This is a genomic window from Runella aurantiaca (assembly GCF_003339505.1).
GTDB classification, from domain to species: Bacteria; Bacteroidota; Bacteroidia; order Cytophagales; family Spirosomataceae; genus Runella; species Runella aurantiaca.
On the sequence record NZ_QPIW01000043.1, the window covers coordinates 1 to 49,951 of the forward strand.

The 49,951-nt window shown below is 43.3% G+C and carries 32 protein-coding genes, 1 pseudogene and 1 CRISPR repeat array; of the genes and pseudogenes, 26 read left to right on the forward strand and 7 right to left on the reverse strand.

The window, feature by feature from the left end; genetic code table 11:
• Nucleotides 1–377: 377 nt before the first annotated feature.
• Nucleotides 378–1,109, forward strand: a complete 732-nt coding sequence (locus DVG78_RS28670) for an alpha/beta fold hydrolase (RefSeq protein WP_114464454.1) — start codon at nt 378–380, stop codon at nt 1,107–1,109.
• A gap of 246 nt (nt 1,110–1,355) precedes the next feature.
• On the opposite strand, the gene purL is transcribed toward DVG78_RS28670, so the two are convergent.
• The gene (gene purL / locus DVG78_RS28675) at nt 1,356–3,602 is read right to left on the reverse strand and encodes a phosphoribosylformylglycinamidine synthase subunit PurL (protein ID WP_114464455.1); all 2,247 of its coding nucleotides are present in this window, start codon (nt 3,600–3,602) and stop codon (nt 1,356–1,358) included.
• A 148-nt stretch (nt 3,603–3,750) separates the two neighbouring features.
• Here purL and bla point away from each other — a divergent pair, with 148 nt between their 5' ends.
• From bla to DVG78_RS28705, 6 genes are all read left to right on the forward strand, one after another.
• Nucleotides 3,751–4,476 (forward strand): subclass B1 metallo-beta-lactamase, encoded by a 726-nt coding sequence (gene bla / locus DVG78_RS28680; protein WP_114464456.1) that lies wholly within the window; start codon nt 3,751–3,753, stop codon nt 4,474–4,476.
• Nucleotides 4,477–4,799: 323 nt separating this feature from the next.
• Nucleotides 4,800–9,380 (forward strand): glutamate synthase large subunit, encoded by a 4,581-nt coding sequence (gene gltB, locus DVG78_RS28685; RefSeq protein WP_114464457.1) that lies wholly within the window; start codon nt 4,800–4,802, stop codon nt 9,378–9,380.
• 164 nt (nt 9,381–9,544) lie between these two features.
• A complete protein-coding gene (locus tag DVG78_RS28690; protein ID WP_114464458.1) occupies nt 9,545–11,080 on the forward strand; it encodes a glutamate synthase subunit beta in 1,536 nt (511 codons plus the stop codon).
• Nucleotides 11,081–11,274: 194 nt separating this feature from the next.
• Nucleotides 11,275–11,868: a hypothetical protein gene (locus tag DVG78_RS28695; protein WP_114464459.1), complete on the forward strand. Its 594-nt coding sequence runs from the start codon at nt 11,275–11,277 to the stop codon at nt 11,866–11,868.
• 256 nt (nt 11,869–12,124) lie between these two features.
• Entirely contained in the window at nt 12,125–12,646 is a 522-nt protein-coding gene (locus DVG78_RS28700; protein ID WP_229598343.1) for a CHRD domain-containing protein, read from the forward strand.
• A gap of 451 nt (nt 12,647–13,097) precedes the next feature.
• The gene (locus DVG78_RS28705; RefSeq protein WP_114464461.1) at nt 13,098–14,711 is read left to right on the forward strand and encodes a hypothetical protein; all 1,614 of its coding nucleotides are present in this window, start codon (nt 13,098–13,100) and stop codon (nt 14,709–14,711) included.
• Here the strand turns inward: DVG78_RS28705 and DVG78_RS28710 are convergent.
• The 4 genes from DVG78_RS28710 to DVG78_RS28725 all read right to left on the reverse strand — a co-directional run bounded on the left by DVG78_RS28710 (nt 14,704) and on the right by DVG78_RS28725 (nt 17,846).
• Nucleotides 14,704–15,639, reverse strand: a complete 936-nt coding sequence (locus DVG78_RS28710) for a ribonuclease Z (RefSeq protein WP_114464462.1) — start codon at nt 15,637–15,639, stop codon at nt 14,704–14,706. The two genes, DVG78_RS28705 and DVG78_RS28710, sit on opposite strands and share 8 nt — an antisense overlap.
• Nucleotides 15,639–16,067 (reverse strand): STAS domain-containing protein, encoded by a 429-nt coding sequence (locus DVG78_RS28715; RefSeq protein WP_114464463.1) that lies wholly within the window; start codon nt 16,065–16,067, stop codon nt 15,639–15,641. The genes DVG78_RS28710 and DVG78_RS28715 overlap by 1 nt, the downstream gene beginning before the upstream one ends.
• 96 nt (nt 16,068–16,163) lie before the next feature.
• Nucleotides 16,164–17,105, reverse strand: a complete 942-nt coding sequence (locus tag DVG78_RS28720; protein ID WP_114464464.1) for a phosphoribosylaminoimidazolesuccinocarboxamide synthase — start codon at nt 17,103–17,105, stop codon at nt 16,164–16,166.
• Between the two features lie 45 nt (nt 17,106–17,150).
• Nucleotides 17,151–17,846, reverse strand: coding sequence for a tetratricopeptide repeat protein (locus tag DVG78_RS28725; RefSeq protein ID WP_114464465.1), 696 nt, complete (start codon nt 17,844–17,846; stop codon nt 17,151–17,153).
• 123 nt (nt 17,847–17,969) lie between these two features.
• Between DVG78_RS28725 and DVG78_RS28730 the strand changes: the two genes are divergently transcribed.
• The 7 genes and pseudogenes from DVG78_RS28730 to DVG78_RS28760 all read left to right on the forward strand — a co-directional run bounded on the left by DVG78_RS28730 (nt 17,970) and on the right by DVG78_RS28760 (nt 24,639).
• On the forward strand, nt 17,970–20,093 hold the full coding sequence (locus DVG78_RS28730) for a tetratricopeptide repeat protein (protein ID WP_114464466.1): 2,124 nt from the start codon (nt 17,970–17,972) through the stop codon (nt 20,091–20,093).
• Between the two features lie 78 nt (nt 20,094–20,171).
• The gene (locus DVG78_RS28735; RefSeq protein WP_114464467.1) at nt 20,172–21,701 is read left to right on the forward strand and encodes a malate:quinone oxidoreductase; all 1,530 of its coding nucleotides are present in this window, start codon (nt 20,172–20,174) and stop codon (nt 21,699–21,701) included.
• 131 nt (nt 21,702–21,832) lie between these two features.
• Nucleotides 21,833–21,973, forward strand: a complete 141-nt coding sequence (locus DVG78_RS30145) for a hypothetical protein (RefSeq protein ID WP_158550134.1) — start codon at nt 21,833–21,835, stop codon at nt 21,971–21,973.
• Nucleotides 21,928–22,443: pseudogene (locus DVG78_RS28740) on the forward strand (alpha/beta hydrolase family protein); the annotation flags it as partial. The gene DVG78_RS30145 and the pseudogene DVG78_RS28740, both read left to right, overlap by 46 nt.
• A gap of 195 nt (nt 22,444–22,638) precedes the next feature.
• Nucleotides 22,639–23,064 (forward strand): hypothetical protein, encoded by a 426-nt coding sequence (locus DVG78_RS28745; protein ID WP_114464468.1) that lies wholly within the window; start codon nt 22,639–22,641, stop codon nt 23,062–23,064.
• A gap of 215 nt (nt 23,065–23,279) precedes the next feature.
• A complete protein-coding gene (locus tag DVG78_RS28755; RefSeq protein WP_114464470.1) occupies nt 23,280–23,747 on the forward strand; it encodes a DUF1905 domain-containing protein in 468 nt (155 codons plus the stop codon).
• Between the two features lie 274 nt (nt 23,748–24,021).
• Nucleotides 24,022–24,639 carry a hypothetical protein gene (locus tag DVG78_RS28760; protein WP_114464471.1) on the forward strand — a complete coding sequence of 206 codons (618 nt, stop codon included), beginning with the start codon at nt 24,022–24,024 and terminating at the stop codon, nt 24,637–24,639.
• Nucleotides 24,640–25,064: 425 nt separating this feature from the next.
• On the opposite strand, the gene DVG78_RS30150 is transcribed toward DVG78_RS28760, so the two are convergent.
• On the reverse strand, nt 25,065–25,235 hold the full coding sequence (locus DVG78_RS30150; RefSeq protein ID WP_158550136.1) for a hypothetical protein: 171 nt from the start codon (nt 25,233–25,235) through the stop codon (nt 25,065–25,067).
• A 167-nt stretch (nt 25,236–25,402) separates the two neighbouring features.
• Between DVG78_RS30150 and DVG78_RS28765 the strand changes: the two genes are divergently transcribed.
• Together DVG78_RS28765 and DVG78_RS28770 are read left to right on the forward strand one after the other, a co-directional pair.
• On the forward strand, nt 25,403–28,165 hold the full coding sequence (locus DVG78_RS28765; RefSeq protein WP_147277199.1) for a 3-coathanger stack domain-containing protein: 2,763 nt from the start codon (nt 25,403–25,405) through the stop codon (nt 28,163–28,165).
• Nucleotides 28,166–28,222: 57 nt separating this feature from the next.
• Entirely contained in the window at nt 28,223–29,131 is a 909-nt protein-coding gene (locus DVG78_RS28770) for a helix-turn-helix transcriptional regulator (RefSeq protein ID WP_114464473.1), read from the forward strand.
• A 176-nt stretch (nt 29,132–29,307) separates the two neighbouring features.
• Here the strand turns inward: DVG78_RS28770 and DVG78_RS30530 are convergent, their stop codons facing one another.
• The gene (locus DVG78_RS30530) at nt 29,308–29,439 is read right to left on the reverse strand and encodes a hypothetical protein (protein WP_262511881.1); all 132 of its coding nucleotides are present in this window, start codon (nt 29,437–29,439) and stop codon (nt 29,308–29,310) included.
• A gap of 496 nt (nt 29,440–29,935) precedes the next feature.
• On the opposite strand from DVG78_RS30530, the gene DVG78_RS28775 reads away from it, so the two are divergent.
• The 10 genes from DVG78_RS28775 to cas4 all read left to right on the forward strand — a co-directional run bounded on the left by DVG78_RS28775 (nt 29,936) and on the right by cas4 (nt 40,418).
• A complete protein-coding gene (locus DVG78_RS28775; RefSeq protein ID WP_114464474.1) occupies nt 29,936–31,804 on the forward strand; it encodes a TIGR02556 family CRISPR-associated protein in 1,869 nt (622 codons plus the stop codon).
• 26 nt (nt 31,805–31,830) lie between these two features.
• Complete coding sequence (gene cas7b, locus DVG78_RS28780) at nt 31,831–32,751, forward strand: type I-B CRISPR-associated protein Cas7/Csh2 (RefSeq protein ID WP_114464475.1); 921 nt, start codon at nt 31,831–31,833, stop codon at nt 32,749–32,751.
• Entirely contained in the window at nt 32,741–33,496 is a 756-nt protein-coding gene (gene cas5b, locus DVG78_RS28785; RefSeq protein ID WP_114464476.1) for a type I-B CRISPR-associated protein Cas5b, read from the forward strand. Before cas7b ends, cas5b begins: the two co-directional genes overlap by 11 nt.
• Nucleotides 33,493–35,886: a CRISPR-associated helicase Cas3' gene (gene cas3, locus DVG78_RS28790; RefSeq protein WP_114464477.1), complete on the forward strand. Its 2,394-nt coding sequence runs from the start codon at nt 33,493–33,495 to the stop codon at nt 35,884–35,886. Before cas5b ends, cas3 begins: the two co-directional genes overlap by 4 nt.
• 234 nt (nt 35,887–36,120) lie before the next feature.
• Entirely contained in the window at nt 36,121–36,738 is a 618-nt protein-coding gene (locus DVG78_RS28795; protein WP_114464478.1) for a transposase, read from the forward strand.
• The gene (locus tag DVG78_RS28800; protein WP_158550138.1) at nt 36,722–37,480 is read left to right on the forward strand and encodes a CRISPR-associated endonuclease Cas6; all 759 of its coding nucleotides are present in this window, start codon (nt 36,722–36,724) and stop codon (nt 37,478–37,480) included. The genes DVG78_RS28795 and DVG78_RS28800 overlap by 17 nt, the downstream gene beginning before the upstream one ends.
• Before the next feature lie 10 nt (nt 37,481–37,490).
• Complete coding sequence (locus tag DVG78_RS28805) at nt 37,491–38,510, forward strand: PDDEXK nuclease domain-containing protein (protein WP_114464479.1); 1,020 nt, start codon at nt 37,491–37,493, stop codon at nt 38,508–38,510.
• A gap of 22 nt (nt 38,511–38,532) precedes the next feature.
• Nucleotides 38,533–39,522 (forward strand): CRISPR-associated endonuclease Cas1, encoded by a 990-nt coding sequence (gene cas1, locus DVG78_RS28810; RefSeq protein WP_114464482.1) that lies wholly within the window; start codon nt 38,533–38,535, stop codon nt 39,520–39,522.
• A gap of 33 nt (nt 39,523–39,555) precedes the next feature.
• Complete coding sequence (gene cas2, locus DVG78_RS28815) at nt 39,556–39,846, forward strand: CRISPR-associated endonuclease Cas2 (RefSeq protein WP_114070680.1); 291 nt, start codon at nt 39,556–39,558, stop codon at nt 39,844–39,846.
• Nucleotides 39,846–40,418 carry a CRISPR-associated protein Cas4 gene (gene cas4, locus DVG78_RS28820; RefSeq protein ID WP_114464480.1) on the forward strand — a complete coding sequence of 191 codons (573 nt, stop codon included), beginning with the start codon at nt 39,846–39,848 and terminating at the stop codon, nt 40,416–40,418. The genes cas2 and cas4 overlap by 1 nt, the downstream gene beginning before the upstream one ends.
• Before the next feature lie 205 nt (nt 40,419–40,623).
• A CRISPR array of direct repeats spans nt 40,624–49,575; the repeat unit is 37 nt; unit sequence CTTTCAGAGCACTTTCCAGCAAAATAAGGATTGAAAC.
• Nucleotides 49,576–49,951: the final 376 nt, after the last annotated feature.

Consider the following 49,951-nt stretch of genomic DNA (forward strand, 5'->3'; position numbering starts at 1 on the left):
CGATTGATGAGCGTATTCTCCCTCAGCTCATCAGAATTCTTTTTTTGTCATGCTCAATTTTAAGTTTAAATTGGCCTTAAAATTAACCCTTTTGAGGTAATATAGCTACCGAAGGTTTTGTTCAACATCGGTTTAGCAATATGGCGGTTAAACGGGGTCGCCAGTCCGATGCTTCTATGAAATCCCGAAAGCATTCGGTATGCTAAAAATCTCCGCCTTGGGCAATACATAAACCGTTACCTGCAAGTTTATCAGACGACCACCACATAACGACAATTAATATAAAAAGGACGACTATTTTACTACCCTCACTTATCACGGCAACAAGGGTTTTCTGCAATCAAAACAACAAAGGAATACTGTAAACCTCTAAAAGCATGGACAATCATTCAAAACCTAAGCATTTTGTATTTGTGCCAGGTTCATTCCACGCATCGTGGTGCTGGTATAAAATGCAACCGCTACTTGACAAAGATGGCAACACTTCGAAGGCCATTGACCTTCCCGCGCATGGACAAGACACAACACCAATAAGTATGGTAACACTTGACAGCTACGTTGACGCAGTTTGCAAAGTGTTGGACAAATACAATGAACCTGTAGTACTTGTCGGACATAGCCGTGCAGGGATTGTAATTTCTTCTGTGGCAGAACGCATGCCCGACAAAATTGACAAATTGGTTTATCTCTGTGCCTTTCTAATACCAAACGAAGAACCAATGGTTGCCACAGCACTCACCGACTCTGCTTCACTTATGGTATCTAACTTGATATTTAACGAACAGGAAGGCTGGCACATTCCTAAAAATGAAATTTACAAAGACGCATTTTACAATGACTGTTCAGAAGAAGATATTTATCTGGGCAGTTCACTGCTGACAAAAGAACCAAATGCACCAGTTGGGACACCGTTAAATCTTTCGGACGAAAAATATGGAAAAGTGAAGAAGGTTTATATTCACACAACGCTTGACAATACAATCACACACGGACTACAAAAGAAAATGGTGGAGCGACTTCCCGTTGACAAAACATTTGAACTCCCATCAGGACACTCTCCATTTCTTTCCCAACCCAAACTGCTAGCTGACATTTTATTAAACCTATAATGAGGTGGCCTGTGCCATGAACCGAGAGATAGCTTCTGATTATACAAGCCTAGGTCGTTATGTAATTGGTGAGTAGCTGGTCTTTTGCTTTCTTTCTGACCCCAAGGTGCATGGTTTTAAGTGCATCTACCACAGCGACTTCACCAAAACTCTGTGCCTTTACACAGCGGAATAGAATTCGCCCACAAAAAAACGCCAGCTGGGGTTGAATCCTGCCGGCGTTTTTTAAATATGAGAAAAATGAACTTAACTCATCAATCGTCCCAATGAGTTATCGTATAAATCTTTGGCTTCTGCGGTTGAAATAACTTCCTGACCGTCAACGACAAATCCACCCGAAGTAACTTTTCCCAGCAAGGCGTGAACTGTTTTCAATTCACCGCCCAATACTTTCTGAAATTCAGCCTGTTTGTCGGGGCTTACACTAACCACCACACGACTCTGCGATTCGCCAAAAAGGAACGCATCTTTGCGGTAACCTTCCATCGTGGCTACGTCAAATCCTACCCCGTTGGGCAAAGCAGATTCGGCCAAGGTTACAAACAAACCACCGTCCGACACATCATGCACCGACTTAACCAATTGCTTTTCAATCAATTGGTTAATGGCTACCTGCAAGCTGTATTCTTCGTCCAAATCAAATGCAGGTGCGGGCGATGCTTTTACGCCACGGTATGAGTACAGATATTCCGATGAAGCAATGTCGTTTTGAGATTGGCCCACGAGACAAATCAAATCGCCTTCGTTTTTAAAGTCAAGCGAAGTTTGGTTCTCAGGTTTTTCAATCAACCCAATCATACCGATGGTTGGCGTGGGGAATACGGGACCGTCGTCGGACGATTGGTTGTAAAAACTCACGTTTCCACCCGTTACTGGCGTGTTGAATTTCAAACAGGCCTTGCCCATTCCCTGAACGGCATTCACAAACTGCCAGTATACTTCCGGCACGTACGGATTTCCAAAGTTAAGGTTATTGGTCACTGCCAACGGCTCCGCACCCGTACACACCAAATTACGCGCGGCTTCGGCCACGGCAATCTGCGCTCCAATAAACGGGTCGGCGTTGACATAACGGGCGTTACAATCCACCGTCATAGCGATAGACTTCTGATAATGCGGGCGTTTCACATCCCGAATCCGCACTACCCCTGCATCCGACGGGCGGTTGGTGGTGCGGTTTGCCGTTCCAACGGTAGAGTCATATTGCTCATACACCCATTTTTTGGAGGCAATGTTGGGGTGCGATAAAAGGTGTTTGGCTACTTTACCAATCTCTTCTCCTTTTACATCACTGACACTGTTGAGGTCAAATTTCTTAAATTCCTGATAATAAGCGGGCTCGCGGTATTCGCGACGGTACTGCGGAGCGCCGCCGCCCAATACTAAGTCGTGGGCAGGCACGTCGGCAATCAGTTCACCATGTTGGAAAAAATGTAAACTGCCACCTTCCACCACTTCGCCGATTTGGGCGCAGTGCAAATCCCACTTATCAAAAATTTGTTTTATGTCGTCTTCTTTTCCTTTTTCTACCACCACAAGCATCCGCTCTTGCGATTCTGAAAGCAGGATTTCCCAGCCTTTCATGTTGGTTTGGCGCGTAGGCACTTTGTCGAGGTCAATGATCATTCCATGTTCGCCTTTGGCACTCATTTCTGAGGTTGAGCAGATGATTCCCGCCGCGCCCATGTCCTGAATTCCGACCACGTAGCCCGTTTCGATGATTTCGAGCGTGGCTTCGAGCAGGAGTTTTTCCATGAACGGGTCCCCTACTTGCACGGCTGGAAGTTTTTCGGTCGATTTTTCACTGATGTCTTCCGACGCAAAACTAGCCCCACCGATGCCGTCTTTCCCAGTGGCTGAACCTACAATGAACACGGGATTGCCCACGCCGTAACTGATGGCTTTGGCGACTTTCCCTGCTTCAACGATACCCGCCGAGAAAGCGTTGACGAGCGGATTGGTATTGTAACATTCGTCAAAAAAGACTTCACCACCTACGGTTGGAATACCAAAAGCATTGCCATAATCACCGATTCCTTTGACGACGCCTTTCACCAACCACTTGGTTTTGGCCAATTTAGGGTCGCCAAAACGCAAAGAATTAAGCTGCGCAATGGGACGCGCGCCCATCGTAAAAATATCGCGGTTGATACCGCCTACGCCCGTAGCCGCGCCCTGATAAGGCTCCAGCGCCGACGGGTGATTGTGAGATTCTATTTTAAAACTACAGGCCAATCCGTCGCCAATATCGACCAAACCCGCGTTTTCTTCGCCTGCTTTCGCCAACATCCGGTCAGAATCACGCGGCAGGGTTTTGAGCCAAACGATAGAGTTCTTGTACGAGCAGTGCTCAGACCACATGACCGAAAAAATACTCAATTCGGTAAAATTAGGCGTACGGCCCAGTATCTGTTTAATTTGTTCAAATTCTTCGGGAAGAATACCCAATTTCTTGGCAGTTTCAACGGTAGGAAGTTGTTCGACGTGTTCCACGAGTGGGGGGGTTGTGATTAGTGGTTGGTGACTGGTGATTAGTTGATTTTACTCTATTGCCGAGTAATCACGGTGCAAAGGTAGGATTTTGAAGGCAGAGGCTCAACTATTTTGTATCTTTACCCTACATTTATCTATTCTCCGCTGTATGAAAAACCCATTTTTACTCCTTTTTATTCCTCTTTTCGTTCATTTTCAGGGCTTTTGTCAACTGCCTCCTGTTGAAATCACGCCGTTGGTTTCCAACCATTATGTACATACTACGTATCAAGTGTACCAAAATAATCCGTTTCCTTCCAACGGGTTAATCGTCAGTACATCGGCAGGAATTATCCTCGTGGATACGGGCTGGGGTTTGGAACAGACGGAATTGCTGCTTGCGCAAATTGAGCAAAAACTTAAACAAAAAGTAGTGCTTTGTATCGTTACGCACGCCCACGAAGACAGAATCGGAGGGGTGAAGGCATTTCAGCAACGGGGCATTAAAATCATCGGCACTCCGCTCACTGCTCAGAAAACAGTCGCGCAGGGACTTCCTGCACCCGAAGGTATTTTGCCGCAAGACACGACCTTCCGGGTAGGAACCACCACGGTTCAAACCTATTTTCCAGGTGCGGGACATACCGATGATAACATTGTGGTCTATTTTCCCGATTCAAAAGTACTGGTCGGGGGGTGTCTGATTAAGAGCTATGTAGCCATGGGAATCGGAAACATTGCCGACGCCAACCTCAAAACATGGCGCCAATCGGTAGACAATGTGCGAAAAAAATTCCCCGATATTACATTTGTGATTCCTGGACATGAAAAATGGGACAATTTGAGTTCCTTTTCCCGAACAATTGAGTTGGTCGACAAAAACCAAAACAAATGAGACTTTAGCTTTTTATATTTGCTTATTTTTCAATATTTTTACCTTTTTTTAGATAAACAATCAATAATTCATTCATTTATTTAAAATTTTGTAAATCTTATTTTGATTGCTTTACCAAATTGTAAAATTTCAAGATTATTTAATATATTCTTAATATCACACAATAACATCTACATTATTCGGCAAAAACGTTGTTGTACCAAATAATTTTTTGTGTAAATTGCGTGTGATTATTCAAAAAACAGAGTGCCGATTTTTGTTAAAGCCCAAGTGTAATCTAACGCACAAAGGCCATTCACCCAACCCCAATACACTACAAAACCATGTCAGAGCCTGCCCAACTGGGGTTATATCGCCCCGAGTTTGAACACGACGCTTGCGGTATCGGTTTCCGCGCCAACATGAAAGGTCGTAAGTCGCACCAAATGGTAGCTGACGCTATCACCATGCTTGAACGCATGGACCACCGCGGTGCCTGTGGCTGTGACCCTAATACCGGAGACGGTGCGGGAATTCTCATTCAGCTCCCTCACGAGTTTTTCGTGGAGGAATGCGCCAAGCTAAACATCACCCTTCCCTCTGCCGGTGAATATGGCGTTGGGATGATTTTCTTTCCGAAAGATCAAAAGCTGCGCGACGAATGCCGCGACATTCTCAACCGTAAGTTGAAGAAGCTAGGTTTGGAACTCCTTGGCTACCGCCGTGTTCCAACGCTCAATGATACCTTAGGAGAAGGTTCACTTTCGGTGGAGCCTCAGGTTGAACAATTGTTTATCAAACGGCCCGATTCGGTCACCGATGAACTTGGTTTTGAGCGCAAACTGTTTGTGTTTCGCCAATACGCCACCCGTCTTATTTATGACTCAGTGGTGGGTTCAAAAGCTCACTTTTACTTTTCTTCCCTCTCCTGCCGTACCATTTCCTACAAAGGACAATTGACGACGGGACAGTTAAAATATTATTTCCCCGACTTGCACAGCGAATCGGTCGTTTCGGCATTTGCCATCATTCACTCGCGTTTTTCTACCAACACTTTCCCTTCTTGGAAACTGGCCCAGCCGTTCCGTTACGTAGCCCACAACGGCGAAATCAACACCGTACGCGGAAACGTAAACTGGATTCGTGCTGGAGAGAAGTCATTCTGGTCGGATAAATTTACGAAAGAAGAAATGGATATGTTGCTGCCTATCTGCGACATTACCAACTCCGACACGTCCAACCTTGACAACGCGATTGAGCTTCTGTACTTATCTGGACGCTCACTGCCGCACGTAATGATGATGGTGGTGCCCGAAGCTTGGGACGGCAACGAAGCCATGGACCCAGAGCGTCGTGCTTTTTATGAATACCACGCTGCCATTCAGGAGCCTTGGGATGGCCCCGCGTCGATTTCATTTACCGACGGAAAAATCATCGGTGCTACCCTCGACCGTAACGGTCTGCGTCCTTCCCGTTATTGGGTTTTGGACGACGACACGGTCATCATGGCCTCGGAAGCTGGGGTATTGGACGTAGATCCCGCCAAGGTGGTTTCAAAAGGCCGTTTGCAATCGGGTAAAATGTTTGTGGTCGACATGGAACAGGGCCGCATCATTCCCGACGACGAATTGAAAGCTGATATTTGCTCGCGTCAGCCGTATCAACAATGGTTGGACGAAAATAAAATCAAACTCTCAGATTTAGAGCCGTCGCCTCGTCCGTTTACGCCTTATGATGACAAATCGTTGCTGAAACGTCAAATCGCATTCGGCTTTTCGTCAGAAGACCTGCGGATGGTACTAGGGCCAATGGCCGAAACGGGTTACGAAGCCATCGGTTCGATGGGAGTGGATGTGCCTTTGGCCGTATTGTCGGAGCAAAGCCAACACCTGACGAATTATTTCAAACAACTTTTTGCCCAGGTCACCAACCCTCCTATCGATTCTATCCGGGAGCGGTCGATTATGTCATTGATTTCGTTCGTAGGCTCAACCGAAAATTTACTCACCGAATCGCCCCTTCACTGTCGTCAGATTGAGCTGGATCAGCCAGTATTGACCATTGAAGAATTTGACAAGCTCCGTTGGGTAGACAAAGCGCATTTTCAAGCCAAAACCATCAACACCTATTTTTCATCGGTTGATGGTGGCAAAGGGCTTACCCGTGCCTTGGAGCGCATCTGCCGCTACGCTGAAGATGCCATTGAAGACGGTTTTGAAATTTTGGTTCTTTCCGACCGCGCCATCGACTCCGACCACGCCCCTATTCCATCGCTGTTGGCTACTTCTGCCATTCACCACCACCTGATTCGCAAAGGATTACGCGGTAAAGTTGGCATTTTGGTGGAAGCTGGAGACGTCTTTGAAACCCACCACGTAGCTACCCTCATCGGGTACGGCGCTTCGGGGGTTTGTCCATACATGGCTTTCCAAACGCTGTCTTACATGAACCGCCACGGCATGATTAATGGCGAGTTTACCCATGAGAAATTAAGCGCTAACTACATCAAAGCCATTAACAAAGAGTTGCTAAAAATCTTCTCTAAAATGGGCATCTCGACGCTTCAGTCGTACCAAGGAGCGCAGATTTTTGAGTGTTTAGGTTTAAATAAGGATGTTATTGACAAATATTTCACGGGAACCATTTCACGCATCAGCGGAATGGGCATCGACGAAATTGCGCGGGAAGTAATCGTCCGCCACAAAGTAGCCTATCCCGAAACCCAAGTTGTCAATCCACGTTTGGAAGTGGGTGGTTTTTACCAGTGGAAACAACGCGGAGAAGCCCACATTTTTAATCCGCAAACGATTCACCTGCTGCAACAATCGACCCGTAAGGGCGGTGAGGAAGGTTATCAGATTTTCAAGAAATTCTCAAAACTCATTGACGACCAAACCCAAAAAGCACTCACGCTGCGCGGGTTGATGCGGTTTAGAAAAGGAAAATCCATTCCGATTGAAGAAGTAGAATCGGTCGAAAATATTTTTAAACGTTTTGCCACGGGCGCCATGTCATTTGGTTCTATTTCGTGGGAAGCACATACCACGTTGGCCATTGCGATGAACCGCATCGGCGGCAAGTCAAACTCGGGAGAAGGTGGTGAAGACGAACTTCGCTACAAGCCTCTTCCCAACGGAGACTTCATGTCGTCGGCCATCAAACAGGTCGCTTCGGGGCGTTTTGGGGTAACGAGCCATTATTTAAGCAATGCCCAAGAACTCCAAATTAAAATGGCCCAAGGCGCTAAGCCTGGAGAAGGCGGCCAATTGCCCGGCCATAAAGTGGATGACTGGATTGGACGTACACGTCACTCTACACCGGGTGTAGGATTGATTTCGCCACCACCTCACCACGATATTTATTCGATTGAGGATTTGGCCCAGTTGATTTACGACCTTAAAAATGCCAACCGTGCCGCCCGTATCAGCGTAAAACTGGTATCAGAAGCAGGGGTAGGAACGGTCGCCACGGGGGTAGCCAAAGCCCACGCCGACCATATTTTGATTGCGGGTCACGACGGTGGAACGGGCGCTTCGCCTTTGAGTTCAATTCGTCACGCTGGTTTGCCTTGGGAGCTTGGCTTGGCCGAAACCCACCAAACCCTCGTTAAAAATAAATTGCGCGGACGCGTTACCATTCAGGCCGACGGTCAGATGCGTACCGGACGCGACTTGGCGATTGCCGCGCTGCTAGGAGCTGAAGAATGGGGCGTAGCCACGGCCGCCCTCGTCACGGCGGGTTGTATCATGATGCGTAAATGTCACCTCAATACCTGCCCCGTCGGCGTTGCCACTCAGCGCAAAGAGCTGCGGGCGTTGTTTACGGGTAAGCCAGAATACGTAGTCAATATGTTTACGTACATGGCCGAAGAATTGCGTGAAATCATGGCGCAGTTGGGCTTCCGGACCATCAACGAAATGGTGGGTCAGGTTCAGTACCTCGAAATGCGCGACGACATCAAGCATTGGAAATACAAAGCGTTGGATTACAGTGCCATGTTGTTTAAAGAGCCCGTCAGCCTCGACGTTGCTCAGTTTAAACAAGAAGAACAAGATCACGGTATTGCCGATGTCATCGACTGGAAATTGATTGAAGCCGCTCAACCAGCCCTTCAACGTTCTGAGGAAGTCTACGGTGAGTACGCCATCAACAACTTGAATCGCTCGGTGGGCAATATGCTTTCCAACGAAATCTCCAAGGTGTTTGGCGGCGTAGGTTTACCAAAAGGCACGATTCACTTTAAGTTTAGAGGAACGGCTGGCCAAAGTTTCGGAGCTTTCAACACAACTGGTATTCGTCTCGAACTCGAAGGAGACGCCAATGACTACTTCGGAAAAGGACTTTGCGGCGCTGAACTCATTGTTTATCCCGACCGTGAAGCAACCTTCAAACCCGAAGAAAACATCATCATCGGCAACGTAGCCTTCTACGGTGCCACAGCGGGAGAAGCGTTTATTCGCGGAACGGCCGGTGAGCGTTTCTGCGTCCGTAACTCAGGTGCCAAAGTGGTGGTAGAAGGTGTAGGCGACCACGGACTTGAATACATGACGGGGGGAGTTGCCCTGATTTTGGGAGAAGTAGGCCGCAACTTCGCCGCTGGTATGTCGGGAGGAGTAGCTTATGTATGGGACAAAAACGGTGATTTTGCTCCGAAAGTGAACCGCGAAATGGTAAATTTGGAAGAACTTACCGAAGAAGACCACCTGATTATCAGAGAATTCGTAGAAAAACACTTCCAATACACGACCAGTAACGTCGCCTTTATGATGTTGCAGGATTGGGATACCTACATCGGTCAGTTTGTGAAAGTAATGCCCGGCGATTTCAAGAAAGCCTTGGCAAGTCGCAACATCAGTCTGTCACAACAATTGGCCGACAAAAACGTAGTGTACCAAGACATCGTCGTGGACGTAGCGCACAATTAACCCATCCCTTAATAAGTAGGACCTTGCAGGCGAAAGCCTGTAAGGTCTTTGTAAAAAGGCTGGTCAAAAGATACATTGATGAACGAATAAAGGACTGAACAAAACTATTCGTTCCATTACTCACTCACTCATCGCAGCGGCGAACCGCTTACTGATTTAAAAAAATGGGAAAGCCCACCGGATTCATAGAATTTGGCCGTGAGTTGCCAAAAAAACGCGACGTCGAAGTGCGCCGCACCGATTACAAAGAAATTGAGCCCATCGGCAACGAAACGCAATCAAAACAGCAGGCTGCCCGCTGCATGGATTGCGGCATTCCGTTTTGCCACAACGGTTGTCCTTTGGGTAACATTATTCCTGAATTCAACGACGCCGTCTACGAAGGCAATTGGGAATATGCTTACCAAATTTTGAGCAGCACCAACAACTTCCCCGAATTTACGGGACGCATTTGCCCCGCCCCTTGCGAAGCCTCTTGCGTGTTGGGCATCAACAAGCCCCCCGTGGCCATTGAGTTTATTGAAAAATCAATCGTTGAAACCGCTTACGAAAAAGGCTACGTTAAACCCCGTATTCCATCAAAGCGGACTGGCAAACACGTAGCCGTTATCGGTTCTGGCCCTGCGGGGTTGGCCGCAGCGGCGCAGTTGAATTACGCGGGTCATTGGGTAACTGTTTTTGAGCGCGCCGACCAAATTGGCGGACTGCTCCGCTACGGTATTCCTGATTTTAAATTGGAAAAAACCGTGGTAGCGCGTCGGGTGGCGGTAATGGAGGCCGAAGGTGTCACCTTCAAAACCAACGAACACGTAGGCGTAACGGTTAAGTCAGAAGAATTGATGCGCGACTTTGACGCCATCGTACTGGCTATCGGCTCGACCGAACCGCGTTCCATCACAATCCCAGGTTGGCAGGCATACCTTGGTAAAGGAGTTCATCCCGCCATGGAATTTTTGAGTCAGCAAAACAAGCGGGTTTCCAATATTGAGCGCGTGGTAGACCACCGTGGCGAAAAATATGGCAATGGTGAACTTTTGGCCACCGATAAACACGTGGTGGTCATCGGCGGCGGCGATACAGGCTCTGACTGCGTGGGTACTTCCAACCGTCATAAAGCCGCGACCATTACGCAGGTAGAAGTAATGCCCGCCCCTAAATACGACGATAAAAACGAGCCGTTTTATAAAGTTCGGGACGAAAAAACCCCTTGGCCGCTGTGGCCTTTGACCAAGCGTACTTCTACCTCGCATGAAGAAGGATGTGAGCGTTTTTGGGCCATTGCCGTACAAGAATTTGTGGGCGATGGTGAGAAACTAACGCATCTGCGCATTGCCGACATTACGGGTGAGCGTACCCTTGAAGATGGCCGCAAAGCACCCATTACCGAAAATGAGCGCCTGATTCCGTGCGACTTAGCGTTGATTGCCGCTGGTTTTGTGCATCCTCAGCAAAGCCTTTTGGAACAATTTGGCGTTGAAACTGATATTCGCAAAAACATCAAAGCAACCGAAAACAGCTACGCAACCTCGGTTGAAAAAGTGTTTGCCGCTGGCGACTGTCGCCGTGGACAATCCTTGGTCGTATGGGCCATCTCTGAAGGACGCGAAGCCGCCCGTAAAGTGGATGAATTCCTGATGGGTGAGTCATTGTTGGAAGCCAAGGAAATCGGGATGTTCAACCCAGCCTTTGCTCATGCATAATTCAAACAAAGTCTTCTAAATAGTTAAGCCCTGCCAAACGCAGGGCTTTTTTTGTAATTTTTATCAAAATTAGCTAACAGTATTACCTCATTTTCAATCCCTTCCTGATTTTTAGATTAATTCGTCATACCTTGAATTCTCCACTTTGCAAGAAAAGTATTTCTTTTACGTTCTATTCAAAATAGCCGTAGGATATGCGTTCTCTCTACTTAGTGCTTTTTCTTACTACAACATTCTGGGCTTCGTACGCGCAGGAAATCCTGAGCGACAGAGAGTTGTTTTTAAAACAAAACCCTCGCTACCAAACCTATCTCCAAACGGAGGGTCGATATTTGGTACTGGATGTATATGGAATGGGTAAAATCAAGCGCCATCGTTTCTACGCGGGTGACGAACTTGTTTTTAAAATTAAAGGACAACGAAAAAAAATCAGGGAAAACATTACTTCTGTTTCCGATAGTTCTTTTACGTTCACCCAATTTAACGAAATCCTCAATGAGCATATTCATACCGAAGTTAAACTGAGGGATGTTCGAAAAATCAAAATTTACCGCCGTATTCCGTGGGTCACGCAGGGGGCGTATATGCTACCCGTTGCGGGTGGGATTTTTTTAATCAGCGACACCTTTATTTACCGAGGTGGACTGGAATTCGGGCTTCAATTTACCCCAGAATCAGCCCTGATTGGGGGGGGCATTGCTTCTTTAGGCATTCTATGCAAACAACTTAGTTTCCCAACCTATCGCGTGGGAAATCGCCATCGGCTGCATGTATTGAGGGTAAAGTAAGGCTAATCCTCAATATGACTTCCCGTTTGGGTACCACCTTCCACAATGCCACGTTCAAACGACTTTTGTCAGCAAAAATTACTTTGCTGTAAGTTTGACATTGCTAATTTTTGAGACACATCTGCGCCCCCAAATTTATGCTTTTTTGGTGATTTTTTTTAATTTTAAAGGGCTTCACATCAAAACATTATAGAAGAACAGAAAGTTAGGTCGTCGTTACTTACTAATGAGTAACTAAACCTTAATCAATTTTCTCATGAAAAATTCACTTGGTATTTGTGCTTTATTAGCTATTGGGCTAATGTTGAACGGCTGTCAAAAAGAGTCAATCGAATCAATTTCGGGGGCAAGTAACAACCGAGAAGCTGGTGCTAGAAAAGCCAACGGTAACTTTAGTGCCCACCTATCGGGGGACGAAGAAGTACCAGTGCCCGTTGTCACGAATGCCACCGGGCAGGCCACGTTTAAATTGAGCAAGGATGGTACCTCCTTAACCTACAAACTCATTGTAGCCAACATCGAGACGGTTCGCTTCGGTCACCTGCATTTGGGAGCCAAGGGAGCCAATGGAGGTGTTGTTGTCGATTTGGTCGGTCGCACCGAACCAAGTCCGCAGGGCGTTATTGCGGAAGGCACCATTACGAGTGCTTCGCTGAAGGGGGCTTTGTTGGGCAGACCCTTGTCGGATTTGATTGATGCAATGGAAAATCAGGGGGTGTATGTTAATGTTCACTCTGACGAATTTCCAGGGGGAGAAATCAGGGGCCAAGTACGCTAATTAATTTTTGGTCTAGTATGGGCTGGTCGGGATTATTATTTAGGACAATTAATGCTGGAAAGCAGACAGAATGATACCTTAGTAAATTGCCCCGACCGCCTCAGTCCACTGATAAAAAAGCTACGTTTGTTAAGAATCATGAAAAGTTTAAATCATTCTCACCCTCGCACAAATGCCTTTGTGCCAGAACATTCTCCCCTCCTTTTTCTTTAGTCCAGGCATTTCTTCTGAATAAGGCTCTTGACGCTGTTCATTTAATAGATGCAATAGAAAAATGCGTTTTACACTGAGCTTATATTTTCTACATTTGTTCATATTAGATACATCAATTTGCCAAATTTTGGCAATGCGTAATGTCTGCTCATAATTTTAAGAAGACACATCTTAAAATCAACCCTTTCTTTCGATAATTTTGAGCGATAAAACCTAAGCCTTTTTAAATATTAATACCATGAAAATATTTAATACCTCAGTCGTCGCTGCGATATGCCTGCTTACGCTACTCGGTTGTGAAAAATTAACCGAGAAAGTTGGTCCTTCTTTAACGCTCAAAGGCGACGCTGCCTTTGGCGAAATTTGGGAAGGTGACAAAGTGACCCGTACGTTTGTAGTGAAAAATAGCGGTGACGAGCAGTCTAGGGGCTTAACGCTTCAACTGCCTGCGGGGTATACCTCCACGAAAGGAACTACTTTAGGGGATTTACCAGCTAATGATTCACTGGTTTTTGACGTTTCCTTTGCCCCAACGGCTTCTGGACTTTACAATAATGACTTAATCGTCAAAAGTACTGACAATCTTACCACGACAAAAGCGCTCACCGGAAAAGCATTGGGCAAGATTTGGGACAAATCATACGGTGGCAATCTTGATGATTTTATCACCTGTATGCTCCCAACCTCTGATGGAGGGCATTTGCTCGGAGGCTGGAGTCGCTCCGAATTATCGGGTGACCGAACACAGGCCAACAAAGGAGAAGGCGATTATTGGTTGGTAAAAATCAATGCCAATGGAGATAAACAATGGGATAAAGCTTACGGAGGCAGTCAGGATGAAAGGCTCCATACCATTATAAATACCTCAGATGGAGGATATTTGTTGGGCGGGTACAGTCCTTCTGGGATTTCGGGGGATAAAACCCAAGCCTCAAGGGGGGATTGGGACTACTGGATTGTAAAAATCAACGCCAATGGCGATAAGCAATGGGATAAAACCTTTGGCGGGGATAGAACAGAAGACTTAAGAGTCGTTTTGCCTACTTCAGACGGGGGGTACCTATTAGCAGGAAGCAGTGGATCGGGTGTTTCGGGAGACAGAACACAAGCCTTAAGAACAGGTGGAGGGATTGGCAGCAATCACGATTATTGGGTGGTAAAAATCAATGGCAACGGCGACAAACAATGGGACAAAGCTTATGGAGGAAATAGGACTGATATTCTGACCAACATGATTACCACTCCCGATGGCGGTTACCTTTTAGGCGGTTGGAGCCCATCGGGCATTTCGAATGAAAAATCACAGGCGTCTCAAGGCGGGGATGATTATTGGGTGGTAAAAATAAACGCCAACGGAGATAAACAGTGGGATAAAACTTTCGGGGCTGCGCAAAGGGAAACCCTTTCAGGCATGGCAACTACTTCAGATGGGGGCTATTTATTGTGCGGCAGCAGCAGTTCAGGCATTTCAGGCGATAAAACTGAAGCACTCAAAGGCGGATTTGATGCATGGATAGTAAAAATCAACGCCAATGGTGATAAACAATGGGACAAAGTCCACGGAGAAAGCGGGTACGAAGAGGTAATGAATGTCATCACAACGAGCGATGGGAATTTTCTGTTAGGGACATTTAAAGCGGTAGCCGGCGAATATTTTTACTATATGCTCAAAATGATGCCCAATGGGCAAAAAATATGGGACAGAACCTATGGGCGGGGTGTCGAACCCAGAGTAGTAGCCACTTCTGATGCAGGTTTTCTCTTGGGTGGCGGCAGCTCTTACGGCGTGATAGACCATAAAACACAGGCTTCAAAGGGAAGTGCGGACTTCTGGGTCGTAAAGGTCAGATGATGGAAGTAGGCTGGGCTTCTATCGCAAACACTTTTCCTTCTTCGGCAATTTCAGTAGCCTGAAAAACGGTTTGTGCATCTTCCAGAAACCCGCTAAACTCTTTGTAACGGGACGAAAAATGACCAATCAATAATTTTTTGACGTGACTTTTGGCCGCGATAATTCCCGCTTGCTTGGCCGTTGCATGATAGCGTTCAAAAGCCTGCTGCTCCAATTCATCCCGAAACGTAGCTTCGTGGTAGAGCAAATCGACCCCCTGAATTACTTCAATGATGCTTTCATTGTAGCGGGTATCCGAACAGTAAGCATAACTTCGGGGCAGCGGCGCGGGGGTTGTAAATTCGAGGCACTTAAAAAGCACATTGCCCGCCTCATCGACCACGTCTTCGCCGTTTTTTAGTTTTCGAAGGTACTCATGGGGCATATCATCCAACAATTTCTCTTTGATGAGTTTACGCTTTTGGGGTTTTTCTCGAAAAAGATACCCCGCGCAGGGAATACGGTGATCAAGCGGAATCGTAGTTACCGTAAAATTCTGATTTTCAAAGACCTGATAACTCGACTCCGTATCTGTGATGGTATAAATAATCGGAAAATGCAGTGGGGTTTGGGAGTATTTGAAGTGCAGGGTAATAATTTCATCCAAACCACGCGGCCCCACCAAGAAAAACTCCTCGGTACGTCCGCCCAAATTGAGGCTGGAGAGCAGGCCAATGAGTCCAAAATAATGGTCGCCGTGGAGGTGGCTGATAAATACGCCCCGCAATCGCCCAGGCCGAATTTTATGTTCGAGCAGGCGGTATTGCGTGCCCTCGCCGCAGTCAATCAGAAAACATTCGTTATCGTACGTGAGCAACTGCGCCGAGGGGTACTTATTTGCTACGGGCTTGGCCGACCCCGCCCCCAAAATCATCACCGAAAAATGCATCAGGGTTGTTCGCTCTTAGTAAAGCCATCTTCGCCGAAATCTTCATCGTCGAAGTCGTCGCTTTCGGCGCCGAATTCATTTTCCAAATCATTCATAAAAACCGCGTCAATCCCTTCTTCAACGGTTGGCAAAATGGTGACGTCACGAATTTTACCGTCAATCAATTGATCAACAAAGTCATCGTTGTCTGATACCAAGACCATCAGCCCAAGCTCACGTGAGCAAAGCATATTAATTTTTTTCAGGATGCTGATACCTGCTGAGTCAATGGTATTTGTTGGCGTAAAATCAACAATCAAGTTGTGAAATCCTTCCCGAAACAAATCACGGGAAATGGTTTCTAAATCAGTGGCAAATTCTCCCCCAAAGTCATTTTCTTTAATGTTAATGAGGGCGTATTGCTCATGTTTTTGAATGAGGTGGTTCATAGATGTGGTCTAATGGTCAATGGTTAAAAGTTAAAGATTAAGAGGTTAAGGAACGCAGGTAATGATTAACGGTTAACAATCAACGAATTCTAAATATTAGTGCGAAGTTAATGAACGGAGCACATTTTCTTCAATTCTGCCCAAAATATCTTCCGTATTGGCTTTTATAAAGGTTTTTCCAGTTACTTTCTCAAACAATTCGATGTAACGTGCCGAGATTTGTAGCACCCATTCATCCGACATCTCAGGAATGATTTGTCCTTCTTTTCCCTGAAAACCGTTTGCAATCAGCCATTCCCGCACAAACTCCTTTGACAATTGCTTCTGTGGCAGCCCATTACGTTGGTTTTCGTCGTAGACATCAGCATAAAAATACCGGGAAGAATCGGGCGTATGGATTTCGTCAATCAGGTAAATTTTCCCTTCGTCGTGGCCAAATTCGTACTTGGTATCCACCAGAATCAACCCCTGTTCGGCTGCCATTTGGGTACCTCGCGCAAAAAGTGCCAAAGCATACTGCTCCAATTGGCTATATTCCGCTTCCGAAACAATCCCACGGGCCAAAATCTGCTCGCGCGAAATATCCTCGTCGTGGCCTTCGTGGGCTTTGGTGGTGGGGGTAATGATGGGCGTGGGCAGTTTGTCGTTTTCTTTTAACCCTTCAGGCAAGGTCACTCCGCAAACGCTGCGCTTACCCGCTTTGTATTCACGCGCGGCGTGGCCGGCCAAATAGCCGCGTACTACCATTTCGACGGGATAGGTTTCACATTTTTTTCCAATACTTACGTTCGGGTCGGGCACTTCAAGCAACCAATTGGGCACTATATCAGCAGTTGCGGTTAGAAAATGGGCGGCTATTTGGTTGAGCACCTGACCTTTAAACGGAATTGCACGCGGCAAAATCACATCAAAGGCCGAGATACGGTCGCTGGCAACCATGGCCACTACCTTTTTGAAACTGTACACATCGCGGACCTTGCCACGGTAGAAACTCGTCTGGCCAGGAAAGTTAAAATTGGTTTGGGTAAGTGTTTGCACCGTTGAATAGTTACTTTTTTGATGGATAAATTCGTTTGTCTGCGGTTACCATTTCCCTTTGCTGTTGTCATTAGGCTTGCGGGAACGGTGTTTTTGTTGTTGTAAATATTGAATTTCGGAGGCTTTGAGGGCGTCCAATATCATCATTGCCTGCGCTTCGCTCATTTTCATATTTTGCAACTGCGTCAGCAAATCCTTTTTTTCTTCCGTTTTTAAGACCTCCTGCCCTACGTTTGGCGGAGGAGGTGTTTGGGCAGTCTGCTCTTTTTTCTGTACGTTGGGTTTCAGCGGCTCAACTTCGACTTTACCGCTGTATCGTTTTTTCAAAAATTCGTAATTAAAACGAGCAATCTGATTCTCAGGATTTTTGCGCATCCCTTCCTTAAAATACCGTAGCGCTTCCAGCGTATCTTTATCGATGGCCTCAATGACCCCCAGTTGGGAAAAAGCCCGCGAAGCCAACCAAGCGTCATCCACTTGCGTTAATCGTTTGTAATATCGACGCGCATTTTGCAACTGTTTTAACTGAAAATACGAATGCGCTAAATTAAACCGCGCCGATGGTTCAGTAAACAGTGAATTGCTCGACACATTTCGGTACGCCTCCATCGCCTTCTCAAAATCAGCTTCCATGTAGGCTTCCCGGGCTTCCAATTTGGCACGATTACTTCGCGAGATGGTATCAAACGACCGGTTATCCCAAATCCAGAGAAGAATATATATCAAAACCGATGGCAGCAAAGTCGTATAGTTATGGCCTTTTGTGAACAGCGCTGCAAAGATACACGTTTTTAAATTTTGGCACAGTTTTGGTGAATTTGGGTATATCGCTTTATTTTGGAATGTTATACAATAACAGTAAAGATGTCTAAAGCTAAAAAAGGAACTACGCCCGCCCCAAAACCACCTCATAAACAGAGCATTGCAGGTGAAACACCCCCATCCCCTTCTGTTTTCAAACCCGCCTTAGACCTCCCTCCCGTTCCCCAAACGCCTCCGGTGAACGATGGGTTATTTCGTAAAATATTTTGGGGAATAGCACTGGCTTTGCTGATTGGGATGCCCCTCTTGAGTACGCAATACGGAATCACGGCCGATGAATGGGGAAATAAAGCCTACGGAGAATTATGTCTTGATTATTTTACCAGTCTCGGCGAAAAGAAAGAGGCTCTTTCGTACGCTCCGCGCGGCGGGGAAGTTATGTATTGCTACGGCCCCACGCTCGACCTTATTTCGGCCGCTATTTATCGCACTACGGGTGCCGACCCCTACACCATCCGGCACATCATGCTGTCGCTGATGGGGGTTCTCATCATCGTGTTCAGTGGGCTTACTGGACGCCTTGTGGGTGGCAACTGGCGCGTGGGTTTGATAGCCCTGTTGTTTGCGCTGTTCTCTCCGCGCATCTTCGGTGATTCAATGAACAACCCCAAAGACATTACGTTTGCGGCGGGTTATATCGTGACGATTTGCTTTCTCATCAAATTCTTACAAGAATTACCCCGCCCTTCGTGGCGCTCTACGCTGCTCTTGATTGCCGGTATCGGCATCGGATTGGGCAGTCGTGCGCCGGGCTTAGCGTTGGTGGGATATGTACCTTTCTTTGTGTTGATGGAGGTATTTATTCGTAACGGCCTAAGAAAAACCATTTTCAGCGATAAGCTCCTCATTCGCGATGTGGCGCTTAAAACCACCGTAGCCACGTTGGGCGGCTACGCGTTGGGCATTGCATTTTGGCCCTTTGCTTTGGCCAATCCCCTCAAAAATCCGTTGGTGGCGCTCCAAACCCTCACCAATTTTCCGATAAGTATCAAAACGCTTTTCGACGGCACCAAGATTTATTCTACTTCCTTGCCTTGGTACTATGTACCCAAGTACATGTTGGTTTCTACTCCGCTGTATTTCTTGCTTGGGCTGCTGATATTTGTGTTGATATTTCCGTTTGTTCGTAAGCATTTCAATCGCCGCTATCTGTTGATGGTGCTTTTTGTGGCCCTTTTTCCGCTTATCTACGGTATTTCTAAAAACTCTGCTTTTTACAACGGTTGGCGTCATACCACCTTTATTTACCCACCGTTGGTAGTTCTGTCGGCGGTAGGAGTTGAGTACCTGCTGCGCCGTTTTGCGGGGATTGGCCAAAAGGTATTTTTGGCAATTGTGGCCGTTTTGGTGGCACTGCCATTGTGGTTCATGGTCAAAAATCACCCCTACCAATACACCTATTACAACGAATTTACGGGTGGGGTGAAAGGTGCTTTTGGCAAATATGAAACCGATTATTTTGGCTCCAGTACGCGTGAAATCGCGGATTGGATGAAGAAAAATATTCCAAATATTGAGAAAGACAGCGTCATCATTGCGAGCGATTATTTTGTACCACTCAAGGATTATTTTACAGATTACCCCAAACTCAAAATGGCCTATCGGCGCTATTATCAGCGCTCTGAGCACGATTGGGATTATGCCGTATTTTTAACTGGCCACCTGACACCCAGCCACTTCCGCAATCCTAACGTATTTCCACCAGCGGGCACTATCCACAAAATTGAGGTCAATGGCGCACCGATTGGAGTTATTGTAAAACGCATTTCCAAAGACGATTTCATCGGAATCAACTTTATCAAACAAGGAAAAATTGAGGAATCTATCCCGTTTCTGGAAAGGGCAAAACAATTAGACCCCAACAATGAAGTTGTGAAACTATATTTGGCCAACGCTTACATCAACGTGGGCCGATTCAACGAAGCCTTGCAGGAATGCCAAAAAGCCTTGGAAATATTCCCTGACTATTTGGGTGCCATGACGACCATGGCGATTGCCTACATCAACGTAAACCAAATCGAAAACGCCATTTTTATGCTCGGCGAAGTGCTGTCCCAAGACCCCACCAACCGCGACGCTGCCCAATATTTGGCCCTTGCGTACGAACGAAAAGGAGATATGGCCAGCGCCAACCAAATCAGGGCGCAGTTGCAGCAACGGAAGTAAAGAGGAAGAAGCAGTTAGTTTGCCAGTTCCACAATAACGTTCTGAATAAAAAACACCCTAACCCCTAAATCAAACAGTATGCTTAGCCACGAAAACAATGCTTCCGTAGATTATGATGTAGTTTTGATTGGGGCGGGTATCATGAGCGCCACCTTGGCGGTGTTTTTGAAGGAACTGCAACCTGACTTGGAAATTGCCATTTTTGAACGCCTCGACCGAGTAGCGGCCGAAAGCTCCGACGCTTGGAACAATGCAGGGACGGGGCACTCGGCGCTGTGCGAGTTGAACTACACGCCGCAGCGGGAAGACGGCAGCATTGATATTTCTAAAGCCCTGAAAATCATTGAATCCTTTGAGGTTTCAAAGCAATTTTGGTCGTATTTGGTCGGGGACGGCTATTTCAGTAGTCCAAAATCCTTCATCAATAGTATTCCTCACATGAGTTTTGTATGGGGAGAGGAAGATGTTGACTATCTGCGAAAGAGACACGAAGCGCTGCAAACGAGTCATTTGTTTAAAGGCATGGAATTCAGCGACCAACCTGAAATTCTAGCATCTTGGATGCCTCTGGTAATGCAAAACCGCACCGAATCCGAAAAAATAGCGGCCACCCGCATTGAGTTGGGTACGGATGTTAATTTTGGTGAGCTCACACGGAGTCTGTTTAATCACTTGAAAGAGGGCCACGAAATTGAAGTGTTTCTGAATCACGAAGTAAAGTCGCTTGAGCAGGACGAAATGAGACATTGGTTCGTCAAAGTAGAAGACGAAACCAATGATATAAACAAAACAGTACGGGCCAAATTTGTGTTTATCGGAGCAGGTGGCGGTGCGCTCCGGCTCCTAGAAAAGTCGGACATTCAGGAAGGTGAAGGGTTTGGGGGATTTCCTGTGAGTGGGCAGTGGTTGGTGTGTAAAAATGAGGCATTAATCGCGCAACATCACGCCAAAGTCTACGGAAAAGCCAAAGTAGGGGCGCCTCCTATGTCGGTTCCTCACTTAGATACGCGCATCATTGACGGCAAAAAAGAGCTACTTTTCGGACCTTTTGCGGGTTTTTCAACGAAATTCTTGAAGCAGGGTTCGTTTTTTGACTTGGCCTTCTCGCTCACCCCCCACAACATCCTGCCCATGCTCAGCGCTGGTATTCACAACCTGCCGTTGACCAAGTATTTGATTGAACAAGTGATGCTGAGTTTTGAAGACAAAATCGAGGCTTTGCGAGAATTTATACCGAATGCCACCGAAAGCGATTGGGAGTTGGCCGTGGCGGGGCAACGCGTGCAAGTCATCAAAAAAGACGAAGAAGAGGGCGGTGTCCTAGAGTTTGGCACCGAAGTCATCGCCTCGGCCGATGGCACGCTGGCCGCGTTATTGGGCGCCTCGCCAGGGGCTTCTACCTCCGTCAGCATCATGCTCGAACTCCTCCACAAGTGCTTTAAAGACCAAATGGCCTCCGAAGCATGGACCGCAAAACTCAATGAAATGATTCCGTCATATGGTAAACATTTGGCGGATGACCCCCAACTGACGCATCGTGTCCGCCAATGGACCCACGAAGTATTACAATTAAACCACATCGGTATTCTCCGAAATTCAGGCATCTAACACCAAACATAAAATCCCTAACCATCCGACCAACCGATACCACCAATAGCCCCGTCATTGGCGCTACGCTCCAGTTAATCGAGCGTGCCGATTCTACTAAGTGATTATTCAGCGTAACCGACTTGTCGGGATTGGCGAAATTTAACATTAAATACGAAAAACAATACCGGCGGAAGGCCACCACCATCGGATTTAAACCTCTGCAAAAAAACCTCTCCCCTACCGCCTCGACGAAGGCGTACTCCTCGGCATTTGGGATGCCCGCCGCGTAGGCGTTGGCGGCCACTCCTACGGCGCATATATGACGGCCAACCTATAGTCGCATAGCAACTTATTCAGAGCGGGCATTGCGCGCTCGGGCGCTTACAACCGTACTTTGACACCGTTTGGCTTCCAGAACGAGCAGCGTACTTACTGGCAAGCACCAGATGTGTACAATAAAATGTCGCCGTTTATGAACGTGGACAAGGTAAAAACCCCGCTTCTGATGACCCACGGCGAAGCCGACAACAACACGGGTACGTTCCCGATTCAGTCGGAGCGGTATTACAACGCCCTCAAAGGCATGGGTGCCACGGCCAAGTTGGTGTTTTTGCCCTACGAAAGCCACGGCTACACCGCCAAAGAATCGCTCCTGCACATGCTGTACGAAATGAACGGCTGGTTGGACAAATACGTGAAAAACGCACCCGCCACCACCCCCGCCACCAAGACGGGACAAATGTCGGCCGAGAAGCGCTAAGGTACTTTTATCATTCCGTAGGAATCTACTACGTTTTAAGGACAGCCGGTTGGAAACAGCCGGCTGTTTTTTTATATTTGAGGGTAGGCGGTGGTGTATACCCTTCCAACTCGAAGGTATATATGCAATAGTTGCGTATATATAGAAGTTAGCACTCATTTTAAAAAGACGACAATCGCAACAGACAAATAATTTATGACCAGTAACGACAGGAATTTATGGAGAGAAAGGTGGCTTGGTTGCATTAACGAATTAACTTCGCTTGACCTTCAAAAAAAATCTTGGCTTGACAGAACACATACAAATCCGCATTGGTCATTTGTAGAATTTATGTGCAGCTATTTTGACGATTTAGCTATTGATGAGAATTACAAGTATCAATTAGACAAAGATTGGGTGACAAAAAAGGAATATGAAATAATTGAAGATTGGCACATTGCACTTGACAAATATAATTCGCCTAAAAAAGATGACTATGACAATGAAGCGATTCTAAATGACCCAAAGTGGTTAGAAATTTTACAAATTGGAGTTGCAACAAGAAACAACTTGGCTAAAATTCTAAATGACACCGAAAGACAATTTTTGACCGAAGAAATAGATTATTTAAAATACATTTAAACATTACGAAGTGAAGGATTCAACAGGAGAAACCAACTTGACGACAAGAAAAACGAGTGCTAACAGGCGTTTGGCAAAAAAGCGGGTTCAGTGCTTAAATGAAGCTTTGTGCTTCGTATCAAGTTCAGTGCTGAAAGAAAGTTTTGTGCTTCGAATTCCGCTTCTTCGCCAAGCGCCAAAACGTTGGCGGAAAGGCTAAAAACAAACCGTAAAAAATGGAATACTTAGTAAAAGACGAAAAACTTGAATTAAAATATCAACCAGGCAAAGGTGCTTGGACTTATCATATTCAAATTCCCAACACGAAACACATTGTTGGAAAATGGGGGTCTATGAAAGTTTCGGGCACGATTGACAACTACAAAATAGAAAGCATTAACCTAGCGAAATTAGGAGACCAAGACAAGTTAATTTCCATCAACGACAAAATCAGAAAGGCAATAAACAAAAGTGGTGGCGACACTGTAACTGTGACACTTTACTTGTTGACTTCAAAAGAGCAAATTACGGAGAAAGATGTTTTAGAGACATTTAAAGACTCAGGTGTATTAAACGCGTTTAAAAAACTAACAGAAGACGAACGGAATGAAATTATTAAAAAAATTGCATCTCTAAAATCAGAAGACAAGAAAATTAAAATGATTTTGAAATACATTGACCAATTAAGCATAAGAAATGATTAAGCGGACCTCTCTTGATTTGCTTTCAAAACGGCTTTGTTGCATGGTTCGCATTTAAAAGAGATTAATGCAGATACATATGTAAAAACTGAGCTTTTAACTGTCAAATTACCCTATTTTTCGGAATTTGACTCTTTTTTATATTGCACAAATAATGTTTATAATTGCACTTTTTTGCTATTAAATATCCGTACAACAAAGCCGATAAAACTTAAAACTCATACCACAGAAAAAATTAACATCTAGGGTCATTTTTCACAATATTTAAATAAAAAAAATGAAAACGTTTTTAACTTTTAACATTTTACTTGCTTCAATAAGTACAAATATATTTGCTCAAAACAATGAAAGTAAGTTTGAAAATAAGACAAGCTATGAAATTATTCAGGAAAATTCAGATACAACCTATTCTTTAAAGATAAAAGACCCAAAATCGGGAATTACGTATGGCTTATTAAATGGTAAAATAAAACCAACAGAATCTTTTGAAGAGAAGCAGGGCATTCCAGAGCCAATAAAAATTCTCGAAATAGATTTCGACAAAAAAGGGTTAAAAGAGATTGTCTTAGAGTATTCAATTGAATACACAACTCAAAAAGGAGAATCTGGCGCAGATTCAAAAAAGAAAATTTTTATAAAAATAATAAACCTAGACAAGAAAGAAACCTTACTTGATTATCACTTCCACGAAGTAAACGAAAACTTCTTTTATGCACGTAATTACAACGAAGATTTTGTTGAAAGCAGTGATTATAACTATGAATACAAAAACAATAAAGGCTCAAATTATTACATTTCTGATTCAAAAATATATTTTATAGACATTTCAGAGAATACCAAAAAAGGCAAAGTAGCATTCAAATACAATAAAGCAAAAGGCAAATTTGAAAAATAAACAACAACCAATATAGACTTAAAAATATAGCAACTCAGAAATTTTATTGCATCCCCAAAAATATTATTGTCACAAATCCATTCGGTTTTTATTCCGAAAGCCAAGCACCAATTCACTTTTGGAGAGATCTTATTGATAAGTGAATTAGTCTGGAAAGAAAGCAATCTCCTTCTTGTGAAAGAATAACACAAGCAATGTTGTATTATTTCTAACCTCTTCGATTTTTTTCAATACCCCTTCAGTCAAATCATTTATTCATCTTTCATTAATCCTAAACCCATTGTATAGGAAAGAAAAGACAGAATAAAGAATATTCCAAAAAAGCGAGCAGTCGTTTTCATTGAAATCATAATTGGTATTAAGATTAATTCAAAAATTACGACCAAAAATTATACAATGACTCCCCGCGCCTCAATGACTTCGGTTTAGAAAGAATATACCTCCACGCCTTTGATAAATACTTTTGTCATCTGCGTCGACAGATAGACCACCGCCAAAACTGAATGAATTGTTAAAATTCTGCTATCAAACGGTAGAAAGCAGTCATTATTAGGGTCATTTGGGGCAAAATCATTCAAAAAGGTGTTTAATGTCATGGTTATTCATCCTGATTATTTTGTATTTGGTCCATAACATAAGAGACGAAAACATCCAAATACTTTATAAAAGTAAAAAGGGCAATTCGTTTCTAACAGTTATATAATACTTGGGTCAACAAAGCAAATTATCGTTGATAAGTACCTTCTAAATAACCATGTCAAAGATGAAAATATATTTATGCGCTTTAGCTTTTTTCTGTTTGAGCAATAATCTTTTTCTAAATGCCCAAATCCCCCTTTTAAATGGCTCAAGTCGCAATTATCAAGCTACTTTGCAAAATGCAAATAGTGTATCGGCGGTGAGCCAAACCGACAGTAGCGGTATTCCTAATTGGCCGCCTGCAAAAGTCAGAATAGGTTATGTGGTTCCATCCAATCGTACACCTCAGGCCCATTATAAAGAAAACTTACAATTTGCCATAGAAATGGCACAAATGTGGTTTCGTGACAATATGGAACAAAATGGTTTTGGACCAAAAACATTTATTTTTGAAACGGAAGAGGATTCACCCCGGCCCAAAATTCATTTAGTCAATGTTCCTGAAACGGATAGTTATTTAAGAGGAAATAGTGGGGGTGATTTATTTGACAGAACAAAATTTGCTGCCAAAAATGCAGGCCTAACCATTGATTTAGCAGGAGAAGTGTGGGTACTTATCCCAGAAACACAGGTACAACTTCCAGATGGGAGTTTTATTGGTGGGCTTGCCATGGGCGGTGGTGGTGGAAACGGAAACCATTCGGGAACGGCTGAGTTGGGAAGTAATGTCATTCCACTATTCAATCCTCAACGACTTTTGGATAATACCAATTATGCGGGTCAAATTATTCCTGAATTGGGACCTTACCCATTGGTTCAGAATGTATCTTTTGCTTGGTTTGAAAAGAATACATTCAGTACGGTGGCCTCTTCTTACTTGGGGGCTTTGTGTCATGAAATGGGTCATGCCTTTGGTATAAATCACGATTTTCGTCACGACGATAACTTTTTTGGAGGACTGATGGGCAATGGACTAAGGGGGATAAGAGGCAGTTTTTTCCCTACTCTCTACCCCCAAGACTATACCCGCTTGGAATATGGCGCTGCATTAATGTTAAACGAAAGTTATTATTTCAACCGTTTTAGAAAAGCGAGCTATTATAACCACAGCTTAAACGTCTTAACCAGCGGTACAGTAAGCCCCGAGGCAGGATTGTTGAAGATAAGGTTTGTTGCTTCTAGCTCCGACAGTATTGCTTATGCGCATTTATACGACAATTATGGGCAGCTCATTGACGAGCTGGCGTTAAACCGTTTGAATGTAGATACTACTTTTAAAACGCCTTATTACCAAGCAGGAACCAGTAATTCTTTCAGTATTGCCGTAGGTGACAGGCAGGGAAATCGGACCATTTCTTCGGGTTTTACTTTATCGGTTACGGCGGGCAACCAAGCCCCTAAGCCTTATTTAAAAACCTATTATCCCAATGCCCCTTATTCGGGCAATGGTACCCGCTTTGATGCCAGTTCTACCACCGACCCCAACAATAATTCGTTTACTGCCGAATTTGATTTTAACAATGATGGCGTTTTCGACACTCCTGCCCTCTCTGCTCACTTTTATGACTATGTGATTCCCCAAACAGGGCCTTATCTGACGCGTGTACGAGTCACGGATTCCAACGGAGCATCGGCTATTTCGAGTCCTATCAATGGAAATTATGGTAAAAATTGCGGTGTTGATCCTCCTACTATCTACGGCGTAAATACCATTTGTTCGGGTTCTGCCACTCAACTGTTTACGTATGGCTGTTATGGAACGCTTTTGTGGTCAAATGGCGAAACTTCTCCTTCTATCACGGTCAGTCCAACCACTACGACAAATTATACCGTAACCTGTCATTACGGCTGTGGCCCTCAGTCCAGTCAACCCTTTACCGTCAACATAATAAACGATAACGTGGTGGTTTCAGCTGCTACCCCATCGGGAGTGCAGCAGGCGGCTCAAACCATCGTTTCGACGCAAGAAATAGCCGCCGGCAGCACAGTAATGTATTGGGCGGGCAACGGTGTTAGTTTACTACCAGGCTTTCAGGCGTCTAAAGGAAGTGTATTTACTGCCTTGATTAAGGGATGTGGAACCCCGATGGCCCAAGCAGATCTTTCGTCGGTGGCAGCAGGATATGCCAAGAAAATTAAAGTCCTAGCCAACGACTTTAATCCTGATGGTTCGGCCATAACAAATTTGACACAAGTTACTTTACCCGTAATTCTTGTCAACCCAACCCGAGGAACGGCCACAGTCAATCCCGACGGAACCATCAGTTATATTTCTAATGAAAATACTGGAACCGATAGTCTGGTTTATTCGGTCTGCAATAGAAACAATCCATCTTTCTGTACCACCGCCCCCCTAAAGTTAACGTTAAATGATGGGTTTCCCTTGCTCCCTAACGCTGATTTTGAAAATCCAGTTAACTTTGTAAACGCTGGTGCTTTTTCCTATTGGCTAAAAGGTGGCTATAAACCCGATCAGGCAGTATTCTCGTGGCTAGTAGGGCAAGGTCGCAACGGCTCCAATTGCATCAGGATTTATTCGGGCCCCGTAGCTGGGCCTGTGCAAAGCAATGATGTGCAGGCGTATCAGATTCTTTTTCTTGCTCCTTATACCAATTATGTTTTGAAGGGCTGGATTAAAACCGAAAACGTTACCACAAATGCCAACCCAGGAGGAGTAGGTGGTGGTTTGAGCGTCACCACAAGCTTAGACAGTGCTGACTTTCCACTCAGGAGTAAAGACATCAAGGGCACAACTGACTGGACACAGGTACTGCTTCCTTTCAACTCTGGTGACGGTTATGTGAGAATCAGTTGCCGTTTGGGTTTTACGGCTGCAGATTCGGAAGGAACCGCTTATTTTGATGATTTGAGGCTTGAAAGATTTTAGATAAAGGTAAAAATACAATCAGGCCCGAATCCTCCATCGCATTATCATTCTTCTGCCATGACCTCTTTTTCAAATGACGATACAGGTACCGAACAGGCAAAAATAGAGCGCGTATTGCGGCTCATCAGTTTGCTGAAAGAGCGCAGACGTACCGTTCCTCAACTGGCCCGAGCAGTCAACACCTCTCCGCGCTCGATGTACCGCTACCTGAAACTGTTGGACAAAATTGGCTATCATTTAGAAAATGATGAGCAAAATCGTTACTGGATATTTGAAGGAGAAAGCACAACAATTACCTTTACCGTTGAAGAAACGGCCATTCTGCGCCCTTCACTGTCGGGACTGAAAGCCTCCAGTCCGCTCTACGCGAGCATTGAGCGCAAAATCTACCTGACTTCCGAATTAGTGCCTCTGGCTGCTGAACTCCTTGACCGTCACCGGGCACAAATTGTCACTCAACTCAACGAAGCCATCAAAGCCAAGCGGCAAGTAAGGCTTTTGCGCTATCACTCTTCAAATTCCAACAGTACCACCGACCGTTTAGTGGAGCCGCTGAGTTTTACCGACGATTTCTCCACGCTCAATGCGTACGAACCGCAAAGCCAAAAAACAAAAACCTTCAAAGTGAGTCGTATCGAAGATTTGGAGGTATTGGCAGGACTGCAAGAAAACGACCTTCCCAACCCCGAAATAGATATTTTTGGCTGGACCGGACCCGAACCCATTTTTGTGGAATTGCACCTTACTCCAACAGCTTATCAACTCCTGATTGAAGAACACCCCGCCGCCCGGCCTTACTTGGAGCGCATTAAAGCGGTGCCGTATTCGTATCTGTTGAGCATAGAAGTGCGCAGTTTTGTAGGTATTGGGCGGTTTATTTTGGGCTTGCACCAAAACATCGCTGTGGTACAACCTCAAGAGTTAAAAGATTATTTGAATGAGATTGTGGCAGGGATGGGGTATTGAGTAAAATCTATTAATCTGCTCACGTTGAGCCTTATATCTGTGACTTATCCGAGCAATTATGTAATTACAATTAAAAATTTACTCGGAGAATCAAGGATAGAACAATCCCTTTGAAAGCGCCATTCCGTATTTCTACTGAACGTATCTTATGACGGGCACGAAGTAATAAATATCACCTACGCCTTTAACCTCGACAAATCCACCCCTTTCAAAACGACCTGCACCAAATACTCCGTTTTGGCCTTCGCCGCTTCTTCGATGGTATCGAATTGGCGGTCGAGGGGGGCTATTTTAAAAAATGTTTGCAAAGATAAATAATAACGATATATCTTTGCAAAACCTTCCTAACCATCCAATACACTTTACGATAAAGTTTATAAGTGAAATATATTGAAATTCGTAGAGTGTTCTGGAAGGTATAATTAGTATGTTTCCAAAGTGCAAAAGGATTGAACCAAAAACAAAGAGTCGACATGGATTCCGAGGCCCGTTGTCGACTCATTAAAAGCTTGTTATCAACAAAATCTTCTATTTATGGACAAAAATAGCATTTATTCTTCATTTTTTCAAGTGAGCGGCAGCGGCTTGATTAATCGACCCAATGGCAAATGTCATAACTGTGGGCAGCTGAAAAACATGGATTGCGATCTATGTAATGGGCTTTCCTTTGATGAACATACAATTCCTTAATAACTCCAACTGACCGCTAGATAAGTTTTTGTGACAATTTGTGACGAAGCTTTGCTTTGCCCTGTTAATTGTCATAAGAAATGTATTCTTTTGAGAAATAAAATAAGCACAACTATGCAGGATAAAATTGTAGTTGATATAGGCCGTTATGCCATGAAACGAAAAGGGGATATTCAGCCTTTTCAGTTGTTTGTTCAGAATACTTTTCCGGACAAGGACAATTATGTGGTCATAGTAGCCATTTTCAAAGTTTCAGAAAATGACGGTATTGAACTAAGCAAGATTGACATAGAAAATGGCAATAAAAATACTTTTTTGAAATATGGCTATCGCAAAGGTTCTTCACGCGGGGGTGACATTACAATTACGACAAAGGTTTCCGAAACGTTTGACAAAAAACTAAATACACTTAAAATCAATCAAATTACTTTCTTTATTGCGTTTGCGCAAAAAAGAGGCTACAAAGATGAATCAGCGATTTTAAGTGCCCTTAAACAGTTCTTGGATGATGAGGTCTCCTTCAATTCCTTACAAAAGCAACTTCAGCAAGCCTATGAAGGACTCAATAAAGACGATAAAAAAGCTACCACATTTACAATTCGATTTGACTTTGAAGATGGTTCCGAAAAATACGTTGGGGATTTAAAAACCTTTCAGGATATTTTATTGACAAGCGGTACTGAAGATAAGTCGGAAAAGTACAACGTTAAATCACAAGGCTATAATAACAGGTGCTCAATCTGTCTTGAAGAAAAGCCCGTTTTGTACGGTTTTGCCTCTCCATTCAAATACTTCACAGTTGATAAGCCCGGTATGGTCAGCGGTTTTTTCAAGCAGGAAAATACGTGGAAAAATTATCCAATCTGTTCTGATTGCAGCTTACCCTTTGAACTTGGACGCGATTACATCAGCCAAAACCTGCAAGGGTATTTTTATGGCCGGCCTTTCTACATGATTCCAAAACTATTGTTGGGCGGTGATGAAAAGTTGCTTGGCAATTTGCTTAAACGATTGAATGACCTATACCAAGAGATGTCCGTAGCCAAAGCTCAAAAAATTGAGCGGTCGGAGGACAAAATCATGGAACTCGTGGCTCAGGAAGAAGACTTTTTCTCTCTTAATTTAATGTTTTTTGAAGAGGACAGTAAGACGAAAGCCATTAAAATCAAGCTTTTATTGGAAGAAGTTGTCCCATCTCGGTTTCGAAAGCTTTTCGTAGAGGTTCCCAAAATCATCAATCAACATCCGCTGTATGATAAAGCCATAACGGTCAAAAAAGAGAAAAAAGACCTCAATTTCAATTTCGGAATATTAAAGGGATTCTTTGATGATGACTTTCTTAGCTTGGTACAGAAGGTATTTGATGGTAAACCAATTTCAAGGGAGGTGGTATTTTCCAAGTTTATGGAAGTGATACGAGCCAATTATAATAAATCGCAAACATCAGACGATTTTGTGGAACCCTTAGCCTGGACTGTCCTGAAGGCGCATCTTGCACTTCGATATTTGCAACATCTGAACCTAATACACTACCAAAACTATACGTATATGGATACATTTGAACAAACTAAAACAAAGAATAACAGCGGGTTTAACCATTCTAAATTCACTGACTTTGTCCACCAAAATCCTGACTTCTTCGATTCCGAAATCAAAGTTGGAGTTTTCGGTCTGGGTATTTTAGTGAAATATACCATGAGTAAACAATACAGAGAATTAGGAAGCACACCTTTTGAGAAAAAATTAAAGGGATTTGATTTATCACTCAATGATTTATGCAGGGTTTACGTGGAAGCCAAAGAAAAATTGACTCAATACGATATGTCTAATGCCTATCCTGAGTTGAGAGAACAGGTTTTACCCAAGTTAATCCTCAATAAACATAATCCGGATAATGTGAGCAAGAATGAGCTTTCGCTCTACTTTGTCGCCGGCCTTGAATGGGCCGGGCAGTTTAAAGGACAATCGGAAAACGAAGACTAATATTTAACTTTTCAAATACTATAACAATGTCAGATACTATCAAAAACCGCAGCGAAATTTTATTCTTATACGAAATCGAAAATGCTAATCCAAATGGTGACCCTATGAATGAAAACCGTCCAAGATTTGACTCGGAAGACGGTACCGCGCTGGTTTCCGATGTTCGAATCAAACGCACCATTCGAGATTATTGGTACGAATACAAAGGCTTTAACGGAAAAGAAGGGAAAGACATTTTTGTTAGAGAAACAGAATACCAAGACGGTGATAAAAGCTATATCTCGGATGGAAAACGCCGTGCGAAAGCTTTTGGCGAAAGTCGTGAAAGGGTATTAAAAGAATGCATTGATATTCGGGTATTTGGCGGTGTAATTCCTTTGGAAAAAGACTCCATTACTTTAACGGGACCGGTGCAGTTTCAAATGGGCCGCTCACTGCATCAAACAGAAGTAACCACTGAACAGGGAACGGGTGCATTTGCATCGGGCGACAAAAAATCTCAAGCTACTTTCAGAACGGAATACAAATTACCCTACGCACTGATTGGCGTAAACGGAATTGTCAATGAAAAGGCCGCCCAATATTCAACTATGAGCGAAGACGATAAATCGTTGCTGTTGGAAGGAATTTGGGAAGGAACCAAGAATTTAATTTCACGTTCAAAATTCGGACAAAGCCCCGTCCTGCTCATAAACATAGACTACAAAGAAGCGTTTTACATCGGTAATTTACGTCAGCGTATTAAAATAATCTCAGGCAAAAATGACTTGGAAATCAGGGGATTGGAAGATGTAACATTGGACATTTCAGACTTGACAACAGAACTGAAAAAATACAGTGATAAAATTGATAAAATAACCGTTAAGGCAGACAGCCGCTTAAAAATCCAATCCCACGGTGAGGTTGTGTCTATCCAAAACGAAACCATCGACCTCAATGCACTCTAACCGCGTTTTAGTATTTGACGTTGGAGGGGAATATGGGCATTTTCGGAAATTTAACACTACCACTTCACCTCTGACCTATTCTGTTCCACCCCGAACCTCCATTATTGGAATGATTGGGGCTATTTTAGGTATTGAGCGCGAATTGGGCGTTGGGAGATTTAAAGAGGGACAAACGCCGGTAGCAGATTTACTCTCTCCGGAACACGCAAAAATAGCGGTACAGGTTCTGAATCCTGTCAATAAAGTATCAATGGCTTTTAATCTGTTGAACACTAAAAACAGTTTCTTCAATATTGATAACCGCACCCAGATCGAGTTTGAATTCCTTAAAAACCCCAAATTCAGAATTTTTCTCACGTGGAATAACACAGCCTTGTTTAATGACTTGGCTGAGAGAATCAGCGAACGAAAAACCAATTTTACCGTTTGCCTGGGGTTGAGTCAGTTATTGGCAACTGTTTCAATGGTTGGTATTTTTCAAAGCAAACTCTTACCAGAAACCTCAGCTTATACTCCTGTTATTTCTGCTGTAAAGATGAATTTACTGGATTCGTCCAATCCAATTCAAATAACTGAAAACAGAGAATTCAGATACACTTCCGATACCCATCCGATTTACATGACTTCGGATAGATTGGTGAAAGAATTTGCTGAAATCTTGATTGAATCCAATGGAAATCCGCTTTGGGTAAAAAGTCAACACATTGTAGAGATTGAATCATTGGGAAACATCCTTTTTTTATGACCGCATTTTCACACCCCGGCAAACCCCTTGTTTTCCATTTGAATGAAGTTGCTCAGAGTTGCAAACGCATCATGAGCGAACGCCACTGGCTGCAAAATAGCCCTGTTTCGCAGGAAATTATGCGCGATGTAGCCTATTTATGCGGCTCATTTCATGATTTAGGTAAAGCAACTCGTTATTTTCAATTCTATCTTTCTACATTAGGTAAAGAAACTAATGGACCAAAAAATCACGCGTTGATTTCTGCACTTTTCGTACGTGAAGTGGTAAAAGTCTATCTGTCAAAGACTGATTTAGAGCCTTGGATTCAAGAGCTCATTGCAACGCTTGCTTATACGGCAACAAGGCGGCACCACGGGGGATTAAATAATTTAGAAACTGAAGTTGAACTGGCTGAAAAATCCAAAGAGTTGGGTGAAATTATTGATGCATTTCTTGACGTGGATGCACAGGAAATTATTGATTTCTTTCTACCCGATGTGAGTTTAACGTATGACTTTCAAACGTTTAAGGCATACATTAGAGGCAAAAAATATGTAAATGAACTGTTTGATTTTTATGATGATAAAATAAAACACGGTGACTATGAAGATATCGTGTTTTCGCAGAAAATTCAGTTTTTTTATTTACACCAACTGCTTTACAGCACATTACTTTTCTCTGATAAAACTGACGTAATTGTGGGTGTAAGCTTTGAATCATCTTCAAAATTTCCTCTGGACGGAGTTGAGCAATACCGCAAGTCAAAAGGTTTTAACCAAGTCAGAAACAGTCTTGATGAATCCAAAAACAAGGCGTATTACGATTCTATTGAAAACTTAGTAAACGTATATGAGCCAAGTCAGCACATCTATTCACTAACACTTCCGACAGGTCTTGGAAAAACCTTAACTTCCTTGGGAGTAGCTCTCAAACTGAAAGAACTCAATCCAAATATAAAACGATTAATCATTACCATCCCATTTACCTCAATCATTGATCAAAATTATGATGTTTATAAAGAAGTAGCCCAAACGGACGACTCGTCCGTCATTCTAAAACATCACCATCAAGCCGAGCCTTCTTATAAAATGGGCGATGATGAGTTCACTCCAGATATAAGTCAATTTCTGATAGAAACATGGCAGTCTGAAGTTGTGGTAACCACTTTCGTTCAGCTGCTCAATTCGATTTTTTCCAATGACAAGAGTTTATTGATGAAATTGCCAAATCTGGCTAACTCAATCATTATACTGGATGAAATCCAAACCATAAATTTCGAACATTGGCAACTTATAAATCAGGTATTCAAAGAGTTAGGTAGTTTACTAAACTGTTATTTCATTCTTATGTCGGCGACTCAGCCTCTTATTTTTTTGCCTGATTTCGAAATCAAAGAAATCGTACCTGACTATAAATCATACTTCAAGTTATTTAATCGTACCAAAATTATTAATAAAGCTGTATCTCCAATCAGTCAGGATGATTTTGTTTCGGAGGTGATTGAATATGCCGTTCAAAACCCCCGAAAAGACCTTTTGTTGATTTTGAACACAAAAGCTTCGTGTCTTCAGGTGTTTGAAAAAATGAAAGAAATCTTAGATTTAGACACGTGCAATTTGTACTACATGTCAACACTTATTACACCCTATGAACGTAAACGAATCATTGGTTTTTTGAAAAATAAGAAATCTGATAAACAACAAATAGTTGTTACAACTCAACTTATTGAAGCTGGGGTGGATATATCAGTTGATACAGTTTTTAGGGGTTTAGCCCCAATTGATGCCATTATTCAGGCATCCGGTCGTGCAAATCGGTATAATGAAAAAGGGTATGCCTGTGATGTATTTTTGTTTGAGATTGAAGAAAGTATCAAAGGCAGTCAGCGGGTTTATGGTTCAGCTTTGTTATTAAAGTCAAAAAACGTACTTAACGAAATAACTGAGATTGAAGAGAATGATTATTTAAGATTGATTGATGCCTATTTTAAAGAAGTTCGCAAACAATCGGATAGTTTGCTCGTCAAAAACTTAGAACACATTGCAAATTTGGCATTTAAAGACTTGGGCGAATTTTCACTAATTGAAGAAAGATTTACTGAGTCGGTATTCGTACAGGTAAATCAAACTGCAAAACAGGTTTGGGAACAATTCAAACAGATTTATCTGAATCAGAAATTGAATATCTTCCAAAAGAGGCTTGAGTTTGGCAAACTCAAATCTAAATTTTACGATTATGTTGTTAATGTTCCTGTTCCTCGCGGTGAAAAAGAAATAGCATTTGATTCACCTAAAGAGTTTGGCTTCCGCTTGGTAAAATTAGGAATTCCTTCTGTTTATTATCCTTATTCTGATACTGACCTATTGCAAAACATTGGTTATAAAGAAGTTAAAGTATTTGTATCATAATGCCCCACCGTCACCTTTCCTAAAATACCATTGCGAACTGGAGAAATACCGTTTACATTATGGCCGGGGTCGTATCATCCTGTCGCAACGTTGCAACAACAACAACGATGATGACAACAACGAGATGGAAACGATGCCCAGAATACCATATACAACACGATATAAAACCGCGAACAAAGCAATTATACCACGATAATGAAATCAATGTTTTTTCAATCATAAACCCATCTGTTTATGGCACCCCCAAATGATTTTTCCCACTATCGCCGTCAATCGTTTCGATTGCAAGGTTATGATTATCGCAACGAAGGGATGTATTTCGTAACGATTTGTACCAAAGACCGACTGCCGTATTTTGGCCAAATTATAGATAATCAAATGGTTTTGTCGGAGATAGGGCAAATCGTTTGGGATAATTGGTTCAAAATACCACAATTTTCACCCCATATTGCATTGGATGAATTTGTGGTTATGCCCAATCATATTCACGGCATTTTGGCGATTGTCCAATCAGTAGCATCGTTGCAGTGCAACGATGCCACAAGGCAACCCCACAATGCCACAACCACAATAGATACCGACAAAAACCAACTTATGTCAGCCATTTCGCCCAAATCGGGCAGCATTTCTCGGGTGTTGAATTCTTATAAAGGAGCCTGTTCTAAAGAAATCAAAAAGGTAGCATCGTTGCAGTGCAACGATGCCACAAGGCAGTACAACGATGCCACAGGATTTGATTGGCAATCGAAATTCCATGACCGAATCATCCGAAACGAAGAAGAATTGTGCAGGATTCAACAATATATCATCCATAACCCCAACAATTGGAAAGACGATGAAAACCATTTCTGATACGGTAGCATCGTTGCAATGCAACGATGCCACAGGGCAATGCAACGATACCACAAGGCAACCCAACGATACCACAACAACAATCCCCCTCACCACCGTCACTTTCCCCGAAATCCCCCTTCGTACGCGGGATGCTCATAAGCTGCGCGGGTATTTTGGTGATTTTTTTAAAGAACATTCGCCGCTGCTGCACAATCACTACGACGATGGCAGTCTGCGGTATGCGTATCCGTTGGTGCAGTACAAGGTGCTCAATCGGGTGCCTACGCTCGTGGGCTTGGGCGAAGGAGCGCAGCTGTTGGTGGAATTATTTCTGAGAATCAGGGCGTTGGATATTGACGGGCGAAAAATTGAGGTATTGTCCAAACACATTGACCACCAACAGGCGGCCGTGGAAGTGGGCAGTGCGCTGGTGAAGTACCGTTTTGAAACGCTTTGGATGCCGCTCAATCAGGAAAACCACCGCGAGTATATGAACGCCGACGATAAAACCCGACAGGAACTGCTGCAACGAATCCTGCAAAACAACATTTTGGCGTTTTTGAAAGGGGCTGGTGCGTATCAGCCTGATTTGCCGCGCCTGATGATCCTGCTCAACGTACAGGCCCAAACCACCACGCAGTTTAAAAACCAAACCATGCTGGCTTTTACGGGCGATTTTGTCGTCAACGCCACGCTGCCCAACGGAATCGGATTAGGAAAATCAGTGGCGCGGGGATTTGGCTGTATTCGTCAACTTTGAATTTCATTGTATGAAACTTAACGAAGTATTTTATCAAACGATTCGAGACCTGATTGCGAAAGCTCAGCATCAGGTAAAAGTGGCGGTCAATTTTACGATGGTTGACCTGTACTGGTCGATCGGTAAGCGAATCGTGGAAGAAGAGCAGGCCGGCGAAAGTCGGGCCGAATATGGGAAAGCACTTTTGAAGCAATTGGCCAAGCAATTGACGGATGAATTCGGCCGAGGCTTTGACCCCAGCAATCTGCGTTATATGAGGCTATTTTTTCAGAAATTTCCAATTCGTGACGCAGTGCGTCACGAATTGAGCTGGACCCAATACAGAATCTTGTGCAAAGTAGGGAATGAAAAGGCGCGTGTATGGTACATGAATGAATCGGCTGAAAATGGTTGGTCCACTCGGGCATTGGAACGTCAGATTGAGGTATTGTATTACGAAAGACTTCTTTCGAGCCAATTTGACGAAGGAATTCGCAAAGAAGGACTTGATAAAGTATCTGCCCTGCCGCCTTCTCCGCTGGATTTTATCCGGGACCCTTACGTATTGGACTTTATGCAGTTGTCCGAAAATAAGAAGCTTTACGAGGAAGACCTCGAACAGGGGCTGTTGGACAATATCCAACAATTTTTACTGGAATTGGGAAAAGGATTTGCATTTGTGGCGCGACAGCAACTTATCCGGGCTGAAGACGAAGAATTTAGAATTGACTTGGTTTTTTATAATTATCTGCTCAAGTGCTTTGTGCTGATTGATCTGAAAATAGGCAAACTTACCCACAAAGACATCGGGCAAATGGATATGTACGTGCGAATGTACGAAGACCTGAAACGGCAAGAGGGCGATAATCCGACCTTGGGCATTGTATTGTGTTCGGAGAAAAATGAAGCGGTGGTTAAGTATTCGGTGTTGAAAGACAGTCAGCAGCTTTTTGCTTCAAAATACCTGATGTATTTGCCGACGGAAGAGGAACTGAGGGCCGAAATTGAGAAAGACCGAGAAATTTTAGAAAGGACCAAACGATTAAAATAAGCCCTGTTTGGGGGCTAAACCCATGCACCTGCACATCAACACCTACGGTACTTACGTCCACGTAAAGGACGACATGTTTGAGATTCGCAAAAAGGGAGAAAACGGCGAAGTGGAGAAAAAGCACTTTTCGGCCAATAAGGTCGAAGGAATCATTTTGGCCACGGGCTCCGCCCTCAGTACCGATGCCATCAAGCTGGCCATGATGCACAACGTCGATATTTTGTTTATTGAGCAAAACGGCGAACCCATCGGACGGGTCTGGCACGCCAAGCTGGGCAGCACGACCAAAATCAGGAAGCGACAATTGGAAGCAAGCCTAGACAGCGTGGGGGTCAAATGGACCAAAACGTGGTTGCTGACGAAATTGGACAATCAGCTCAATTTTATCAAAGACCTGAAAAAACACCGACCCCAACACGCGGATTTTCTGAACGATAAAATTACGCGTATTGAAGCACTTTCGGTGTCCATCACATCCTTGGAAGCCCGCAGGGTGTCGGAAATAGCCGATACGCTGCGCGGGCTGGAGGGAACGGCAGGTCGATTGTATTTTGAGACGTTAAGTTATGTTTTTCCCAAAGAATATGCATTCAACGGTCGCAGTTCACGCCCCGCTAAAGATGCATTCAACGCGTTTTTGAATTATGCCTACGGGATTCTGTACGGAAAAATTGAAAAGGCACTGATCGTGGCGGGCGTTGACCCGTACGTAGGATTTATGCACCGCGACGATTACAACCAACTCAGCATGGTCTTTGACTTTATCGAACCCTACCGGGCATTTGCCGATGAGGTGGTATTTCGGTTGTTTTCGGGCAAAAAAGTCAATAAATCGCACGTAGACGAACTCCAAAACGGCATAAGCCTCAACAAAACGGGCAAAGAACTTTTGGTGTTGGCGTTTACAAAATTTATGGATGATGACCCCATCAAACACAAAGGCCGCAATCTGGTGCGCAGTCACGTTATTCAATCTGATGCGCACGGCTTTGCCAATGCATTGATAGCATAAAATCGTCATTCGAAACATTCGTCATTTGCCACCATGATCATTTGGGTTTTATATGATATTGAGAAGGATAAAAGCCGCACCAAGGTATCCAAGCTTTGTGAGCAAGCGGGATTGTACCGGGTGCAGTATTCTTGTTTTTTGGGTACGCTCACGGCCAACGAAAAAGACACGCTTCGGCTCCAAATTGAGGCGTTGATTGACGAAGAAAAAGACAAGGTCTATATTTTTCCGATGAGTAAAGACGAATTGCGAAACACTGACCTGCTCGGGCAGGCCTTTGACAAAGACTTAGTGACGGACCAAATACGAGCCTTATTTTTCTGATGACCCTCACCCCTTCCCATATTATTGAGTATCTTTACTGTCCGAGGTTTACCTACTTCGAATACGTGTTAGCTATTCCGCAGTACGAAGAAAAGAATTACAAAGTAATGCGCGGACGGGAGTTGCACGATTTGAAATTGGAGCAAAACAAAGACTACCTACGTCGGCGTATCGGAGCAGTGAGTAAACACATTGACCAGTATCTGACCAATGACCTTATACGCGGACGGGTGGACGAGGTGTTGGGGCTGTCAGACGGGACGATGGTACCGTTGGATTATAAATTTGCCGAATACAAAGACCGGGTATATGAGACCTATCGCACGCAATTGTACTGTTATGCGTGGTTAATTGAGGAGAATTTCGGCAAGAAAGTGGAAAAAGGCTTTTTGGTCTACACCCGAAGTCGGAATAAACTGATTGAAGTACCAATCACAGACGACAACAAGCAGGAAGTAAAAGACGCGGCCAAGGCGATTGGACACATCATTGAGAATAATTTTTTTCCAAAAGCGACAAAATATAAAGCGCGTTGTGTAGGCTGTACCTACCGAAATATGTGTATTCGGTAAGAGATCCAGAAAATTTCCGAGGTTCAATTTATTTTCAATTGCAAAAAAACAGGGATTAATTAATTTATAATGAGCAGGTTATGATTACGGAAAGAGACAAAAAATGCCGCTCAAAAAGGTTCTTTGACGTATTGTTTCACAAAATAAGAAGAGGAGCAAAATACAGTTATTATATTTGTAATCAAGTCGTTAGCGCACCTGACGGCTTTCAGAGCACTTTCCAGCAAAATAAGGATTGAAACGCCATTTTTGCAGGTAGCCGCAATCGTTGGATAACGCCTTTCAGAGCACTTTCCAGCAAAATAAGGATTGAAACCGTTCTGATGGATAGCTAACCAATACAATCTATCCTCTTTCAGAGCACTTTCCAGCAAAATAAGGATTGAAACTACCTGTTGGTCAGCGACTTGAAGCGTATCAACTCCTTTCAGAGCACTTTCCAGCAAAATAAGGATTGAAACTAATTTCCTTAGCCCTTCTAAACTAACGTCAACATCTCTTTCAGAGCACTTTCCAGCAAAATAAGGATTGAAACAGTTCTCCAGGCACTTTGTCATTGTTAATTTTTCGGCTTTCAGAGCACTTTCCAGCAAAATAAGGATTGAAACGCCGCAATAATTCAGCCTACGAAAAGCGGAGCGCCTTCTTTCAGAGCACTTTCCAGCAAAATAAGGATTGAAACCGAATTACTTGCATCACAGGGGCGACAAGAAATGAACCTTTCAGAGCACTTTCCAGCAAAATAAGGATTGAAACCGTTCAGCTTCTACTTGTGCAGCCTTAGCGCGCTCAATCCTTTCAGAGCACTTTCCAGCAAAATAAGGATTGAAACATAGCTTGCAATAATGTAATAGTGATTATCCCCAACCCACTTTCAGAGCACTTTCCAGCAAAATAAGGATTGAAACTGCTAATCTGCACTTTGTGAGTACTGGGAGTTGCCGCCTTTCAGAGCACTTTCCAGCAAAATAAGGATTGAAACACGATGCTGAGCCGCTCACTGATGCGGTTTTGAGCGATCTTTCAGAGCACTTTCCAGCAAAATAAGGATTGAAACTACATCTGCTCCACGCTTCTGATGAAGTCTTCGTAATCTTTCAGAGCACTTTCCAGCAAAATAAGGATTGAAACTGCAATTTCATCACTTAACAATTTCCTAAACATCTTCTTTCAGAGCACTTTCCAGCAAAATAAGGATTGAAACATACTAACGTCGCTACTGATACCCGTTATTTGCAGAATCTTTCAGAGCACTTTCCAGCAAAATAAGGATTGAAACCGGAACTCCGTTGCAATCCCCTCTACATTGTTCGGCTTTCAGAGCACTTTCCAGCAAAATAAGGATTGAAACCCCCTATAATTGCGTTTGCTGATAATCCTTGTGCTACTTTCAGAGCACTTTCCAGCAAAATAAGGATTGAAACCTACTTCCTTAATATCCTTCACATCCCACCCAACCGCTTTCAGAGCACTTTCCAGCAAAATAAGGATTGAAACTCATCTATGGCAAAAAAGAAGGCATGGGCTGGCTGGCTTTCAGAGCACTTTCCAGCAAAATAAGGATTGAAACCGATTTGCGAAAGTGAAAGTAAGGCATGGGAGTTGACTTTCAGAGCACTTTCCAGCAAAATAAGGATTGAAACTTGGCTTAGTAAAGAAGATTGACGGAGCATGGATGCTTTCAGAGCACTTTCCAGCAAAATAAGGATTGAAACGCACAGTGTCAACGCCCTCTTGCTCGCATAGGTAATCTTTCAGAGCACTTTCCAGCAAAATAAGGATTGAAACGCCTCTCTGAGTTCGTAAGCGTGGAGATAATCTAAGACCTCTTTCAGAGCACTTTCCAGCAAAATAAGGATTGAAACCATCCCACCCAAACGGCAGGTGGTACAGGCTAAAGTACTTTCAGAGCACTTTCCAGCAAAATAAGGATTGAAACGACGTTTCGTTTGGCTGATAGCTAGTCAGGACGAAAGCTTTCAGAGCACTTTCCAGCAAAATAAGGATTGAAACTTTTAATGAACAATCCGACTTTACGTGACATGAAAACCTTTCAGAGCACTTTCCAGCAAAATAAGGATTGAAACTCACCAGAAACTACATTTCCCACCTTACAGAGCTTCTTTCAGAGCACTTTCCAGCAAAATAAGGATTGAAACCCATCAATGCGTGTAAGCAGGACATTGAGCGCACATTTCTTTCAGAGCACTTTCCAGCAAAATAAGGATTGAAACGAACGGGAACGCCTTATTAGGTTTGCTTTTTCGTTGCCTTTCAGAGCACTTTCCAGCAAAATAAGGATTGAAACGGGAAAATCTCACCGAACGTTTGAGTAAGGAGTTGAACTTTCAGAGCACTTTCCAGCAAAATAAGGATTGAAACGCGTGTGTTTGCATCATTTGGCAATGTTTGGCGGTGATCTTTCAGAGCACTTTCCAGCAAAATAAGGATTGAAACAGGTCAGGTGTACGCATAAACGCCCCCGCAACCATGCGACTTTCAGAGCACTTTCCAGCAAAATAAGGATTGAAACCACGTAACCCTCTAATTCGGCAATAACATTATCAATCTTTCAGAGCACTTTCCAGCAAAATAAGGATTGAAACAAATTGGTGACGCAAGCGGATCAACAACACAAAGGGCTTTCAGAGCACTTTCCAGCAAAATAAGGATTGAAACCAAACGTGACTATTGGGATAGGGTACAGGCCGAAAAACTCTTTCAGAGCACTTTCCAGCAAAATAAGGATTGAAACAACAGTACGTAGTCGGTTCCCGTCGCTGATCCTTTACTTTCAGAGCACTTTCCAGCAAAATAAGGATTGAAACCCGGTACGTCTTGCCACAGAAACGATCTTTGACAGTACTTTCAGAGCACTTTCCAGCAAAATAAGGATTGAAACTCACTAATCTGCAAGAAATATTGGACTACTTTTTTGCTTTCAGAGCACTTTCCAGCAAAATAAGGATTGAAACATACGGAGTCAGGAATCGAACCTGCGACCTTGGAGACTTTCAGAGCACTTTCCAGCAAAATAAGGATTGAAACAAAGCCGCTTTTTGCTGTGAATTTTGGGATTGAAACTTTCAGAGCACTTTCCAGCAAAATAAGGATTGAAACCAACATAGACTGCATGGAGTTTTTGAAGCAATGTCCTCTTTCAGAGCACTTTCCAGCAAAATAAGGATTGAAACGGATTGAACCGCGCGAAGAAATGCCTACACTGTTCGCTTTCAGAGCACTTTCCAGCAAAATAAGGATTGAAACATCGCAATACTATTTTTTGCGGGTGTTGCGGCAACGCTTTCAGAGCACTTTCCAGCAAAATAAGGATTGAAACTAACGGGAGGTAAAGAGTATTGCATCGACTGGAATACTTTCAGAGCACTTTCCAGCAAAATAAGGATTGAAACTTTGGCAGTCCCCAAACGTCACCTTCAACAGCGTATCTTTCAGAGCACTTTCCAGCAAAATAAGGATTGAAACTGTGGCAGGTGGAGCTAAACAACCGCATGGGATGGTCTTTCAGAGCACTTTCCAGCAAAATAAGGATTGAAACTGGGCCAGATCAGCGTGGAGCCATCGGCGGCTGGTACTTTCAGAGCACTTTCCAGCAAAATAAGGATTGAAACATCTATAAACTAATTATATCCGTGAAAAAAACAGACTTTCTTTCAGAGCACTTTCCAGCAAAATAAGGATTGAAACGTTTCCGAAATTCTTGCCTTCGTTTTCGGTGCCAATATCTTTCAGAGCACTTTCCAGCAAAATAAGGATTGAAACAGCACTTCTTATGATACGTATTACACCTTAGACGGACTTTCAGAGCACTTTCCAGCAAAATAAGGATTGAAACAAAACTCAATACCATGAAATTTAAAAATCAAGATTTTCTTTCAGAGCACTTTCCAGCAAAATAAGGATTGAAACGCATACCTAGCCAATTATCGGCGGGTACTTACTCGCTCTTTCAGAGCACTTTCCAGCAAAATAAGGATTGAAACGGCAGGGGAAGGGATTCCCTGTTACGGTGCAAAACACCTCTTTCAGAGCACTTTCCAGCAAAATAAGGATTGAAACCCGACAAAAAGAAGTTTTTTCGACTATATCCAGATACTTTCAGAGCACTTTCCAGCAAAATAAGGATTGAAACTCTGGGAAAACGTTAAGGGACTCATCACCAGGACGCACTTTCAGAGCACTTTCCAGCAAAATAAGGATTGAAACAAAAAAAATGCAGACGACCAAAACACAACCCCAGCCAACTTTCAGAGCACTTTCCAGCAAAATAAGGATTGAAACTTCCAATGAAAGCAATCACCTTTTCCCGCCACTTCACTTTCAGAGCACTTTCCAGCAAAATAAGGATTGAAACCGGCCATTCATGCCCAACAGTACCAAGATTATTTGACTTTCAGAGCACTTTCCAGCAAAATAAGGATTGAAACGATTTTTGATTTGATGAAGGAAGTAATTTTAATTCTTCTTTCAGAGCACTTTCCAGCAAAATAAGGATTGAAACAACGTTTTGGTGGCATTAGTTACCGTATGGGTACAGTCTTTCAGAGCACTTTCCAGCAAAATAAGGATTGAAACATCTTGTCTAAGTGTAGACTCAAAAACCAAGCAGCCGAAAGCTTTCAGAGCACTTTCCAGCAAAATAAGGATTGAAACAGAATCCATACACCCACTACGGCAAACGCAATGCCAACTTTCAGAGCACTTTCCAGCAAAATAAGGATTGAAACGAAGACTATAATGCAGATGAAATACTCGAAGAAGCCCTTTCAGAGCACTTTCCAGCAAAATAAGGATTGAAACTTATTGTTGGCCGTTAGGTTACTGTTTTTGCAAGTCTCTTTCAGAGCACTTTCCAGCAAAATAAGGATTGAAACATATCTTCAATCTCTTTCTCATTGGCTTCTATTTTTCTTTCAGAGCACTTTCCAGCAAAATAAGGATTGAAACATATCTTAAAGTCCCATTCACTCAAGCCTATAAGTCTTTCAGAGCACTTTCCAGCAAAATAAGGATTGAAACAGTGCAGAAGGTTGACGTAATCGTTTTCAAATATTGGCTTTCAGAGCACTTTCCAGCAAAATAAGGATTGAAACCCGAAGGAGACAACGAACATACGCTATCAACGGCGGCTTTCAGAGCACTTTCCAGCAAAATAAGGATTGAAACTCAGTACCATCCAAACCGATCAGCCAACTGAAACCCTTTCAGAGCACTTTCCAGCAAAATAAGGATTGAAACAAACAGCTTGAGTTGATTGTCTTCCGAAAAAAGCGGCAAACTTTCAGAGCACTTTCCAGCAAAATAAGGATTGAAACACCTCACCAAACGAGTCGATACCAAGTATGACCATTTCTTTCAGAGCACTTTCCAGCAAAATAAGGATTGAAACGATCCGATAAAAGAAAAGGGTTGATTTTCAGGCAATCTTTCAGAGCACTTTCCAGCAAAATAAGGATTGAAACTTGTTGGGTGTCGGGTGCATCGGGGTTGGGTGGGGTCTTTCAGAGCACTTTCCAGCAAAATAAGGATTGAAACATTCTTCGCTGAAAAGTTGTATAAGATATTGTGCTATCTTTCAGAGCACTTTCCAGCAAAATAAGGATTGAAACAATCTACTTGCGCTGAACTATGCGGGGTATTTGTATTTCTTTCAGAGCACTTTCCAGCAAAATAAGGATTGAAACACGAACAGTGAAGGTACTTGGATTGAAGCGCAGCACTTTCAGAGCACTTTCCAGCAGAATAAGGATTGAAACTTGAACTCGACGTTATCCAGCTTTCGGATTTCGCTGGCTTTCAGAGCACTTTCCAGCAGAATAAGGATTGAAACTTTAGCCTTTTGATAATCGTCGTAAACATCGCCCGCTAACTTTCAGAGCACTTTCCAGCAGAATAAGGATTGAAACTCGCCCACTACGAAATAGTAGATTGGAGATACGGCAACTTTCAGAGCACTTTCCAGCAGAATAAGGATTGAAACTATTTGCCTGCATACTTGCCCGGAAGCCGGCAAAAGTCTTTCAGAGCACTTTCCAGCAGAATAAGGATTGAAACTTGAACTCGACGTTATCCAGCTTTCGGATTTCGCTGGCTTTCAGAGCACTTTCCAGCAGAATAAGGATTGAAACTTTAGCCTTTTGATAATCGTCGTAAACATCGCCCGCTAACTTTCAGAGCACTTTCCAGCAGAATAAGGATTGAAACTCGCCCACTACGAAATAGTAGATTGGAGATACGGCAACTTTCAGAGCACTTTCCAGCAGAATAAGGATTGAAACTTGTAATGCTTCGGCTTCTGCTTCGTAGCCAAAAAGGGCTTTCAGAGCACTTTCCAGCAGAATAAGGATTGAAACAAAACCATGTTCACAAAAAAACCACAGGTAGCAGGCTTTCAGAGCACTTTCCAGCAGAATAAGGATTGAAACCCGTTTGTCCCCTTTACAACCCAAAAGGGGTATCCTTTCTTTCAGAGCACTTTCCAGCAGAATAAGGATTGAAACACGAACAGTGAAGGTACTTGGATTGAAGCGCAGCACTTTCAGAGCACTTTCCAGCAGAATAAGGATTGAAACAATTTCAATAAAATGCCACAAGTCCAGACGGTTACCTTTCAGAGCACTTTCCAGCAGAATAAGGATTGAAACTCAAAAGCGGCCAGGTTTGCGTTGTAAATCGCCCTTCTTTCAGAGCACTTTCCAGCAGAATAAGGATTGAAACAACAACAGTGAAGGCACTTGGATTGAAGCGCAGCACTTTCAGAGCACTTTCCAGCAGAATAAGGATTGAAACAGTTGTTCCCGATCCTTCTTGCTCAAACGCCGAAATACTTTCAGAGCACTTTCCAGCAGAATAAGGATTGAAACCAACAATATAAGCGAAGTTGAAAACTAGGGGTATCCCCTTTCAGAGCACTTTCCAGCAGAATAAGGATTGAAACTTCGTTGCGTGGTCAAGGGATCAACACAATTGATTCTTTCAGAGCACTTTCCAGCAGAATAAGGATTGAAACTCAAATCAAAAGGTCGCAATACTTAAAGCCGACACCACTTTCAGAGCACTTTCCAGCAGAATAAGGATTGAAACTTTGGCTCAGACATAGAATTTGAATTTGATGTAATACTTTCAGAGCACTTTCCAGCAGAATAAGGATTGAAACCTCAGTGAACTCATCAATGGAACGCCAGACATTGACCTTTCAGAGCACTTTCCAGCAGAATAAGGATTGAAACACAATTGCAAAAGCTACAAAACACCCGAACACCGCATCTTTCAGAGCACTTTCCAGCAGAATAAGGATTGAAACCATCCTGTCTGCCTGAATACTGCGTAGAAGTGAGCCCTTTCAGAGCACTTTCCAGCAGAATAAGGATTGAAACCGGGGTCTTACGTTTAAAAACTGAGCAACATGACAACTTTCAGAGCACTTTCCAGCAGAATAAGGATTGAAACTACACTTCGGCTACACTTTTGTAAGCCAAACTAGACTTTCAGAGCACTTTCCAGCAGAATAAGGATTGAAACACGCCATGGCCGCTGATAAGTCGGTCAAGGACGGGACTTTCAGAGCACTTTCCAGCAGAATAAGGATTGAAACTAATTTCTATTTTACCAAGATTATGATTACTTTAAACTTTCAGAGCACTTTCCAGCAGAATAAGGATTGAAACTAAAAGATAGTGACGATTTGCCTTTTTCGGAACAATCTTTCAGAGCACTTTCCAGCAGAATAAGGATTGAAACCACGTACCGTATTCCCAACTACTGAGCCGGCCGTTAACTTTCAGAGCACTTTCCAGCAGAATAAGGATTGAAACTTTATCGGCCTTATGCCACTACTTTTTTGGCACTCTCTTTCAGAGCACTTTCCAGCAGAATAAGGATTGAAACCAAAAAAGCCTACTCAGAGCAAAAAGCAATTGTTGACTTTCAGAGCACTTTCCAGCAGAATAAGGATTGAAACGATGTTACGTCAACTACCAAAGATTCACCATTCACCTTTCAGAGCACTTTCCAGCAGAATAAGGATTGAAACTTAGTATTATATTTGTTCATCCAATAAGGATAACGGCAGACTTTCAGAGCACTTTCCAGCAGAATAAGGATTGAAACGAGTACCTCGGAGCGTACTCTCCCAATACCCCAAAACTTTCAGAGCACTTTCCAGCAGAATAAGGATTGAAACCGCCTGACGGTCTTTGACATGGCAGTTAATGCAGGCTTTCAGAGCACTTTCCAGCAAAATAAGGATTGAAATGCTTTAGGGACTACCTTATTAAGACCTTGAAAAACAGCTTTCAGAGCACTTTCCAGCAAAATAAGGATTGAAATTCTTTCATTGTCATTCACTTCTCCAAAAATACGATTCTTTCAGAGCACTTTCCAGCAAAATAAGGATTGAAATCCAATTAGCGACTTAGGCGAATCTCTAAAGAACGACTCTTTCAGAGCACTTTCCAGCAAAATAAGGATTGAAATGAATGTCTATATAATTGTTGCCAGTTGCCACAAAAGACTTTCAGAGCACTTTCCAGCAAAATAAGGATTGAAATAGAAATCAAAAGAGCGGTCTGTTCAAACGAGTTTACTTTCAGAGCACTTTCCAGCAAAATAAGGATTGAAATAAGCCCTAGATTGGTACTCTCCAGTGCGATGATGCGCTTTCAGAGCACTTTCCAGCAAAATAAGGATTGAAACAGATTGAGCGTAGCTTTCCACTTCGCCATTGAGCGCACTTTCAGAGCACTTTCCAGCAAAATAAGGATTGAAACTTCTTTTTCTTCTCTCTGCAATTGTTCTAATGTGACCTTTCAGAGCACTTTCCAGCAAAATAAGGATTGAAACGGAAACTTGAAAAAGTAGATGAAATGATACTCATTTTCTCTTTCAGAGCACTTTCCAGCAAAATAAGGATTGAAACTTTGTCTAAATTGTGAAAGGCTTAGGTAGCTCCAAACTTTCAGAGCACTTTCCAGCAAAATAAGGATTGAAACGGGGTAATCACTGGAGACTCAAAGCCAGTTGCACCAGCTTTCAGAGCACTTTCCAGCAAAATAAGGATTGAAACGGATGCCAACAATGTATACCATCCCTGGAATAAATCTTTCAGAGCACTTTCCAGCAAAAAAAAGATTGGAACTTATCACCAGACGTTTTTGTCATAATTTTTCGTCAAATTTTCAGAGCTACATTCATTAGAATAAGGATTGAAACTCCTTCATTATGAAGTAGTCCGCCACCAGAGCTTTCAGTTAACAAATACTACCGAAAGCCCCAAGAATTTGAAATAGTATGAGTACCCTTCGTCGTTGGCGACAAACATTCTAATTGAAATGAGGTCTAAAAGGCCAATGGAAAAATATAAATCACTAAACGAATAAGACAAATGGTACTGTACCCGAAGATAATTGCTATGTAAAACAAAAAGGCTGAATTTTGAAGCGACCAAGCATCAAACCAGCCTTTAAGAATGAAAAAAATCATTAGGGACGAAGTTATTAAATTGCTTCAAAAAA

Excerpts from the sequence above, each read along its gene's own strand:
- DVG78_RS28670 (WP_114464454.1), top strand. The coding sequence starts at position 378 with ATGGACAATCATTCAAAACCTAAGCATTTTGTATTTGTGCCAGGTTCA.
- bla (WP_114464456.1), top strand. The coding sequence starts at position 3,751 with ATGAAAAACCCATTTTTACTCCTTTTTATTCCTCTTTTCGTTCATTTT.
- gltB (WP_114464457.1), top strand. The coding sequence starts at position 4,800 with ATGTCAGAGCCTGCCCAACTGGGGTTATATCGCCCCGAGTTTGAACAC.
- DVG78_RS28690 (WP_114464458.1), top strand. The coding sequence starts at position 9,545 with ATGGGAAAGCCCACCGGATTCATAGAATTTGGCCGTGAGTTGCCAAAA.
- DVG78_RS28695 (WP_114464459.1), top strand. The coding sequence starts at position 11,275 with ATGCGTTCTCTCTACTTAGTGCTTTTTCTTACTACAACATTCTGGGCT.
- DVG78_RS28700 (WP_229598343.1), top strand. The coding sequence starts at position 12,125 with ATGAAAAATTCACTTGGTATTTGTGCTTTATTAGCTATTGGGCTAATG.
- DVG78_RS28705 (WP_114464461.1), top strand. The coding sequence starts at position 13,098 with ATGAAAATATTTAATACCTCAGTCGTCGCTGCGATATGCCTGCTTACG.
- DVG78_RS28710 (WP_114464462.1), bottom strand. The coding sequence starts at position 15,639 with ATGCATTTTTCGGTGATGATTTTGGGGGCGGGGTCGGCCAAGCCCGTA.
- DVG78_RS28715 (WP_114464463.1), bottom strand. The coding sequence starts at position 16,067 with ATGAACCACCTCATTCAAAAACATGAGCAATACGCCCTCATTAACATT.
- DVG78_RS28730 (WP_114464466.1), top strand. The coding sequence starts at position 17,970 with ATGTCTAAAGCTAAAAAAGGAACTACGCCCGCCCCAAAACCACCTCAT.
- DVG78_RS28735 (WP_114464467.1), top strand. The coding sequence starts at position 20,172 with ATGCTTAGCCACGAAAACAATGCTTCCGTAGATTATGATGTAGTTTTG.
- DVG78_RS28745 (WP_114464468.1), top strand. The coding sequence starts at position 22,639 with ATGACCAGTAACGACAGGAATTTATGGAGAGAAAGGTGGCTTGGTTGC.
- DVG78_RS28755 (WP_114464470.1), top strand. The coding sequence starts at position 23,280 with ATGGAATACTTAGTAAAAGACGAAAAACTTGAATTAAAATATCAACCA.
- DVG78_RS28760 (WP_114464471.1), top strand. The coding sequence starts at position 24,022 with ATGAAAACGTTTTTAACTTTTAACATTTTACTTGCTTCAATAAGTACA.
- DVG78_RS30150 (WP_158550136.1), bottom strand. The coding sequence starts at position 25,235 with ATGACATTAAACACCTTTTTGAATGATTTTGCCCCAAATGACCCTAAT.
- DVG78_RS28765 (WP_147277199.1), top strand. The coding sequence starts at position 25,403 with ATGAAAATATATTTATGCGCTTTAGCTTTTTTCTGTTTGAGCAATAAT.
- DVG78_RS28770 (WP_114464473.1), top strand. The coding sequence starts at position 28,223 with ATGACCTCTTTTTCAAATGACGATACAGGTACCGAACAGGCAAAAATA.
- DVG78_RS28775 (WP_114464474.1), top strand. The coding sequence starts at position 29,936 with ATGCAGGATAAAATTGTAGTTGATATAGGCCGTTATGCCATGAAACGA.
- cas7b (WP_114464475.1), top strand. The coding sequence starts at position 31,831 with ATGTCAGATACTATCAAAAACCGCAGCGAAATTTTATTCTTATACGAA.
- cas5b (WP_114464476.1), top strand. The coding sequence starts at position 32,741 with ATGCACTCTAACCGCGTTTTAGTATTTGACGTTGGAGGGGAATATGGG.
- cas3 (WP_114464477.1), top strand. The coding sequence starts at position 33,493 with ATGACCGCATTTTCACACCCCGGCAAACCCCTTGTTTTCCATTTGAAT.
- DVG78_RS28795 (WP_114464478.1), top strand. The coding sequence starts at position 36,121 with ATGGCACCCCCAAATGATTTTTCCCACTATCGCCGTCAATCGTTTCGA.
- DVG78_RS28800 (WP_158550138.1), top strand. The coding sequence starts at position 36,722 with ATGAAAACCATTTCTGATACGGTAGCATCGTTGCAATGCAACGATGCC.
- DVG78_RS28805 (WP_114464479.1), top strand. The coding sequence starts at position 37,491 with ATGAAACTTAACGAAGTATTTTATCAAACGATTCGAGACCTGATTGCG.
- cas1 (WP_114464482.1), top strand. The coding sequence starts at position 38,533 with ATGCACCTGCACATCAACACCTACGGTACTTACGTCCACGTAAAGGAC.
- cas2 (WP_114070680.1), top strand. The coding sequence starts at position 39,556 with ATGATCATTTGGGTTTTATATGATATTGAGAAGGATAAAAGCCGCACC.
- cas4 (WP_114464480.1), top strand. The coding sequence starts at position 39,846 with ATGACCCTCACCCCTTCCCATATTATTGAGTATCTTTACTGTCCGAGG.